Below are 53490 nucleotides of genomic sequence, written 5' to 3'. Positions count from 1 at the left end.
CACCGCATCATCACCACCCACACACCTCAGGTTTCCCCGGCCCAGGACACACCTCCCGCACAGCCGGTGGCCGAACTCGTCCACGAGGCGCTCATCCGCGACTGGGGCACGTTGCGCGAGTGGGTCCGCCAAGACCACGGCTTCAAGGAATGGCTCGACCACGCCCGCACGCGGTACGCCCGCTGGGCCGAGAGGAGGGACACCGGCGATCTGCTCGCCGGGACGGCTCTCGCCCAGGGGCTCGACTTGGCACGGCAACGCCGGCTGCCGGCCGACATCAGCGCCTACCTCAACGCCAGCAAGGAACACCAGCAAGCCGGCATCCGGCGCAGTCGACGCCTCAACGCGGTCCTGGCCTCCCTGCTCGTCCTCGCACTCATCGCCGCCGCAGGAGCCCTCTGGCAGTGGCGGACGGTCGAAACCGAGCGGAAGGCAGCCTTGTCGCGACAGCTCGCCGCCCAGTCCCACACGCTCATGGACGCCAACTCCGAACTCGCCTCCTTGCTGGCCGTCCAGGCGTACCGCACGAGCCACACCGCGGAATCCCTCGAAAGCCTGCGATCCGCTGCCGCCCTTCCGTACCCTCGGCGCCTCGCCGGGCACACCGACACGGTCTACTCCGTGGGGTTCAGTCCCGACGGAGCCACCCTCGCCACGGGCAGCGGCGACGGCACCGCGCGGTTGTGGGACGTGGACACCGGCAAGACCCGCACCACGCTCACCGGACACAGCGAGGCGGTTCTCTCGGTGGCGTTCAGCCCCGACGGAGCCACTGTCGCCACCGCCGGCCTCGACGGCACCGCACGCCTGTGGGATGCGAAAACGGGCAAGGCCCGCACCCAACTCCACGGCCACACCGCCACAGTGAACTCGGTGGCCTTCAGCCCCGACGGAGCCACCCTCGCCACCGCCGGCGACGACGGCACCGCACGCCTGTGGGATGCGCAAACGGGCCAAGCCCGCAGCCAACTCACCGGCCACACCGACCTGGTGAACGCCTTGGCGTTCAGCCCCGACGGACACACCCTGGCCACCATCAGCAGTGACAGGACCGCCCGCCTTTGGGACGTCGACACCGGTAGAACCCGCACCGTACTCACCGGACACACCCGCCAGCTCCTCTCGGTTGCCTTCAGCCCGGACGGCCACACCCTCGCCACGAGCAGCATCGACGGCCCCGTGCGGTTGTGGAATGCAGACACCGGGAAGACCCGCAGCACACTCACCGAGCCCCTCTCCCCCGTGCAGTCGGTGGCCTTCAGTCCCGACGGACGCACCCTCGCCACCGTGGGCGCCAACCACTTCACACAGGTGTGGGACGTGGCAACGGGTGCGATGAGCGCAGCTTTGCTCGGGCACACCGACATGGTGCACTCGGTGGCATACAGCCCTGACGGACGCATGCTGGCCACCGCCGGCGCCGACAAGACCGCGCGCGTGTGGGACATCACCAAAGGCGCGATCGGCACGGCCCTGCTCGGCCACACCGACACGGTGCAATCGGTGACGTACAGCCCCGACGGCCGGGCCCTGGCCACCGCCGGCGCCGACGGCACCGCGCGGCTGTGGGACGCGGCATCCGGCACGGCGCGCGCCACCCTCACCGGACACACTGCCTCCGTGAACTCGGTGGCGTTCAGTCCCGACGGCCGCACCCTCGCCACCGCCGGCACCGACGGCACCGCACGGCTGTGGGACGCGGACACCGGAAAAGCCCGAGCCACCCTCACCGGACACACTTCCACCGTGAACTCGGTGGCGTTCAGTCCCGACGGCCGCACCCTCGCCACCGCCAGCACCGACGGCACCGCACGCCTCTGGGACGCGGACACCGGAAAAGCCCGCGCCACGCTCGCCGGACACACGGACGCCGTGTTCTCCGTGGCGTTCAGCCCTGACGGCCGTACTCTCGCCTCGGCCGCCGGCGACAAGACCATACGCCTGTGGGACGCGGCCACCGGAAAACCCGGCCCCGTCCTCGCCGGGCACAACGATTCGGTCGCCCGGGTGGCGTTCAGTCCCGACGGCCACACGCTCGCGAGCGCCAGCGTCGACAAGACGGTGCGCCTGTGGGACGTGGCCACCCGGCAGACCCGCACCACCCTCGGACACACCGCCGCGGTCCTCGCCGTGGCGTTCAGCCCCGATGGCCGAACCGTCGCGACCGGCAGCGACGACGGCACCGCCCGGTTGTGGAACGCGGACACCGGGAAAGCGCGCATCACCCTGATCGGGCAGCACTTCGACACGGTCTTCTCCGTGGCTTTCAGTCCGGACGGCCACACCCTCGCCACCGGAAGCGCCGACAAGACCGTCCACCTGAGGGACACCGCCCTGCCCAGGCCCGCCGCGGCGACCGAGAAGATCTGCCGCACCGTCGACCGCGACCTCACCCCACAGGAACGGACCGCGTACCTGCCAGGAAAGTCAACGAGCCCCGTGTGCCGACCGAGCTGACCGAGCTGACCGTTCCACCGGCGCCGCACGCTCTCAGCCGACGGGCCCCACGGGTGCGGTTAGTCGCCCCGATCGATTCCACCGTCAGTGGTCATCCCCCAGGTACTCACGGGCCGCGGCAAGGAAGGCCGCACGAGCGGTGGCGACGCGCTCGATCAACTCGCCGAAGTAGCTGTCCGTAAGGAGCGCATTGTCCTCCTCTGCCATGGCCAAGAGCTCTCGGCGGTGTGCGTCCGTGAGGCCTGGGGTGGCTCGCAAGGCCTCTTCCACCCGGGCGACGGCGTCCATCAACGCATCGCCGTTCGCGTCGACCAACAGCGTGATCTCCGCCTCGGGCGGGGTCACGCGCGTCCACTCCTGGGGCTGGCGGACCTGCAACCGGAGCGCCTCCATCGCCTCGAAGGCCTCCCCGATGCGCGCGGCGCCGGGCTCTTCCCCCGTTGCCTCCGCCGAGAGCAGCCCGAGGAACGCCTGCCAGGCGCGGTTCCGCGGCGCGAGAGAGGTCCGGAGGTCGACGAGCGTCCTCATCTCCTCGGTGAGACCGTGGGCCAGTTCAATGATCGGCATTGGGCCTCCGAGCTCGACCCGGAGAAGTGCCTCCTCGAAGGCGGCGGCAGCGGCATCGAGCTTCTCCTCGTACACGGGGACCTGGTCCTCGCTCGCCTCGTAAAGGCCGGCTGCTGCGTCCCCGTACCGCGCCGTCGCCAGGAGATACGCGGACCACGTGTCCTCGCGGATGCCCCGCCTCCACTGCTCGTGCGCGGCCCGGCTCTGCTCGATGGCCGACCGGTATGCGCCGTCGGCCTGTGCGAGGCCGGCCCTGAGGGTTGAATCGGCCGCCTTCATCGCCGCGCGCACCTGCCAGCGCACGACGAGCACGTTCACGGGTATCGCGAGCAGCGCAACACCCACTGCGGCAGCCGAAGAGATTCCTGGAAGATCCATGAGGGAATCGTTGCAGCCGTATGCCGGACCACCTCAAGGTGGTCCGGCTCCGCATGGTCGGTCGATCCCTGACGCGGTTCCGCAGGCCGTCAGGCGGTGAGGCCGTCAGATGTTGAGCACGATGGCGTACACGAGGAAGAAGAGCGCGATGGCCACGGCCAGCAGCACGATCACGATGATCGGGCCCTTGGCCCAGCCCCGCTTCAGGGGCCGGTGCGGGCCGGCGCCCGAGGCCGTGCTCGACTCGGCGGGCGGGGTCTCGCCCGGTGGCACTGCGCCGCCGGCGTCGAGACCAGGTGTGTTGCGCGGGTCCGGGTCGGGATTGGAGACGCTCATGGTTCTCAGTCCTCAGCTCGACGGTCTGGCACTCCGCGACAGGACGATCCATACCCGTGCGACCGGTCGGCATCGTGCGTGCCGCGGCGTGCCTCTGGCTTCGTCTTTTCAGCCCGTCGACAAGCCCCTACCCCGGCTCCGTCCTCGAACACACGACCGGCCGGGGTCAACGCTCTACGCTGAGGACAGGAACGTCCCTGGAGGCTGGTGTGGCGGCCCACTACCGATATCACCTGGATCAGGACGGGCACTCGATCACCGTCCTGTACGACGTCGGCCACCGCCGCGCCGAGGTCCTGGTCAACGGGAAAACCGTCGCCTGCGTCCGCGTACCCCGCTCCGCGGCCACGCTCCTGCAAGGCGAGACCCCCACCGATCCCCCGACGCCCTTCCTCATCCGCGTGGGCCAGCCCGATGGCCAAGGCGGCGTCCCCCTGTGCGCGCTGGAGACGCAGGGCATGCGCTACCTCATGCCGAGCGTTCCGCTCGTGGGGCGGGAAAAGTGGCCCGCCGAACGCACTCCCCCTGCCCGCACACCCGGCGAGCTCTTCACCCGGTGGAGGAATCGCATCCACCGGACGGGCGGCAGGACGGGATGAGAGCACTGGCCGGGGGTCCCGACAGGTCCCAGTGACGCCCCGTCACAGCATGGATGCGCTCTGTCGCTACGCGGGCAGGCCATGACCAGCGACCGCGGCCCGGGAGGCCGCGGTCCGGCTGGTGGTCGAACGGCCCGGTCCGCGACGAGGCAGCCGTGCCTCCCGGCACCTGACGGTCATCCCGCCACGCCTGCCTTCAGAGGCGGCCTCCGGTGAGCCTGGACAGGGGGCCCCGCTGTCGCAGGCCGGCCCGGCGGCCGAGCGTGTAGGCGGTGGTCACGACGGCCGCGGTGGTGGTCGCCGCGCCGGCCGTGACCGCCTTGCGGGCCCTGACTGCGGTCCAGATCCACCCGACTCGGCCAAGGGTCCCCCGGACGGTCTTCGCAGCGGCCGCCGTCTTCTCCGCCAGCGGTGCCGACAGGGCGCTGAGGGCGCCGGAGGTACCGCTCGCCGCGGTGGAAGCCGCCTTGGTTCCCTCCCGGGCCGCGCTGGCCGCCCGGTCACGGGTCTTGGTCCCGTTGGAGGAACTACGCGAAGTGGAACGTGCGTTGCTGGTCTTCTCCGATTCAGTCATGTACCGCGTGTGACCGCAACCCCGTGCGGTAAACCCCCCTTCACAGGAGCTTTCCCAAGGGACCCAGGTCGATGTTCAGGTCCTCGGGCTGCAAGCCGAAGCGGGTTCGCAGGAGGTCCATGCGGTCTTCAAGGAGCATCAAGGTGAGGCCGAGGCGCTCCTCTTGTTCCTCGGTGAGTCCGCCGCCCTCGACGCGGCGCAGGGCTTGACGCTCCATGAGCTGGCGCAGGAGTTCGATGACGGTCAGGACGAGGCAGGCGAGGTCGCGTTCGACGGTGTCGGGGTCGAGGTCGAGCCTCTGCGGGCGACTCATGGGGCTCCCTGCTTCCAGGGTGGGGGGACGGTGTCGTTCACCGAGCTGATCAGCGCTTTGAGGTCGATGCGCACGAGGTCGATGCCGGCGATCCGCAGGGTGATGTCGCCCGCGAGCACCACCCCGCCCGCCAGGAGGCGGTCGAGGAGGTCGACGAGGGCGACGTCCTGGTCTGCGATCACGAGGGCTCCGCTGCCACGCCGGCGGTTTGGGTGAAGGAGTACGGCACCCAGGGCCCGGTGAGCTCGATCCGGACGCCGGCCGGCAGGTCGTCCTCGGTCGGGACGCCGTCGAGGAAGGTCTGCCGGTCCGCGGTGGGAACGAGGTAGGCGGCGTTGAGGACGTTGGTGCCCGGTGCCTTGGAGAGCTGCTGCTGTTGGGGCGGGTGGAGCACCGCACCGGCCGCCTGGTGGGAGAGTCGCTCGTGGAGGGCTTCGGCGGCGCGCTGGGCCTGGCCGGTGCGATCGGCCTGTGCCCGTCGGTCGCTGATGCGCCGGCGCAGGTAGTCCCGGCCCGAAGGGGCGCCGGCGGAGGACGCTGCGCGGGGCTCGGCGGGTGCGGGGTCGGCGGGTGCGGCGTGGGCATAGAGCTTGACGCCCCACTCTTCCGCGTTCGCCACCCGTTCCAGCGCCTCGCCGAGGGTCGTTCGGGCCTCCGCCAGCATCCGCCGGACCCCGTCCCGCCCCCGGCAGATGGTGGCCAGCCGGAGGGGCACGGTGGTGGTCCGGCTGCCGACGCGTGCGACCACCCCGTGGTGGGCCCGGGCCACGCCGGCGAGCCAGTCCAGATCCTCCAGGCGGGCCCGGAGCGGCTGCTCGTCGAAGTCGGCCGCGTCGACGGGCTCGACGACCGCCGTGAGCCCCTCGTGGGCGACGAGTTCCAGGCCCGTGCCCAGAGCGGCCGGGACGTCGAGGTCGAGGGGCGGGGACGGCGGGGACTCGGTGCGCAGCACCGTGTAGACGTAGAGCAGTTCGTCGCTCACGGGCGTTCCTCCTGGCGTGCTTCCAGCTCTGCGAGGCGTCGGCGCAGTTCGTCGTTCTCGCGGCCCAGTTCGTCGTTCTCGCGGCCCAGTTCGCGGTGCCGGGCCTTGGAGGAGAGGGCGGGGTCCTGTTCCCACCAGTCGATCCCCATCTCCTTGGCGCGATCGACCGATGCGACCACCAGGCGGAGCTTGATGGTGAGCAGTTCGATGTCGAGGAGGTTGATGCGGATGTCACCGGCGATGACCACGCCTTTGTCGAGGACCCGTTCGAGGATGTCGGCGAGGTTGGCACTGGAATGGTCGTCGTAGGGCCGGGGCAGTCCGGAGGGCGTGGTCATGCGGACCGCCGGCTTGCGCGGCGGCCGCGGGGCGGGGCGGTTTCCCGCTCGTCCTCGGGCTCGAAGGCCTCGTCCCGTTCCGCCTGTTCGTCGTCGGAGTCGGGGTCGGGGTCGGGAGCGGCGTCCTCGTACTCGTCCTCGTACTCGTCCTCGTAGCCGTCGTCCGCCTCCTCGCCGTCGAGCTCGGCCTCGTAGCCCTCCTCGTACTCCCGGTCGTCCGCATCACCGGGGTCGGCCTCGTCGTCGTAGAGGTCGGTCGTGTCCCCCGCGTCGATCTCGTCGGGCTCCTCGGGTGAATCGACGCGTTCCCCGTCGTGGACCTCGCCGCGCCGGCCGTCGGGGTGGCCGTCCTCGAGGGTGAGGAAGCGGGCGTAGTCCTTCAGGTCCCGGCGGACCCTCCGGCTCTGGGCGCGCCAGAGGGTGGCGGTCTTCTGCCTCAGGCCCCGGGGGTGGTATTGGATGACCAGCAGGACGCGGGTGAGGTCGACCGCCAGTTCGTGGAACGTGACCGCGCCGCGGAGGGTGCCCTCGTCGCCCTCGGAGTGCCAGACGATGCGCTCCTCGGGGACCTGATCGATGACGTGGACCGTGCGGTTGCGGCGGGACCACGCAGCCTCGGCGTTCCCGTCGCCGGTGGTCTCGTCACCGCCGTCCCGCTCTTCGGCGCTGGTGACCGCGCGCGCGAACTCGGGGAAGTGGCGGTAGCGGATCCACTGGTCGTAGGCGTCCTTGACCGGCACGCCCACGTCCACCGATTCCAGGATGACGAGGGGCTTGCCGCGGCCGGGCTGTGCGCCCCGCCCGGCCAGTCGGTCGCGCAGGGCGTGCGCGGCCTTGTCCTTGGCCTGTTCGGCGCCGGCTCCGACGACCGCCCGGAGGGGGCCGCGGCCCTTGCGGATCCGGCGGGCGCCTTCGAGGGCCAGGGCCCGAAAGCCGGGGCTGCTGCCGTCGGCGATGGCGTTCAGGTGGGCGGTGGAGCGGCCCATGGTCCGCCCGGCAGCCACCAGGATCCGTTCGGCCTGCGCCATGACGTAGCGCTCCAGCTCCTCCATGGCCCGTTCGGCGGCGGGGCTGTCCTTGAGTCGTGCCAGGGCGGTCTCAGGCATCGCCGTCGCCACCCTGGCCGCGGCCGGCGGACCGCTTGGCAGTGCGCCGGGCGGGCGGCTTGCCGCTGCTCTTGGCGCTCGCCCCCGCAGAGCTCTTGGCCCTCGTGGAGCCGGTGCGGCGGGTGCCGGTCCGGCCGGCGGCCTGCTTGCGCGCCGGCCGCTTGCGCGCGGTCCCGTCGCCGCCCTCGTCCTCACCGTCGTCGGCCTCCTCGTCGTCGAGGCCCTCGGCCTCACCGGCCCCACCGGTCTTCCGGACCTTGTCATCGCCCTTCCCGGTGAGGGCCGTGAGGCGGTCCTGCACGTCCAGCGTGCGGTCGTGCAGGCGGTCGGCGACCGCCTCCAGCCGGCGGTCGACCAGGGCGCTCACGGCCGCCGAACCCACACCGCGCAGGTCCGTGCGCATCTGCTCGCGTATCTCCTTCACCTGGGGGTGGTCCCCCAGGCGGCTGCCGATGAAGGACGCGACGGACGCTGCGTTCGGGGCGAGCTTGCGGCCGAGCACCAGGGTGGTCAGGCCGAAGGCCAGCTTGGCCTTCTTCGTGCGGCCCAGTACGTAGCCGGCACTCACGGCCAGTCCCATTGCCATGCGGTTGTTCATCGCGGTCGCAACCTGTTTTCCAGTCGGGCCAGGAGCTCGTCCTCCCGGCGGTCGAACTCGGACTCGTCCATGTCCCCTGCCTCGAACGCGGCAACCAGCTGGGTGAGTTCGCGCTGGACGACGGCGGGGTCGTAGTACTGCCGCTCCGCCTCCGCGACGACCTGGCGCAGGACCCACGCGGTCCCCCGAACCGGCGCGGCCGGCAGCAGCAGTACCTCTTTCAGCAGGCCCATGGCGCTCAGCCCGCGTCGGCGAAGCTGTAGGGCGGCAGCGGACCGGTTGCCTGGACCTGAAGGTGCTCGTACTGCTCGTGCAGCGCGCGGACGGCGGCGAGGAAGTCCTCGCGCCGGTCGCGGTCGACCAGGAACGAAAGGTTGGCCAGCCAGCCGGCGCTCTCGGGCCCTCGGCGCACCCCTTCGGCGTGGGGCGCGAGGGTCTGCTCGATCAGTACGGCGTCCGTGCGCTCGCGTTCGGAGACGGCGCGGGCGACGAGTTCACCGAACAGCAGCTTCTCGTCGTGGTCGCCGCCACCCGCCGCACGCAGGGCCTGGTGGCGGGCGCGGAGCTGGGGGTCGGCGGCGAGCACGGCGAACAGGACGGCTTCCTCCTGGTGGTTGGCCTTGACGTTGTACTCGTCCCTGCCCGCCAAGGCCTCCAGGCGTTCCATGTACGCGTCGTGGTGCTCGCTGAGGATCGCGCCGACCGTGTCGTCGTCGGGCGAGACACCGCCGAAGCGCATCGGGAGGACGGGGCCGCCCGCCTGCGCCTGGATCACCACGCGCTGGTGGGCCAGGAGATCGCGGCGCTTCGCCTTCAGCTCCGCGGGGGCGTCGCTGACCAGGGCCACCAGCTGCCCTGCCCGTACGGTGCGGACCGGCAGCGGCGGCTCGCCTATGCCGTCGATGGTGTCGGGCAGCTCCTGCGAGGCGCGGGCGATGCCGTAGACGTAGGTGCTCATTCCTTTTCCTCCCGGCGGGTAGCGGTGCGCCGACGCGGCCGGCTCTCGGTCTTCTCCTCCGAGCTCTCCTCGCGGGCCTGGTTGAAAGCGTCGGAGATGGTCTGGGCGGCGCCGCTGAGGGCGCCCTTGGTCTTGCCGCGTGCGCCGGATTCGGTCATCTCGCCCACGAGGTCGGGCAGACCGGGGCTCTTGCGCGGTCCGGCTTCCAGGTCCAGGCGGTTGCACGCCTCCGCGAACCGCAGGTAGGTGTCCACGCTGGCCACGACGACCCGTATGTCGATCTTGAGGATCTCGATGCCGACCAGGGAGACGCGGACGAACGCGTCGATGACCAGACCGCGGTCCAGGATGAGTTCCAGTACGTCGTACAGGCCGCTGGAGCCACCGCCGGAAGTGGTGGGTGCGGGCTGGGCGGGAACGACAGTCATTGTTCCGTTTCCCTTTCTCTCGGGGGCCGGGACGCAAGAGCCGCCTTCAGCGACGGTCTGCACGGCCCCTTTCGTAGCGGCGGACACGGCGGTAGCCGATGAGTTCGCCGTCGCCGTCGACCTCGACGTCGTACGAGGCCAGCAGCGTCATCGTGTCGGGGACGCGGGGCAGTTCGACGATCTCGACCGAGAGCTTCCAGGTGCCGTCGTCGGCGCGTTCGCACGAACTCACCGCCTCGGCCGGCAGGCCCAGCAGCTGGGACAGCTGCTGCATCGCCGCGAGGATCACCTCGGCCGGGCGCGGCGGCTTCCCTTCGCCCGCCTTCTTCTGTGTGCCGTTGTCAGATGTGTTGGCCATGACTTCCTCCTGCCGCGTATGACCGACTCCCCCGGCCTCAAACCGTCCGAGATCCAGAGGCAGCCGATGTGTCACTGTGAGTCAGATGCGGACCGGGCATGTCCGCGGGCGGTTTCACCCAGGTCTGCTGCCCACGGCAACGACGGGCGCCCTGCGGGGCTTTCAGCGGAACCCCTTGACGCGGGAGAGGGCCCACACGCCCGTCGCAGCCAGTGCGATCTGGGTCAAGCACTCCGCCCAGTCGACCCCGCGGGTGTCCGCCAGGCCGCTGCCCCGCGCGACGAGGGTCCCGAGCAGCGCGGCCGCGATCCCCACGGTCAGCGTCCACAGGACGCCGATGTGCTGTCTTCCCGGCACCGCCAACCGGCCCAGGACGCCGATGAGGGCGCCTATGACCAGGGCGCTGACAACACCTGAAATCTCCACGACGAGACCTCCGCTCTTCGGATCGTCCTCAGGTCCCGGCCGGCACCGGTTCGGGCGACCGCTGATGTGCATGGCGACAGGGGGCGTCAGAGGCGACCGGACGGGGCGTGTGCTGCCACCGCCGGCGGGCGGTGCACGGGTTCTGCGCGCTGCGCCGGGCGATCCCGGGGTGGCAGAAACGCAGGTGCGCCAGGGGCGCGCGGGGCGCGGCGCGCCCGGGGGGCCGGCGCCCAGTGGGTCAGCCGGGCGCGGAGCTGGGCGCGGAGCCGGGCGCGGAGCCGGGCGCGGAGCGAGAGATCGGCGCCGACTGGCCCGTCAGTCGGTGGCGGCGTCGTGGGAGCCGGGTCGAACCGAGTAGTGACGGGGCGCCTGTGGTGTCCGTGCATGCAGGCTCATGTGCCCTCGGCCCGGACCTCTATCCACCAGGGGGCGTGTCGGCGCCGGTAGGGAGCCGCCGCCAGGGGGGAGCTCGATGAGTTCCTCCAGGGCGGCAGCCAGTTCTCTTTACATTCCGGGATCCCAAACGGCTGGCACCCCTCTACTTCTCCTCGATCGTCACGTCCCGGAGGGTGACCTTCTTCCTGGGGGCGCCGTCACCCTCTCCGTTGGCGTTGTCCGAGCCTGCTTTCGCGACTTCTTCCAGCACGTCCATGCCGGCCACGACCTCGCCGAAGACGGTGTAGTTCGGGGGCAGCTCGCTGTCGCCGTACACCAGGAAGAACTGGCTCCCGTTGGTGCCCGGTCCCGCGTTGGCCATGGCGAGGGTGCCTTTGGAGTACTCGGCGGTCTGCTTGCCGGAAGCGGCTTTCGGGAGGTTCTCGTCCGCGTACTTGTAGGCCGGCCCGCCCGACCCGCTGGCCGTGGGGTCACCGCACTGCAGGACCTTCAGCGCGCCGGTGGTCAGGCGGTGGCAGGCCGTCTTGTCGAAGAAGTCCTTGCCCGCGAGGTAGGTGAAGGAGCCGACCGTGCAGGGCGCCCTCCTCCCGTCCAACGAGAGCCTGATGTCGCCCAGGTTGGTCGTGAGCGTCGCCGTCACCGTGCTCCTGTACGGGGGCTCGGCAGGCGGCTTGCCCACGGCCTTGGCCCCCTGCGCCGTGTCGTCCAGGTAGAGGCACTCCCCCGGCGCGGCCGTGGACGCGGGGACGGCGGCGGGCGTGGCTGCCCGGGCGACGGGTGCGGGCGTGTACGGCCCGTAGGCGAGGGCGAGGAGTCCGGCAGTGAGCGCGGCGCCGGCCGCCGCGCGCGGAGCGAGGGGGAGCATGAGGGTCCGTTCGCAGGAGGGTGCAGGGGGGTCGAGCAGGAGCGGGTCAGACGAGGTAGATCTGTCCGCCGGTAATGCGGATGGTCCTCGGCGCCAGAGGTGACGGCGCGGGCCCCCGTGCCACCGAGCCGTCGGTCACGCGGAAGGCGCTGCCGTGACAGGGACAGCGGGCTGTGCCGCCCGAAACACTCGAAAGAGTGCAGCCCTGGTGCGTGCAGATCGAGCTGAACGCCTTGAAGGTTCCTTCAGCGGGCTGGGTCACCACGACGTTCTGCCGGCTGAAGATCACCCCGCCGCCGATCGGGATGTCCTTGGTCCCCGCCAGCGGTGCGCCCCTCTCCTCGGCGGGCCCTGCGCGACCGTCGTCCCTCGTCGCGGCCTCGGCGCCGCGGCTGCCGACGCCTGCGGACGCTGCCATCGCGAGCCCGGCCGCGGCGGCACTGTTCAGGACGACCCGACGTGAAGCTTCCACCCTGCGACTCCCCGGTTGCGGGTGCTGCGCGTGAGCACCAGGAGCCCCATCCTTAGCAGCTCGGGCGCAACCGCACGGACACCCTCACCCGTCCAGAGCAAGGCCGCCCGTCCCCGGTTTCGAGAGGGGGCCCCGGGGCACACGACGTAGCGTCACGATGGGCTACACCGGGAGGGCTTATGTCCGGACTCCTCGCAAAGATCAAGCAGTTCAGCCGCAGTCCGCAGGGGCAGCGGACGGTCGCTGCGGTGCGGCGTGCTGCTTCCGACCCGCGCAAGCGGGAACAGGCCCGCGGAATGCTCAGCCGCCTTCGCGGCAGGCGCTGACCCCGGCCTCGGCCGGCGGCGTCCGGCCCGTGCCGGACGGAAGGGTGCCGGACGCCGCTCCGGTGGGTTCCACGGATCCGGCCCACCGCCGCCGAGGCTCCCGGCGTGACGGAGCCGTCGACGAACGAGCCCGGCCCCTCAAGGGGCCGGGCTCGCCGCGCAGGTGCTCGGTCAGACGGTACAGCGGATCATGATCAGCGGTCGGTTCCCCGCGTAGTCCGCCCAGAACTCCTCGCCGAACTCCTCCACGCCGGCATCCGACACGTCCAGCGGAATCCACTCGATGCCGGTGAATCCGGCCGCCGTCAGCGTCTGCTCGTACGTCTCCTTCGACGGCGTGGTGGCCTCGAAGGAGACGGGCGGGTCGAGCAGGGCCGTGATCCGCGTGCCCCGGCCGATCTCGTTGTCCTTGCCGGTCGGCTCGCACAGGAAGCCGTACTTGGCCAGCGACGGCCCGTCGAAGTCGAAGCCCGGATTCTGCCCGAACAGGAAGAACTCACCGCCGTCGACGAGGCTGCGCCGGATGTTGTGCATCATCCGCTCGATCTCGGCGACGTCGCTGGCGTAGTTGAACGCCTGCACGGCCACGGCGATGTCGAAGGGCTTCTCGAAGGTGCGCAGGGTGGCCGTGTCCCCGACTTCGTAGGCGATGCCGAGGGGCTCGGCCTGCTCGCGGGCGTTGGCCGCGTCGATCATGGCGCTGGAGATGTCGAACCCGAAGACGTGCGCCGCACCGCGGCGCTTGAACTCGCGGCTGTAGAAGCCGGTGCCGCAGGCGATGTCGAGTACGGACTTGCCGGTGACGTCGCCGACCAGGGCGAGGAAGCCCGGTACCTCGGCGTAACGAATGATGGGCAGGGTCTTGAAGCCTTCGAATGCTTCACCGATGCCGTCGTACAGCTGACCACTCATCGTGGTGTTCCCCCTCGATTTGTGGCGTCGGCTCTCAGAATGAGCCGCGGCCCTCGGCGGGAAGTCTCTCCCCTGATCCACGCGACTTCGTACTGGTGGAAGATACGAAGATGCCGGGGGCATCGCCGAGGTGAGTCCAAAGGGAACGGGGCAACAAGCCGTCCGTTACGTGCCGTTGCTCAACTCCGCCGACGTGCCTCACGGTCGGCTCGGGCGGCTGTCACGCACCGACTCCTCCCGTGGCCGCGAGGGCTTCGGCCCCCAGGGCCCGGATCTCGGCCAGCAGCCGGGCGTTGGCGATGCCCTTGACGAGGTAGGCCGCGACGCCGACCTCGGCCATCTCCGTGCGCGGGCCCTGGTCGCCGTAGGCGGAGAACGCCAGGATGCGGACGCCGGGGACGGTACGGAGGAGCTCCGCGGCGGTGTACGGGCCGCCGCCGGGGAAGCGTACGTCGAGCACCACGACGTGCGGCCGCTGGGCGGTGGCGAGTCGGATCGCCTCGTCGGCGTTGGCCGCGCTGCCGACCAGGGCGAGGTCGCACTGGGCTCCGACGACCTCTGCCAGCGCCGCGCGCAGCATGTTGTTGTCGTCGCAGATCAGCACCCGCACGGGTCCCCCGGGCGGGGCGGTTGGGGCGGGCGGGATCACAATGGTTCCTGAGGGGTCGCCAGGGAGTCGAAACTTCTGGCGCGTGCACCGGGCAGCGGTTCGTCCAGTTCGCCGGTGGGCAGGTCGGGTACCCAGAACTCCACGGTCGTTCCGGTGCCGGGCTCGGTGCGCATGGTCCACCAGCCGCCGGCGGTCTCGGCTCGCTCCCGCATCTCGATCAGCCCGAAGTGCTCCTGCAACCTGGGGGCGGCCGCCGCGTTGCCGGTCCCGTCGTCGGCCACTTGGACCCGCAGGCCCTGGTTCTCGGTGGTGACGCTGACCCGTACGGTGCGCGCCCGGGCATGCTTGCGCACGTTCAGCAGCGCCTCCTGCACGATGCGGAAGATGGTGATGGCGGTCTCGGGGGCCGGCTCCTTCTCCAGATCCTGTTCCAGGGACGGCTCCAGGCCCCAGCTGCCGGCCACCACGTCGTTGAGGTGCTGGGACAGCGACTCGACCAGGCCGTGCCGGTCGATGCCGGGCGGCTGGAGCCGGAACGTGAGATTGCGCAGGCGGCCCACCGCCTCGCGCACCGTCGCGTCGAGCAGGGTGAGTTCCTTCGCGAAGGGCTCGCCGGCCTGGTCGGCGAGGAGCTGCAACCGCATGCCGACCGCGACCATGGCCTGGATGGAGTCGTCGTGGACGTCCCAGGCGATGCGGCGGCGCTCCAGCTCCTGCGCCTGTACCAGGTGGGCGAACAGGCGGCGGCGTTCGGTGAGCGCCTGTTCGGCGGCGCGGCGCTCGGTCATGTCCCGCGTGACCTTGCCGAAGCCGCGCAGTTCGCCGGTCTTGTCGAAGAGGGGGGTGATCACCACGTTGGCCCAGAAACGGGATCCGTCCTTGCGGATGCGCCAGCCCTCGTCCTCCAGCCGGCCGTCGATGATGGCCGTCTCGAGCTCCATGTGGGGCTTGCGGGCTGCGATGTCCTCGGGCGGGTAGAAGACCGAGAAGTGTTTGCCGATGATGTCCGCGGCGGCGTAGCCCTTGATCCGCTCTGCGCCGGCGTTCCAACTGGAGACGTGGCCTCCTGGATCGAGCATGAAGATGCCGTAGTCGAGGACGCTCGTGACCAGCAGGGTGAACGCCGTCTCGGTCGGGGCGAGGGTGCCGCCTTGTTCGGCGCGGCTGTGGTCGGTCATCGCAGCAGGCCTTCACGGCGGGCCACGGCGACCGCTTCCAGCTGGGAGCGGGCGCCGAGCTTCTCCAGCACCCGCTGGACGTGGTTCCTGGCGGTGTTGAGGGCGACGCCGAGCCGACGGCTGATGTCTGCTGCGCCCAGGCCGTCGCCGAGCAGGCAGAGCGTCTCGCGCTCGCGCGGGGTGAGGGTGGTACCCAGGCCGACGGTCCGGCCGGCCAGCCGGTCCAGCGCTCCGTCGAGCAAGCCCTTGCTGAAGGCCACCTCACCGGCCGCCACCAGGCGTACGCCGTCCTGCAGTTCATCCAGGTTGCCGACCTTGAGGATGAGTCCCGAGCCACCGGCCTCGGCGACGTCGGCGGCCATCGCAGGAGTCCCTTCACCGGTCAGTACCAGTACCCGGGTGCCGGGTGCGGCGGCCTTGAGAGCGGTGATGGCGGCGATGCCGTCGCCGTCGGGCAGTCGCCGGTCCAGCACCACCACGGCGGGGCGCAGCCGGGCCGCGTCGGCCAGCGCGTCCTTCACGGACAGGCAACGGCCGACCACTTCCAGGTCGTCGGTGCGGTCCAGGGCGATCCGGATCGCCTCGGCCACCATGTCGTGGTCCTCGACGAGCAGGATGGTGATGCGCCCTCCGCCGGTGCACGGCACGGTGTCCGGTGTGGTCTGCGGTGTGGAAGGCATCACACGGTCCTCGGTGGTAGACGCGGCACGCCGCCGGCGAACAGGTCGCGGACGCCAGTGAGGGCGAACAGCCGGGCCACCTGCGTGCGGGCGCCCTCCACCTGGAGCTCGGTGCCGATCCTATCCGCTGTGGCCTTGGCCTCCATCAGCACGTTGAGGCCCGCGCAATCACAGAACCGCAGGCCCCGGAGGTCGAGCACGACACGGTCGGGCCGTCGCGCGAAACAGTCGGCGAGGGCGGCGCGCAGCTGCGCGGTACCGTCCAGGTCCAACGCGCCGACGAGCCGCAGACCGGCCGCGTCGGCGGCGAGTGCGGTGCTGACCTGGAACACCGGGCCGGTCACGTTGCGTCTTCTCTCATGCGGCAGCCCCCAGCCTGGGTAATGGGCACCAGTCAAGAGTAGTGAATCTGCACTAGAAAAGAAGCCGTTCTCCTGATGGGTCGCCACCACGAGGGGCGGTTAGGCGCAAAAGCGGCCGAGAGCAGGGGCGCGAACCCGTGAAGGTTTCGAACGGGCTGGGTACCCTGCTGTGAGGGGACACGCCGATGGGCAGCGCCCCTACAGCACTACGGGCTCCCGGGCAGCGACGGGCGCCCCGAGCGGTGAGGCACTCAGGGGAAGGGACGTGGGGATGGAGCTCCCGTCGGCCGTTCCGCGTGACGCGCGTCAGGCGGAGGCGCGCGTCGGCTTCGACGGCGCACCCGGCTGCATCGCCGAGGCGCGGGAAGCCGCCGTCGCTTTCCTGCGCCACCACGCGCAACCCGCCGACCGCACCTTTCACGATGACGTCCTGCTGGTCGTCTCCGAGCTGGTGACCAACGCCGTCCGGCACGCTCCGGGGCCCTTCACCCTGGAACTCGGCCCGGTTCCCGGCGGGATCGAGATCACGGTGCGGGACACCAGCTCCCGCCTCCCGCACCCCCGGACCCCCGACCTGACCGGCGGACGCGGGTGGAACATCATCCGGACCCTCGCACGCCGCGTGCGCGTCGTCCCCTGCCCCGGCGGCAAGGCCGTCCACGCGGAGCTGGGCTGGTAGCCCCGGGACGGCCGGCCTGGCCAGTACCGCGCCCACACGGGCGATCCGTTGCACGAGCCCCTCATCGCCCCAGTCCTCGGAGGCCGCGTGGACGGCGGTCGGCAGTCGGCAGTCGGCAGTCGGCAGTCGGCAGTCGGCGGTCGGCAGGCGAACTCAACCCCGCCTATAGGACGACGGGCTTCACGCCTGCATCTCCCCCTTCGAAGCCTTCGGAGCACTCGGAGCACTCGGAGCCTCCTGAGCCCTCGAAGCCTCCTGGGCAGACGCCACGCGGGCCGAGTGCGTCGGTGCGTCGGGCACCCCGGCCGGGCGCAGGCCGGCGAACTCCTTGCGCAGCACCGGCACGACCTCCTCGCCGAGCAGGTCGAGCTGTTCCAGGACGGTCTTCAACGGCAGGCCCGCGTGGTCCATCAGGAACAGCTGCCGCTGGTAGTCGCCGGCGTAATCCCGGAAGGACAGGGTCCGCTCGATGACCTGCTGCGGCGAGCCGACGGTCAACGGGGTCTGGGAGGTGAAGTCCTCCAAGGACGGGCCGTGGCCGTAGACCGGCGCGTTGTCGAAGTACGGGCGGAACTCACGAACCGCATCCTGCGAGTTCCTGCGCATGAACACCTGGCCGCCGAGGCCGACGATGGCCTGCTCGGGGGTGCCGTGCCCGTAGTGGGCGTAGCGCTGCCGGTACAGGCTCACCATCTGCTTGGTGTGGGAGGCCGGCCAGAAGATGTTGTTGTGGAAGAAGCCGTCGCCGTAGTACGCGGCCTGCTCGGCGATCTCCGGCGATCGGATGGAACCGTGCCACACGAAGGGCGCGACACCGTCCAGCGGGCGCGGGGTCGAGGTGAAGGACTGCAGCGGTGTGCGGAACTTGCCCTTCCAGGTGACGACGTCCTCGTCCCACAGGCGGCGCAGCAGCGCGTAGTTCTCGATGGCGAGGTCGATGCCGTCGCGGATGTCCTTGCCGAACCAGGGGTAGACCGGGCCGGTGTTGCCGCGGCCCATCATCACGTCGACGCGGCCGTCGGCGACGTGCTGGAGCATCGCGAAGTCCTCGGCGATCTTCACCGGGTCGTTCGTGGTGATCAGCGTGGTCGACGTGGACAGGATCAGCTTCTCGGTGCGCGCGGCGATGTAGCCGAGCATCGTGGTCGGCGAGGAGGGGACGAACGGCGGGTTGTGGTGCTCGCCGGTGGCGAAGACGTCGAGACCGACCTCCTCGGCCTTCTGCGCGATGGCGAGCATCGCCTTGATGCGCTCGTGCTCGCCGGGCGCGCGTCCGGTCGTCGGATCGGCGGTGACGTCACCGACGGTGAAGATCCCGAACTGCATGGCTCCCCTTCCCTGGGTTGTTCATAATTCAACTATACCCGGGGAACACGGAGCTCGCGGCAGGCATTCCGCAGGGGCGGCAGCTCCGCGGGGGCACGGTGCGCACGCCGTTTGCCCCCGTGGGCGGCGGGCAGTCGCCTTACCTACGGCGCTGAGTGGCGACAGGGGGCGACCGCATGACTGACACCGAGGGGCGGCCGGAGGTCCGAGCGGTGTTCGGGGCCTTCGACACGGACGACGACTGGATGCTCGACGTACACGAGTTCAGCGATGCGATGGCCCGGCTCACCGGGCGGCACCTCGGCGACGAAGCGCTCCTGCACCTGTTCCGCACGGCGGACGTCGACGGCGACGGCCTGGTCACCCTCCCGGAATTCGAAGACTGCCTGAAAGAGCTGTGACCCACTCCATGCGGTCTCACATGAACGGCGAACCTCCCGCCGCGGCCCGCCAGAGCCCCATCCGGAAGGCCGACTTGGGCCCCGCCCCCTCAGGAGGAACCGGCACTATCCGGTCAGCCTGGATGGCCGTTCGATGAACCGCGCGCGGCCGACAGCAGGTCAGCGGCGCCCCTGCGGCCGCCCCGGCGCACACATCCGCCCCTCTGCGCCCGCTCGCACCGGCCCCGCGCCCCGCTTGAGCTGGCCGAATGACCGTTCGGTCGCCAAGATTCGAACGAGATGTCTGTAAATCGGTGATCGATGTGCGGGCACCCTTCACACCCGACAAACTCGATGGTGTCCAGTCGATAGAACGCAGCCAACTGCTGCGTTTCACCTTCGATTTGAAAGGTTGATTCGTCGTGCGTCACCGCATCGCTGTTGTCTCCTCCGCCGCCCTCCTGGCACTGGCCGGTACCGTCGGCCTCGCAGAGGCACAGCCCGCCAGCCTGTACGCCCCCTCCGCCGTGGTCCTGACCGTCGCCCAGGGCGAGGACGCAGCCACCGTCGTACGGGCGTCCACCCTCAGCTGCGCGCCGACCGCCCAGGGAACGCACCCCGACCCCAAGGCCGCGTGTACGGCCCTCGCCGCCACCGCCGGCACCCTCGACACGCTCCTGGACGCCCCTGACTCGAACCGTGCCTGCCCGATGCACTACGACCCCGTCACCGTCACGGCAGACGGCGTCTGGCAGGGCAACCGCATCTCCTGGAAGCACACCTTCTCCAACACGTGCACCATGGCCGCGACCTTCAACGGCAACGCCGTCTTCGCGTTCTGACCGCCCACCCCTCCCCTGCGTCCGCCCCCGCCCCTCCCCGGGCGGGGGCGGACGTGCGCCTCCCTCCGTCCCGGCAGGGCGTGGCCGCCGTCACACTCGTGCGGGTGTCACATCCGGCGCCGCTGCGCTGTCCTCCCTACGGAACCGACAGAAGGGATCGTCAGGATGAGGACCGTCATCGTGTGCGTCTCGGTGTCGCACGGCAATACGCGTCGTGTCGCCGACACCATGGCCCAGGTACTGGACGCCAAGGTCGTCTCCCCCGAGGAGGCAGACCCGGCGGAGCTCGCGGGCGCCGACCTGGTGGGATTCGGGGCGGGCGTCTTCCACTCCAGGCTCCACCCCCGCCTGACCGACTTCGCCCGCACGCTTCCCCCCGGCCCGGGCCGCACGTTCGTGTTCGCCACCAGCGGGCTCCCCGAGGTACCGCCGGCGCCCTTCACCCGCCCCCTCGTCCGGCTCCTCCACGGCAAGGGCCGGGAAGTGGACGGGACCTTCTCGTGCCGGGCGTTCGACACCTGGGCGCCCTTCAAGCTCATCGGCGGTATCAACAAGCAGCGGCCCCACGCAGGGGACCTGGCCGCCGCACGGGCGTTCGCCGAGCGGCTGCGGAACGGAACGCGACCGGTGTCCTGACGACTGCCGCCCGCGGCCGGGCTGCGCAACGCGGCGCCGCGGCGGGGGCGGGGCCGCCCTCCCGAAAACCAGTGGAGCCGCACGGGCGTGTGCCGTTACCGTGCTCCCGCCCCTGTCCCCCTGTCGAGGACGTGCCGTTGTACACCAAGTGAGACCCCCCGAGCGCTGATTTCGTCGCGCGTCGCGCCCTGTGCGCCGCGCTGCTTTTCGCTGCGGATTTCTCACTGGAACCGGTGTACACCTGTGCTCAAAACCTGGGTGGTCGTACCCACCCGCCTGCCCCTTGTCCTGCGCCGTTGCCACACATGCGCCTGCGAGCGCTTCCGGGCGAGCGGAAAATTCCGTGTCAACGCACACCACAAGCTCCTCGACGTCTGGCTCCTCGCGCTGTGTACCGGGTGCGGGGAGACCATCAAGCTCACCGTCCTGGAACGGACGAACGTGCGCTCCATCCGTCCCGAGCTCCTGGACCGGCTGCACGCCAACGACCTCGGCCTGACGGCCGAGCTGCTCCGGGATCCGGTCGTGCAGCGTCGTCATCGCATCGCCCTCGACTGGGACGACGCCTGGCGCCTCGACGCCGCCGGCGGATCGGATCGGCCGCAGGAGGGGGAGGCGATCGAAGTCTCGGTCCGCTTTGCGGCGCGGATCCCTGTCCGGCCGGTGCGACTGATCGCTGAAGGGTTCGACCTCTCGCGAGCCGAGGTCGAGAGGCTGATCACCGCAGGGAACCTCGTGTCGGCGGTCCGCCTCAGCGGCAAACTCTCCGCCGATTTCACCTTCACGTTCAAACGCTGAGCCCTCACGGCCCAGGGCCCGTCCGGCACGTTCCGCCGGACAGGCCCTGGGCCCCGTACAGGGAGCGGAAGCGGCCCCGGGACCGGCGAGGCCTGGGCCTTGCCCGGTACCGGGGCTCCCCGCATCGGACGTCAGTCGCCTCCACCGCCGCCCCCGCAGCCTCCGCCGCCCCCACAGGACGAGCCGCCCCCGCAGCCGCCCCCTCCCCCGTCGCCCCACGAGCTCTTGCGCCCCCGCTTGCGCGACGAGGACCCACCGCTTCCCCCCAGCATCGCGACGATCAGCACGATGACGATGAACCCCACGATCATCAGGAACTCCATGTCCCCTACCCCCGTTCCCCGTACCGGTCCCGTCCGGTCCGTGTCAGGGGGATCCCCCGCCCGGCCGCCGAACCAACCCCACTTGAGGAACTCCAGAGCTTGTAAGACTTCCGACGCCGTGCGTCAGCCGAGGCCGGCGCTCGCGGTACCGGCGTCAGCCCGTGGCCCGGGCCGCGGCTTCGCGGGTGATGTCGGCGTAGAGGCGGAAGAGGACCGGGCGGGACTCGTCGTGTTGGCGTTCGTGCAGCGCTGCCCAGCAACGGGCGACGAGCTCCCGGGCCCGGGTGCCGGGCCAGGGCCGGGGCAGGAGCTGGGGCGGCAGCAGGGGGTCCGGCTCCATGGCGCGCGTGAGTTCGGCGGCCAGTTCGACCGCGATGGTGAGCAGCGCGGAAGGGGAGAGCTCGGCCGGTCCGGTGAGGCGCACCAGACGGGGTTGGGCGAGGCGGTGGAGGCGGTGGTAGCGGTCGGCGATCTCCTGCAAGGGCCACAGGAGGCCGGCGAGTTCCGCGGGCTCCTGCGTGCCGCCCCTGCGCAGGTCCGTGGTCGTGAGGAGGGTGAGCGCGTCGTGGGCGCCGAGGCGACGGGCCGCGTCCTCGACGTACGGTTCCCAGGCGTTGGCGCAGACGTACAGTCCTCCCTGGAGCGGGGCGCCACCGAGGTGCAGGAGCGTGTCGCGCAGCGAGTCCCGTGCCGTGCGCGCTGCTTCGGGCACCGCGAAGGCGGCCAGGTGCCACGCCCCGTCCCAGGGCGCGAGCCCGGCGTCCTGCCGGAACGCGTGCCGCAGGAAGTCCGCGTTGGGGGCCAGGGCGCGCGTCGTGTCCACGGTCGCGTGCAGCTGCGCCTTGCGGCCCCGGCCCTCGTGGGTGAACCGCCCCTCGGCGACCAGGCGTTTGATGCACAGCCGCACCTGCTGGTCGCTCATGCCGAGGGTGGTGGCGACGGTGTACAGCTCGTCCGCGTCGACGGTGCCGTCCTCGCGGATCAGAGCGTGGACGAGCATGCGGGTGGGGATCTCGATGTGGTCGTCGGTCATGGTGTGCGCAGTCCTCTCGGGCCGTTCGTCTCGACGGGGCGGCGCATGGTGGTCACCGCGCCGAATCCGAGCAGCCCGCGCAGGTAGGGCGTGGGCTCCGTCCGTACGGCCGTGAAGCCGCGCCGCTCGTACAGGGCCCGGGCGCGCGGGTTGGTGTCGATCACGTCCAGTCTGATCTCCCGGCAGTCCTGCTCCTGCGCCAGGGCGGCCATCTCCTCGATGAGCAGGCTTCCGACGCCGCGGCCGCGCAGGGCGGGGTCCACGGCGATGCCGTCCATGACGAGCTGGCCGGGGGCCGGGTGCCGTTCGAACAGGGCGAGGAGCAGGAGTCGGTGCAGTCCTCGCAGGTGTCCGTACGTGCGCAGCACCGCGGAGGCCGAGCCTCCGGTGAGGGCCCGCCCGTCGAGCTGGTAGCCGGCGAGGCCGACGAGCTGCCCGTCGAGGATCGCGCACACCGCGCGGTCGGCGTTGAGGTGGGCGGCGAGGAAGGCCACCGCCTTGTCAGGCGGGTTCAGAGCGGGGCCGAGTTTGCGGCCGAAGGCGTCCCAGTACAGCTCGGCTGCCCGCCGCTCGGTTCCCGCGGGGATACCCCGCCGGACCGTCACCGGCCCCGTCCCGGCGCTCGTCGCGTCCCGTCCCATGTCGTATCCCCCTCGCTCGCCGTTCTCTCCCTTTGGACCAAAACTATCACCTCGACAACGATCGTGGAGTGAGTGATAGTTTTTGGCACGCACCCGAAGCAGAGGCGGTCAGATTCCATGTGCCCGAAGGTCCCACCCCGTCGGCGCGGGCTCCGCGTCGCCGTGTGGTCGCTCGTCACGGTCCTGTTGACGGCGGCCGGTCTCGTCGGTGTGGTGCTGTGGCAGCACTCCTACGACATCCACGAGCAGCGCGTCTCGATCCGCAGCGGCGGGCACACCCTCAGCGGGGTCCTGGCCACCCCCAAGGACGGTCGCCGGCAGCACGGCCTGGTCGTGTACGTCCACGGCGACGGCCCCGTCGACGCCACTCACGACGACGGTTACAAGCCCCTGTGGGAGGCGAACGCCAAGGCGGGATACGCGTCCCTGTCCTGGGACAAGCCCGGTGTCGCGGGCGCACCGGGCAATTGGCTCGACCAGTCCATGGACGACCGGGCCGACGAGGCCGTCGCCGCCATCGCCTGGGCCCGCGCCCGAGCGGACATCGACGGCAACCGGATCGGCCTGTGGGGCGCGAGCCAGGCGGGCTGGGTCCTGCCGAAGATCGCCGCCAAGACGCCCGTGAACTTCGCCATCGCCGTCTCGCCCGCGATCAACTGGCTCCGGCAGGGCCGCTACAACCTCCTCGCGGAGCTGCGCGCCGACGGCGCGTCGGCCGCCCGCACCGAGGCCGCGATCGCCAGGAGCGACGCCACCCGCCGGCTGCTGGAACGCCGTGCGACGTACGAGGAGTACGTCGCGGCGATGGGAGGCGAGGCGCACGGCATGACCGCCGATCGCTGGGGCTTCGTCTCCAAGAACCACACCGCGGACGCCACCCAGGACCTCCGCGCCCTGCGCGGGGTACCGGTGTTGCTGACCCTCGCAGGTCATGACATGAACGTGGACACCGCCGACACGGAGCGGGTCTACCGCGAGGTGCTGGGCCCGGGCGGCGCGCTGACGATCGAGTCCTACCCGGACGCGAGCCATTCGCTGGTCCGGCAGTCCGTCGAGCAGTCGGACCTGAGGATCACGCTCACCGCGCTCTTCTCCCCCCGCTCCCTCTTCGCGCACGGGTTCCTGGAGGACCAACGACGGTTCCTCGAGGACCCCGGCCGAGGCGGCCGTGTCACGTCATGACGCGTGCGCGGCCCCTTCTCCCCCGCCTCAGGCCGAGGCCGACGGGTCGGATGATTCGGCGGCCCGACGGTATTCGGCGTTGATGCGCTGGGCCTCTTCGAGCTGGTCCTCGAGGATGATGATGCGGCAGGCGGCCTCGATGGGGGTGCCCTGGTCGACGAGTTCCCGGGCGCGGGCCGCGATCCGCAGCTGGTAGCGGGAGTACCGGCGGTGCCCGCCGGCGGAGCGGAGCGGGGTGATGAGGCGGGCTTCGCCGATGGCACGGAGAAAGCCCTGGGTCGTGCCGAGCATCTCGGCGGCCCGGCCCATGGTGTAGGCGGGGTAGTCGTCGTCGTCGAGACGGTCGTACGAGTCGCCTGCGGTCATTTGCACCTCTCTCATGGCACGCGTGGAGGGGCCCTGGCGCCGTATGGCACCAGGGCCCCGAAGGAACTACTACACCATCTGCCAGCTCTGGTACTGCGCCGGCCTTGTGTTTCCGCGGACCCGACCGAGTTGCCGTCGGGGGCGCGGGGATCGCGGTTGCTTGACCGGAGACCACCTCACTATCGATGTCCTGCGGTACCCGGGCTCGGACTTCCGCCCGGGCGATCCTGATGGCGCTCGGCTCCTCCGTTCTTCCCTCGGTGATCAACTGCTTTCCAAACGGGGAACTGCCTACTGCTTGGTACTGCTGGTGGTGCTGTACTGCTACTTCCCGGTGCGCGCGTCCGCAGCCGACGCCTTCACCGTTGTACTGCTCACTACTTCACTGCTGGGTACTGCCACTGCGGTACTGCTCACGGCGGCCCCTGATCACTGCGGGCCACCCGGTCCGGTCGTCAGCCCCGTCGCCGTCCTGCAACCACCATGGCTTCGGAACTCCACCACCGCACCGTCCTGCGAACTGCGTGTACTGCTGCCCGGCAGTTCGTCTCTGCCGGGCCCTTTGGTTTCTCTCGGCTACGAGAGAAACCATAACCAGACCGACGTCCAATGTCTACTCTGGCCGCCATAGATTTTTGCGCGCACCCAGGAGGGATATCCCTGCTCGGCCGACCCGGCATCGCAAGAGGGCCCGATCGGCGCGCGCCGGTCGGGCCCTCTTGGCTGTGGTGGGTGCCGGCTCGCGCCGGTTCCTCGGTCATGCGGTCATGCGGTTACGCGGTTACGCGGCCCCGGGGGGTCCTGTGGTCCTGCTCCCGCGGTCAGACGCCCGCAGGGGTGCCGAGCATCGCAGAGGCGTGCTGGAGCGGGCTGAGGGTGCGCGTGGGCGCAGCGGCCCTGGGGAGCCCGCGGCAGCTGAAGCCGAGCTGGGTCATGGCCCGGACCACTTCGCCGACGCTGAAGTCACGCCGGTCCTGGCGGGTGATCACCTGGCCGACCTGCTTGACGGGGTAGGTGCGGCGGCCGATGATCACGGACTCACCGACGATCTCCTCGGGCTTGACGCCCTTCATCGATTCCAGGACGCCGCTCTTGGTCAGGTCGAACGGGAAGCGGGCGATGACGCAACGCATGGTGCCTCACAGGGAGAAGAGGTGGATGGTTCGACCGCGGTCCGCGGAGGCGGTTCAGCGTGCGAGGGCCAGGACGCCCAGGGCGCTGCCCTGTTCGTCGACGACGGGCAGGGCGTCGAGCCGGCGGTAGCGCATCGCGTGTTCGGCCTCGGCCATCGTGGTCAGGGGCGAGGTGAACGGCCCGCCGTCACCGAGGACGTCGCGCAGCCGGACGCGGTCCGTGTACGCGTCCCCGTCACGGACGGCGGCGAGCCCGGCCCGGGTGACCAGTCCGGTGCACAGACCGTCCTCGTCGCGGACGAGGAGATGTCCCACGCGGGCACTGGCCATGACGGACAGGGCCACCTCGACCGTCATGTCGTCATGGGCCTGCGGCCCGGCCGTCTCCATGGCGTCGTCCACCGTTCGGTGCACGGGGTCGGCTTGCGCCGAGCGGGGCTGCATCTGGACCAGCGTCACAACGTGCCTCCTGGAGGGACGGGTCGGTGTCAGTGTCGGTTTCCCGTTCCGGATCAAGTGGTGTTCAGGCCGCCGCATCGAAGGCGGTCTGGCGCACGCCGCCGCGCCGGGCCGCCGAAGCGGGACTGCGCCGACCACGGGAGGAGCTGCTGCGCTTGGGCCGCTCGGACACCGGGGCGGTGATGGTGACGGGGATGCCCGAGGGGGTCCGAGCGCCGGTGATCCGGTGGAGCGCTTCATCGCCGGAGCGGACCTGGGTGGTCAGGGGGACGATGCCGGCTGCGGCCATCAGGCGGGTCATGTCGCGGCGCTGGCCGGGAGTGACCAGGGTGACGACGCTGCCGGACTCCCCGGCGCGGGCGGTGCGGCCGCCCCGGTGCAGGTAGTCCTTGTGGTCGGTCGGCGGGTCGACGTTCACGACGAGGTCGAGGTTGTCGACGTGGATGCCGCGAGCGGCGACGTTCGTGGCGACGAGCACGGTCACGTGTCCGGTCTTGAACCGGGCCAGGGTGCGGGTGCGCTGGGGCTGGGACTTGCCGCCGTGCAGGGCGGCGGCGCGGACCCCGCTGTCGAGGAGGTCCTGGGTGAGGCGGTCCACGGCGTGCTTGGTGTCGAGGAACATGATCACCCGGCCGTCGCGGGCGGCGATCTCGATGGTGGCCGTCTGCTTGTCCGCGCCGTGGACGTGGAGGACGTGGTGTTCCATCGTGGTGACCGCGCCCTGGGAGGGGTCCACGGAGTGGACGACGGGGTCGGTCAGGTAGCGGCGGACCAGGAGGTCGACGTTGCGGTCCAGGGTCGCCGAGAACAGCATCCGCTGCCCTTCGGGGCGTACCTGGTCCAGGAGCGCGGTGACCTGCGGCATGAAGCCCATGTCGGCCATCTGGTCGGCCTCGTCGAGGACGGTGACGGCAACCTGGTCGAGCCGGCAGTCGCGGCGGTCGATGAGGTCCTTGAGGCGTCCGGGGGTGGCCACGACGACTTCGGCGCCGCCCCGCAGCGCAGCCGCCTGCCTGCCGATCGGCATCCCGCCGACGACGGTGGCCAGGCGCAGTTTGACGGCGCGGGCGTAGGGGGCGAGGGCGTCGGTGACCTGCTGGGCGAGTTCGCGGGTGGGGACCAGGACCAGCGCCAGGGGCTGGCGCGGCTCGGCGCGCTGTCCGGCGGTGCGGGCCAGCAGCGCGAGGCCGAAGGCCAGCGTCTTGCCGGAGCCGGTGCGGCCGCGGCCCAGGACGTCACGGCCGGCGAGGGAGTTCGGCAGGGTCGCGCCCTGGATCGGGAACGGCACCGACAGCCCCTGGGTCCCGAGCGCGGCGAGCAGCTCCGCGGGCATGTCGAGGTCGGCGAACGCCTCGACCGCGGGCAGCGCGGGAGTGATCGTCTTCGGCAGGGCGAACTCACCCTGCACTGCGGCGGGTCGGCGGCTGTAGCCGCCCGAGCGGCTCGGACCGCCCGAACGGCTCGGGGCGGACGAACGGCTCGGGGCGGACGAACCGGAGCGGCTGCTACGGCCCGAACCGGATCCGGAGCCGAAAGCGGGGCCGAATGCGGGGCCGCCGGCCGTGCGACTGCGGGTACGGGAGGAGCGGTTGTTCGTACGGGTGGGGTTCATTCAGAACCTTCCTTGATACGGCACGTATCAAGGAATTCCCGCAGCGGAAGAACAGCGCAGGTAATCACAAGAACGGACCGAATGGAATGCGACAGCGAGGGTGGCCCACGGAAAATCCGTGTCGGCGCTGGCGCTGGAATGGGCGATGCCGAGCGGAAGTGTCCGGTGCATCGGTGGATACGGCTCCGAGGAGGCAGCATCCCTGAAGGTCTTGCTCCCGCGGGGGAAACCCACTGCGGGAATATGTGCAGCTGGGGCCCGCACCCCGAGGGATGCGGGCCCCAGCTACGAATTACGCGTCAGCGTCAGGCGGGAAGGATGTTCTCGGCCGTCGGGCCCTTCTGACCCTGCGCGATGTCGAAGGTGACCTTCTGGCCCTCGTTCAACTCGCGGAAACCCTGGGCGGCGATGTTCGAGAAGTGGGCGAACACGTCGGGGCCGCCACCGTCCTGCTCGATGAAACCGAAACCCTTTGCCGCGTTGAACCACTTCACGGTACCAGTAGCCATGTCATATCTCCTTTGGGGCAGTACAGCAGCATTCGCACTGTGCGAACACCGTGTCGCCGCGATGATGCCCCGCCGGAAAATGAACCGGAAAATACGAAGCGCTTCCCTTGGCGCGAGGCCCAGGAGGCGCTTGAAGTTTTTTGGGTACCAAAACTGCAACCGAGATCGACAGTAGCACGATGGAGTGGCCGGCGTACGTCACACATTTCCACCCCGTGCGGTACGGCAGAAAATCTCCCCGCGGGGTCCGTTGAACTCTCAACCCGCGGGAACAGATATTGATTCACCCCGAGAGCAGCGTTGCGGAAGCAGAACCACCACGAGAAGAGCAGACCCCGAACCCTCCCCGACCACGAGGAGGGCGGGGCTCGGGATGGTTACGGACTCTCGTCGCCACCCGGCGCGTGCGGGAGATGCACCCCGTCCACCGGCGGCTCCTCGCCCGCCTTCCCGTGTTTCTCCGCCAGGCGGGCCCGCTCCACGCGGTCCGGGTCGACGGGCGGCCCCTCGCCCGGTCCGGTCCGGGACGGAGCTCCCGGCGGGCGGCCGTGTTCGTCCACAGCGGCTCCCGCGTCGGGGAGCAGGGCCGAGCGCGGGTCCTGGTTCCTGCCACTCATCGTCCACCGCCTCTCTGGCACCGGTGCGGTCGGCGCTCAGCTGCGCCGCTCCCGGTGGGACATGCCCCGTTCCACCGGCACCTGTACCCCGCACCTGCCCCGCCGCGGGGCGGGCACACCGTGCGGACCACGGTAGGGCCGGACGGGCCTCGGCCCGGGCGCCCTCACGCTTCGACGTACGCCACGATCGTGATCGTCCCCAGGGCGGTCACGTAATAGATCACCCGGACCCCGTCGATCTCGTCCGCGTAGTCGCGCAGCAGGGTGCCGGGGACCTCGGTGCCGAGCTCGGGATTGACGCTGACGGCGACGATCGCGCGGTCCAGGCGGTGCGTCTCGGGCGCGGTGAGCTTGGCGAGCTGGGTGAGCGCGGGCTCGACCATGACGACGCGCGAGCGGCGCGCGGCGTGGTCAGGCGACACGGGGCTGCTCGTCGGCGAGGCCGGCGAGGTGGGCGTCGCGTGCGGTCTCCCACGGCACGCCGGTCTCCGGGCTCGGGTAGCCGTGGGCGGCGATGTCCTCGAGTACCGAGGCGAGGGCGTCGACCTTTGCGCGCTGGTCTGCCGCGTACGCGAGGACGGCCGCCGCGGCGTGCTCGTCGAGGGGCTGACGGTCGGGCACGGGTGCGGTGGCCGGCTGTTCGCTCATCCGGGGCTCCTGGGCTGTCTCTTGCGTGTTGTCCCCCACGGTATCGCCGCGCCGGAGCCCCGGAGCCCGGTACGGCGAACCTGCCCTGCGCGGGGATCGGCGGGACTCCGCCGGGCCCGGGACGGACGCGTGCGACCTCCTGACGCGTGTGACCTCCTGACGCGTGCGACCTCCCGGGCCCGATCGGTCAGCACTGGTTCCCGTGCGCGATGTCCACGACGAACCGCTCCGGCGAGTGCAGGGTGAAGGTCCGGTAGTACGGCATGGTGTCGAAGGCGGCTCCGAAGGTCACGTACCCCTCGTAGTCGCCGGTCATGGCAAGGCCCTTGAGCTTGCTGAGGAAGATCTTCTGGAGCCTGGGCCCCTGGTAGACGCTCTCGTACGCGTCGTTGTGTGCGGCGGCCGGATTGAAGCGGATCTCCAGGAAGAAGTTCCCGGCCAGCGGCACGGGCGCGCCGGACCCGTCCTGGAGCAGCCGCGGAACGGCGGTGACGGTGGCCCCGGGGACGTACCCCTGCAGGTCGATGACGATCCGGTCGTAGGTGGCGTGCCCGCCCCAGCGGGCGTTGACGACGAGCGGGGTCGGGAGCTGGGTCTCGGTGCGGGTGGCGGCGGCGCCGGCGGCCGAGGACGGTACGGCGAGCGCGAGCCCCACGGTGAGCAGGATGCCGGAGGCCAGGGCCACGATCCTGCGGCGGTGCGGACGAAGCGGGTGGATCATGACGTCCCCTCGATTCTCGAGAGACGGGGACCTGTGACACAGACTAGGACGCCACCACGGACCCGGCAGTTCCACTTCCCGTTCGACTTTTCTGCCGGTGCACAACGGCCTTTGATGGCAGGGTGGTTGGGTGGAGAACCGGCCCCGCCCGACAGGAGAGAACCGGATGCCTCGTCCCCGCTTTCCCCGCTGCGCGGCGGCCGCCGCGGTCCTGGCCCTGGCAGCCACCGCCTGCGGCGGCGACGCGGGCCGCGAGGTCGCGCAGGAGGGCAAGGGCGGCTATCGGTGGAAGGCCACCGACGAGATCTGCAACGTGCTTCCCTACGGCGAGCTCGCCGACCCGCTGGGCGCGCGGGAGGAGGCCGCGGACCGGATCAAAAGGACCGGCGGGGGCGCCCCGGGCGTCCAGTGCGTACAGCCGCTCGTCGAGTCCGGCCCGGCCAAGTACGGGAACGTCAAGGTCGAACTGGACCTCGCTTACACCGAGAGCGTCGACTTCGCGAAGGACGTCTTCGCCAAGGCCCGGGAGAACACGCGCACCGACACGCCCGACAGCGACCTCACCGACGTCAAGGGCGTCGGCAAGGAGGCCTACCGGTTCGGCTACAACAAGCCGGACGACCGGCGGCAGGTTCGCGAGCTGCGCCTGCGGGACAGCAATCTGATGATCGACATCACCGTCACGGCGGAGGCCCGCTCACTGCCGACTCCCGAAAGCCTCAAGGCGTTCGACGCGTCCGTGGAGGACTTCGCGAAGGGCTGCCTCAAAGCCCTTCGCAGGTAACGGCCGAGGGCCGGGCGCCCACCTCGGGCGGTGAAACGTGACCCTGACCCATCTCGACTCGACTCTGGCCACCTTCGACTTGGGCGAGTTCCCGAGGAGGGCCGAGCACGAGGCCGGGCGCTGGTCTTGACCCGTCCGAGGGGCCCGCGTTCGGGCTGGGGCACCCGGCCGTCAGCGCGGTGCCCCAGGGTCAACCGCGTGTGAATAGGGTGACCCCATGTCTGTCACATTGAGCTCCGCAAGAGCCGCTGCCGCCCTCCGTACGTCGGCGCGCGTCTCCGCCGAGGTGCTGGTGGTCCTGGTCATGGCGGCGGTGGCCCTGTGGGTCGTGGGCCGGATGTGGTCGGTCGTCTGGCCGCTCATAGTCGCCCTGTTCCTCACCACCCTGACCTGGCCCCTGGCCGCCTTCCTGCGCCGGAAGGGGTGGCGGCCCGCTCTGGCCGCCACCGTGGTGACCGTGTTGTTCCTCCTGGTGGCCGCGGGCATCGTGGCGCTGATCGCCGTACCCGTGGCGTCCCAGTCGGGCGAACTGGTCGACGGCGTGGCCGAGGGAATCCAACGGCTGCGCGAGTGGGCGGCAGGGCCGCCGCTGAACATCGGCGACGACCAGATCACCGGCGCATTCGACGCCGCGATGGCCCGCCTCCAAAACAGCGTCGGCAGCGCGGTGTCCACCGTCGTCACGGGAGTGAGCACCGTCTTCAACGGTCTGGTCACCGCCGTGCTGGCGCTCTTCCTGATGTTCTTCTTCCTCAAGGACGGCCCCCGCTTCCTGCCGTGGCTCACCCGACAGCTCCCCGGCCGGCTCGCCCACGACATCCCGGTCGTGGCCGCGCGCAGCTGGCAGACCCTGGGCTCGTTCGTGCGGTCCCAGGCCTTCGTCGGCCTCCTGGACGCCGTGTTCATCGGTCTCGGCCTGTGGATCGTGGGCGTACCGCTGGTGCTGCCGCTGGCAGTTCTGACCTTCGTCTCCGCGTTCGTACCGATCGTGGGAGCCCTGTTCGCCGGTCTGGTGGCGGTGCTCATCGCACTGGTGTCGAACGGCCTGACGGATGCGCTGATCGTGCTGGCGATCATCGTCGCGGTCCAGCAGCTCGAAGGCAACGTGTTCCAGCCCATGATCCAGAGCCGCAGTCTCGGTCTCCACGCGGCCGTGGTCCTGCTGGCGGTCACGCTGGGCGGCAGCCTGGCCGGCGTCGTCGGCGCCCTGCTGGCCGTTCCGGCGGCCGCGCTCGTCGCCGTCGTATGGAACTACCTGCGCGAACAGCTCAGCGAACCGCCGCACGAACCTGAAGACGAGGTCGGCGACGGGCCGCCCCCTGCCCCTGCTCCTGCCCCTGCCCCTGCCCCTGCCCCTGCGTAGGGCCGTTCCGCGGCCCCGCCCGGGCGACGTCCTGTGGCGGCCGGCCGGCTGTCCGGGCCGGGCCGGGCCGCCGCTGTCCCCACCGGCACCGCCACCGCCGACACCACCGACACCACCGCCGAGGCTCCGTGCTGCTGATCGGTCACCCCAGGTGATCGTGAGCGGGTGGGCGTTCCCGCTGTGCAGGTGGGTAGGCGGGTGGTGTGGACGATCAGGAGTTGCAGCGGCTCCGCGCCGAGAACCTGCTGACCGGGCTGAGCGTGGACAACCGCCGGCCCGAACAGCCCGTGCTGCTGGACTCGTCCGGCGCCCCGATCCGTACGTGGCAGGAGAACTACCCGTACGACCGCAAGATCCGGCGGGCGGAGTACGAACGGGCCAAGCGGATCCTGCAGATCGAACTGCTGAAGCTGCAGCGCTGGGTGAAGGACACCAGGGCCCGGCTCGTGGTGATCTGCGAGGGCAGGGACGCGGCGGGCAAGGGCGGCACGATCCAGCGGTTCACCGAGCGGCTCAACCCCCGTGGCGCCCGGATCGTCGCCTTGGACAAGCCGACGGAGCGGGAGGCGGGGCAGTGGTACTTCCAGCGGTACGTCGCCCACATGCCCGCAGCCGGTGAGATCGTCTTCTTCGACCGTTCCTGGTACAACCGCGCCGGCGTCGAGAAAGTCATGGGGTTTTGCACCGAGGAGCAGTACGAGCTGTTCTTGCGGCAGTGTCCGGCCTTCGAGGCGATGCTCGTGGAGGACGGGGTCCTGCTGGTGAAGTTCTGGTTCTCGGTCTCCCGCGCCGAGCAGCGCACCCGCTTCGCGATCCGTCAGGTCGATCCGGTGCGGCAGTGGAAGCTGTCGCCCACCGACGTGGCCTCGTTGGACCTGTGGGACGCGTACACCAGGGCGAAGGTCACGATGTTCCGTGCGACGGACACCGGGCACGCGCCGTGGACGGTGGTCAAGAGCAACGACAAGCGGCGCGGCCGACTGGAGGCGATGCGCAGCCTCCTGTGGCGCATCGACTACGACCGCAAGGACGAGGCGGCGGTGGGCCGCCCGGACCCCCTCATCGTCGGCGCCGCCGACACCCTGCTGGAGGCGGGGGAGGAACCCACCGACCTGTCCCCCACCCCCCTGGCCGACCAGCCCCCCGGGGTCGCCGGACTGCACCCCCGCCCCGAGCACCCTGAGCACTACGAGCACTCCGAGCACCCCGCGCCCTCCGGAACAGAGCCGCACGCATGACACCCGGGCGGGCCGGTCGCGGCCACCCGGGTGACCTCCGCACGGCCCACGGCCCCGTACCACGGCCCGGACCGGACGCCTGAGCGAGGATGCACAGGCCTGTTCCCCGTTCCTGGACGCCGACACCGACGACGGCCTCACACAGCCGCCCCTCACACCTGGCCAGTGGCGGGCCCCGCCGGCATCCGCCGGTCCCGCCTGCCGGCGGGGCGCCGACGCCTGCGTGCGTCTCCGTAGTCTCCGTAGTCTCCGTAGTCTCCGTAGTCGGCAGGGCCCCGGTCCCGCCACGTTCGCCGCCCCGATTCCCAGGTCCTGACCACCACCGAGGTGACACCCTGTGAGCAGCCCGACCGGTCTTTCGGAAGGCTCCCTTGCCGCCCTGCACCACTTGCGGGAGAAGCGGGAGATCAACACCGTGACCCTTCGCTACGCGGACGTCCCGGGGGTCCTGGACCCGGAAGTCGAGGGCAACCTGACCCCGGAGGAGCTGGTGCAGGCCCTGCCCGCGGACGAGCCGCGGCTGGTCGTGCACGAGCTCTCCTTCGCGACCCCGGAGGGCATGCGCAGGAACGAACAGCTGCTGATCTTCTGGATGCCTCCGGACGCCGCCACGCAGGAGGAGGCTTACACGGCCGGGTACACCGCCCTGAAGGAGTTCCTCGCCGACGTCCACGTCCACCTCACGGCCAGGCGCGCCCACCACCTCCAGTACCGAAGGCTCGTCGCGCTGGCCGGCTGAGCTCTCATGGCCGTGCGACTCTGCGGCTCTGGTGGCCGCCCCCAGCCGAACGCCCCACGCCGCACACGACTGCGCCGCCGCACCTCGTACTGCGCGGCGGCCGGCAGGCCGGGCTCATCCGGGACGCAGACCCGACTGTTCGCGTCACGCGAGCCGGTCGATGAGGATCATGGCCACGTCGTCCGTCAGGCAGTCCTCGGTGTGTCGGATCAGTGCCTGGTGCAGTTCGTCCAGGAACTCCTGCGGGGAGGTGTCGGCGGATATCCGCTCCATGATCTCCGGCAGGGGGAGGAACTCGTCCTCGCGGTTGCGGGCCTCGATCACGCCGTCCGTGTAGAGGAGAAGCCGGTCACCGGTCAGGAACGGGTAGCTCTCGGGCCGGGCGGGAGGGCCGCTGACCAGGTCTTCGAGACCGAGTGGCGGCAGGGGCGAAGCCGGCATCAGGGCCTGGACCCGGCCGTCGTGCAGCACCAGCGGCGGCGGATGGCCGCGGTTGACCAACTGCACCACCTGTTCCTCCGGCACCTGCGCGATGAGCGCGGTGGTGAATCCCTCCATGAGGACTTCGGGAAGTTCTTCCTGCGAGTAGGCACCCGGCACGGCGGACTCCCGCCGGAGCGCGGCCGCACAATGGTTCATGACCTCCTCGACCTCGTCCTCGTAGTGGACGGACTCCCGGAACGCACCCAAGGCCACCGCGACCGCGCGGATGGCGGACAGCCCTTTGCCCCGGACGTCCCCTACGATCAGGCGGACGCCGTACCTCGTCTGAATGGCCTCGTACAGATCGCCGCCTATCTGCGCGCCGGTCCCGGCCGCGAGGCACAGGGCCGCCGCCCGTACCGGCCCCAGGATCTCGGGGACGGGCCGCAGGACGACCTCCTGCGCCGCCACCGCGATCCGGCGGACCTGGTCGAGCTCGCTCTGCCTGCGCGTGCGCACCGCGTTGCTCAGGATGACACTGGCCACGGACACCACGATCAGTCCCAGGAAGTTGCCGATGATCAGCTGGGTCAGGGTTCCCCACGACTGGTTGTAGGTCGCGGTGGTCACGTTCACGGCCGCAGCGAGGGCTGCCGCGGACAGCGTGCCCTTCGGCCCCATCGTCAGCGCGGCCAGCGCCGGTGTGGTGGTGAGGAGGGGACCGGTGACCAGATCGTGCGCGGGTGAGAGCTCGATGGCCAGTACGCCCAGCGCGATCGCGAAGGGCGCGCACTGCCCCAGCGTGAACAAGACCTCGCTGTGACCGCCCGCTCCTGGTCGAGAGGAGCGAGGATGTGACCTCATGGAAACAGCCTGCCTCGCCGAAGCGGCAACGGCCTCCCGGAGCCCCGTGACAGCAGCCGCGGTATCCACTGGCACCGAAATTCGAACACTTGACTGAATGAGTGGAGGGCCGAACTCCGTCGCCGGGCCGGCCGCGTGGTCGGGAGTGTAACGATCACCGGCCGGAGGTAGGTGTCGGCCACGGTGTCGTGGAGCGCAGGGGGGCTGCGAGCGTGCGCAACCTTTGGTTTCGATGCGGCCCGTGGGTGAAGTTCACGATATTCGCGCTGATGGGCAGCGCGGCCGGGCTCATCGCGGGATGGTGGTTACCAGCGGCGCAGGCCGGGCTGGTGGGGGCCGCATTCCTCGCCCTGAGCAGTGGAGCAGCGGCCCGGAACGAGTCCCAGCTGAGCGACAGGCGCCATGAGCGGGAGCGCGCGGCGACCACTCTCCTGTCGAAGCATTCGCGAGGCACCTTGCCCCGCGTCCGGGACATTCGGGATCCGGTTCTGGTCGGGATCCACCCATACCAACATGACCTCGCAGAGCAACCGGACAGGCGTTGGAGTGCGCCTCCGTACATCCCCCGCGACATCGACGCGGACCTGCATGCGGCCGTGCGCGACGGAGGCTTCGTCCTCCTGGTGGGGGAATCGACGGCCGGCAAAACACGATCCGCTTTCGAGGCCGCACGTCTGCTCCTACCGGAGTATTTCTTGCTGAGCCCTCGGAACCGGGACGGGATTTCCAGCCTGCTGGATGCACTGAAAATACGGAGGCACTATCTCATCTGGCTCGATGACATGGAGCGGTTCCTGGGACCGGGAGGGCTGACGTCGTCCTCTCTGAGCAGCATGCTGGAAAGCGGAGCCACAATCGTCGCCACCATGCGGACGCCGGAGTACGACCGATTCGGCGATCACGCCGAATCGGTCATCGAAAGCGCCGACTACGAAGTATGGCGCGACGGCCGTGATGTCGTTCGCCAGGCGAAGAAGATCCGGATACCGCGGCAATGGTCGCCGGCCGAGCGGGGCAGGGCGCAACTCCACAGGAACGACCGGCGCATCAATCGTGCACTGAGCGCTTCGGAGGCGTTCGGCGTGGCCGAAGTCCTGGCCGCCGGTCCGGAACTCCTCGAGGCGTGGAGGAACGCCTGGTCTCCAGGTTCCCATCCCCGAGGGGCGGCGCTCGTGCTGGCCGCGGTGGACGTGCGCCGCGCCGGCATGCACGAAGCAGTAGGCGTGTCCCTTCTCGTTCGGCTACACGAGATCTACCTGAGGGACCGGGGAGGGGCGCAGTTGCGGCCAGAAGCAATGGAGTCCGCGCTGGCGTGGGCTCTGCGGCCATTTGGGCACAGTGGCGCCAGCATGTTGGTAGGCGAACCGGGTACCGGGCTCAGGGCTTTCGACTATTTCCTCGACACCCTCAACCTCGAAGTCATTCCGGACGAGTCGTGGGACCTGATCTTGACGCACGCCACCCCGCGCGATGCGCTCGACATGGGCATGATGGCGCTGCTCGATGCCCGCCACGACCGAGCGGCGAGCGCCTTTGCGGTGGCAGCACGGGCCGGACTGGCGGCAGCGGACGTCGCCAAAGCGGTCATCATGGGGAAAACAGGCCACATCGATCAGGCAGTGACGGAGCTGCAGTCGATCTGGGAATTCCGCACGAGATCACTGGGCAGGGAAAACCGGGACACCTTGGACGCCCACGCCAAGCTGGCATACCTCACCTTGAAACAAGGGCGTCCGGCCGAAGCCCTCTCATTGATGCGCGAACTGTTGCCTCTGCGCGAAGCGCACCTTGGGGCTGAGCACCCAGAGACACTCGACACCCGCCTGAACATCGCGAACGCCATCGGAAGGCTGGGACATCCCGCCGATGCAGCGGATCAATGCCGTGCCCTGCTGGAGAGGTTCCAAAGGGAGCTCGGGCCCGACCACATAAACACCCTGGACGTCGAGGCGAGAATAGCGATGTGGACAGGCAAATCCGGCAGATACGCCGAGGCGTTCGACCTCACCGAGACCCTGGTGAGCAGACGCACCCTCGCACTGGGCGCCGATCACGCCGATACCCTCTACGCTCGCGGGCGGGCGGTCACATGGCTCGCGGCCATGGAGTTGCATGCAGACGCTCTGGAGCGGGCGCGGAAACTCCTCGACGACAGAAGAAGGGTCCTGGGTCCTGACCACCTCCACACCCTCCACGCCCGACGCCAAGTGGCTCGTCTGGTAGACCGCACACAAGGTTCCGCCTCGGCGATGCCCGTATGGCGTGAAACGCTGGACGAACACGTGCGAATCCTCGGGCCGGAACACCCACTTACCCAGAAGGTCATCGCGTTTTCCGGATTTCGCGTGCCCTGAGGGCTGTCCGTACCTGACCAGGGCGGCCCAGCGGCGGATGTATGGATCGGGATGGGCTCGGGCGGATGCAAGTGCGCCAAAGGAAACGACGTCTAGGAACTCCTCACGAAATGCCCTGGATGCCTCACGCACTGTCGGCTCGTGGACCTGTTGCATAGGCCAGCGGCGGCACAATCGCCCGTACGTCCGTCTGCTCCTCCACCCACAGGCCGATGAACAGCGCGGCGGTCGCCTCCAGCAGTCCGGCGCGGTCCAGCCCGCCCCCGGCCACCGGCTCGCAGCCCATGTCCCGGACCAACTTGCGTGCCAGCGCGAGTGCCGCCTCGTCGTCCCCGCAGATCGGAACGGTCAGGCGCTGACCGTCGAAGATCGGCGGGGTCATCCGCCACACACCCTCGTGACAGAGGTTGAATGCTTTGACGACGCGCACGCCCGGGACCGCCGCAGCCAGACGGCGCGCTGCCGAGGGGCCTTCGTCCGTCAACAGCCGGAAGCCGGGCCCGACCGGATTGGCGCAGTCGATCAGGACTTTCCCCTCCAGCGCCGGCCGGAGCTCCCTGACGACGTCCGCTCCCGCGGCGTACGGCAGCGCGGCCAGCACCGCCTCGCCGAAGGCTGCTGCCGCCTGCAGGCTGCCGTGCCCCGCACTGCCCCCGAGACGCGTCGCGAGCCGCTGGGCCTTGTGTTCGTCCCGGCCTCCGACGAACACCTCGTGCCCGGCTCGCACCCACTGCGTGGCCAGTGCATCCGCCATGTTCCCCGTTCCCAGCACACCGATCTTCATCGATCCACCCCTCTTCGTATCTGCTCCACGCGCTTCCTGGACGACGATAGGAAGCCCGTCAGGCACCATTTGGTACGTGACGACCGACGCCCGCCTCGCCGACTGCCGCGCCCGCCTCGCCTTCGACCTCCTGTCCAACACCTGGAACGCCGTGCTCATCTGGGTCCTGCGGGACGGTCCCAGGCGCCCTGGCGAACTACGGGAGCGCATCGGCGGCATCAGTCCCAAGGTCCTGACCGAGACGCTGCGGCGGCTGGAGTTCAACGGGCTGGTGACACGGAAGGCCCATGCCGAAGCGCCGCCCCGTGTCGAGTACGAACTCACCGCTCTGGGAGCGACATTGCTCGGCCCCATAGACGCCTTCGGCGCGTGGGCATTCGAGCACGGCGATGAAGTCATGGCCGCCCAGGAACGAATGGGCGGGTGAGCTCCCGGCTGGTGACCTCCCCTGCGTGCTGTTGCCGCACTTTCAGACCGGGAGTCGCTGAACGCCGGTCCAGGGGGCGTCGGACGGGCTGTCAGAGGGTGGCTTTAGCGTTGCTGCATGATCTGGACCGCCTCACAGGACACCCTGCCACCCGTGGCGCCCGCGCGGCGGATCGGCGCTGCGCCCGAGTCGCTCGCCGAGACCGTCGAGCTGACGGTGGCTCATATCGACTCCCGTGCGCACACCGTGGCGGAGTTCGAGCGCTCGCTCGACGGGCTGGTGCGGCAGGCGCACCGTGAGCGGTACCCGCTCGCGCGGGCGCTCTCCGCTGCGCTCGGGCATCGGTATGCGGAGGAGGAGATCGAGGCGCACCGGCTCGGCGGGGTGGACGTCGTGGTGGCCTCGCTGTTGGGGCGGGTGCCGGGGTACAGCCTCAAGCCCGCGTACGTGCGCCGCCCGCGGGGACACGAGGAGTGCGCGCAGGGCGGGCTGGAGCTGGTGATCGCCGCGCGGGTGCGCGAGGTCGGGTACGCGCTCATGTCCAGGGAACCCCTGCCGTTCCTGCTGGCCACGCCGACCTGGGACACGGGCATGCTGGAGGCCGCCGAGTTGGTCGAACGGCTCGTGGAGTACCGGCGACGGGGCGTCCGGCCCGGGCCTGCCGACTTCGGGCAAGCCCTGCTGCGCGTGCGCCGTGACGATACGGCGGCCGCAGCGGCGGCCGAGGCTGCGGTCCGGCTCGGAACCGCAGAAGGCGTGCGGCTCGCCGCCTGGCTCGGCCCGGACGGTGAACCGGGCGCGGCGCTCCGCCGGGTCGTCGAGCCCGATCCGCGGGCGCACCGGGCCTGGGAGCGGGCCGGTACGACCGTGCCGCAAGTCGCCTTCGTCAGCGGTGGGCGTCCGGCCCTGGAGAGGGAGTTCCCGGAGGCCTTCCACTGGCTCGGCCGTCCGCACGAGGGCTTCACGCAGTGCTATCACTGGCACGAGGGACACCCCGTACGGGCAGCGGTGCTGCCCGAGGACCGGAACGTCCAGGCCGCGTGGCTGCTGCCCCACATCACCCTGGCCGCGACGGCGGGCGATCACGGTGCGGCCTGGATGCTGCCTCACCTCGCCCGGCTGGGCGGGCCTGCCGGACCCGCGCTGCACGCCGCGGTGGCGGCGGGGCTGGGCGGCCGGTACGCGGAGAGCCGGCGCCCGGCGGTGGAGGCGCTGCTGGTGCTGGCGGCCCGGGGCGAGCTCGATGCCGCGTTGCTCGGCCGCGAGCTCGCCGCGATGGTGGCCTTGGGCACGGTCAAGCCCAACCGGCTGGCGGACGCGGCGCGTTCGGCCGCGGCAGCCGGGGCGCACGCCACCGTGTGGGCCGTGCTCGCCGAGGTGCCGGCGAACCTCCTGCCCTCGGGGCGGGGCGCCGGCGAGGTGCTGGCTGTCGCCGCGGAGTGCGCGGAGCGATGCGGGGCCGTGGGCCCGGTTCCGGACGGCGTCGCGGCCGTCGCGGCCCGCCGCGGGTCGTCCCGCCTGGTCGCCGAGGCCCGCCGCCTGAGCACCGCGCTCACGGGCGGGTGAGCCGGGTCGGCGCGCCGGGCTGTCTGCCGCACGCAGGTCAGCCCGCCGATCGTGCACGGGCCCGGGCCGCCCGCCGTTTGGCGCCCCGCCGTTCCTCCTCGCTCATGCCGCCGCACACGCCGAGGTCCTGGCCTCCCTCGAGAGCCCACTGGAGGCAGTTCTCCATGACCGGGCAGCGGTGGCACACCGCTTTTGCTTCCTCGACCTGGAGCAGGGCCGGGCCGCTGGTTCCCACCGGGAAGAACAGATCGGGGTCTTCCCACCGGCAGGCAGCCTCGTCGCGCCAGTTCATCGTGCGTCCTCCATCCGTGTTCGTCCGATTCCTTCCCCACCCTCCTGGCCGGTGTGAGCGGCTCTATGCAGTGCCGGGACGAACGCCTGCCGGTTCCTCCTCGTCCCGGCAGGGGGCACGGCCTTCTGTTGAACCGTTGCGGGTGGGGTAGGCGGGGCGCATGTTCAACCATCGAGGTGTGCGTACGGCCGTCGTCCTGGCGATCAGCTGGGTGGTGCTGACCGGGGTGGAGCGATGGGTCGAGGAGAACCCGTGGCAGTCGGCCTTCCTCCGCGGTCTGGTGTGGGCCGGCGTGGTCACGGGCGCGTGGTGGTGGTCCGACTGGACACAGATACGGCCCTCGCGGGCGCGCCCGGATGAGGCTGCCGTGAGCGAGGAACGGGTGCGCCGCTGACCTGGACCGGCGGCCCGAGCACCGCGGCGAATGGGCCGCTGGACGGCACCCGGAAGTCTGATCTGTGGAGCTTGAGGGGGTTTGAAGCGCGGCTTCGGGGCATCCCAGAACGAGGCCCAGCCTTAGCCAGCCCGACAGGAGGCAGCAGTGACCACCTACGTCATCACCGTGCCCGGCACGTTCCTGAGGGACGTCGACGACGTGGCACGGACCCAGCTGGCGAGGAGCCTTGCCTCGCACCACACCGACTTGAGCGAGACCGAGGACGTGGAACTGCTGACGGTCCACGAGGACGGTACCTTCTCCGTCCGGCTCGAGGTCGAGGCCCCGGACCGGGCGACGGCCGAGGACGACGCCGTCCGCCTCGCGGCCGGCGCCCTCGAGGAGCTGGGACTCTCGGAGAAGGACGCGCCCCTGGGGCCTCCGGCGGTGACCGGTGTCGACGGGCAGTTCTGATGGAGTACGCCGTCCGTCCTGACGAAGGAGGGTGCCGTGGCCCTGTCTCGGACCGAGCGTGAGCAGTTCCTCGCCGAACCCCACATCGCCGCCCTCTCCGTGAGCGCGGGCGGTGACCGAGCGCCGCTGGCGGTACCGATCTGGTACCACTACTCCCCCGGCGGCGACATCTGGATCATGACCGGCCGCGACTCCCGCAAGGCCGAACTGATCGGAGCCGCAGGCCGGTTCAGCCTGATGGTCGACCGCCTCACGCCGACGATCCGCTACGTGTCGGTCGAGGGCCCGGTCGTCTCGACCGTACCGGCGGTGCGCGAGCAACTGGTCAGGATCTCCTCGCGGTACCTGCCGGCCGCGAAGGTGGACGGTTACGTCGACCACGCATGGAAGAACCACGGGGAGCAGGTCGTGATCCACATGCGCCCGTCACGGTGGGTGAGTTCGGACCTCGGCCAGGTGTAGGGCCTGTTGTGACGGTGCGGCTCATACGTCCAGGGATGGTTCGGGGGCTGGGGTCGAGAGCTCCGGCTCCAGGCCCTCCTGGGTCACGATCGGCCGGCGTTGTCCGGTGTCCGCTCGCCAGGCCTCGAAGACCAGTGTCGTCGCGGTGACCACGGCGAGGCCGAGCAGCCATCCGCCCACCACGTCGCTCACCCAGTGCACACCCAGCGCGACGCGCGTGTAACCGACGCCCACCACGGAGACGACCGCGAGCGCCCAGGCCGGCGGCCGTAGGGCGCGGGGGACCAAGGGCAGCAGGACCAGCAGGATGACGGCGCACGAGGTGAGGCCCGTCATCGCGTGGCCGGACGGGAAGGAGAACCCGGGCGCGTGGGCGACCGGATCGGGCAGATGGGGCCGGGCGCGCTCCACCACGCTCTTGACCAGCACCCCGGTCAGGGCGCCGCCGACGGCGGTCACGGACGCCCAGGCCGCGAGCCGCCAGGCACGGCGGGTCAGCAGCCACAGGACGAGCACGGCCACCAGCAGACGCATCGTCACGGGGTCCCACACGAAGTCGGAGAGGACGCGGAGGACGCGCACCCAGCCGGGATGGCCGAGGGCGGCCTCGTGCAGCCCTTCGGCCGCGGCCCGGTCGAGGCGGTACAGCGGCGGCCACCGGGACTCCACCAGGACGAGGGCGAGGGCGAAGGGCGCGGCTACCGCGGCCGTCACGGCGGCGGTCAGCAGGAGTCTCGCCGCGAAGGTGGCGTCGGGCGCGGAACAGCGTGCCGACAGGGCCCGCACGGTGGTGCGCGGCCGCCGGGCGGATGGGCCGGTGCGCGCCGTCGCAGGCGTGGCCGCGCCGCGCCCGGCGGCCAGTACGACGGATCCGACGATCAGCAGGGTCGCCGCGCCGTTGAAGAGGCCGCCCACGACGTCGGTGGGGTGGTGCATGCCGCGGTACAGGCGGGACAGTGCGACGGCCACCGGGACGAGGAGGGGAACCGCGGCGGCGGCGTACCGCCACCGGCCGCGACCGCGTGTCCTGAGCAGCACGATGACGGCCAGTCCCGCGTACAGGGCGACGGAGGCGCCGACGTGCCCTGACGGGAAGCTGGAGGTAGGCGGTGCGCCGTCCAGGCGGGGGGCGTCGGGACGCGGCCGTCGTACGAGCGTCGTCACCAGCAGGAACACCGCCGACTGCGCGGCGACCGACGAGGCGAGGAACAGGGCCTCCGCCCGCCACGCGACGCGCGGCAGCACGAGCAGCGCCACGACGCAGACCAGGGTCACTCCGATGACGCTCTCGGTGTCGGCCAGTACGGAGAGCCCCCGTGTGACGGCCGTGAGCGGTGCGACGCGTTCCTCGGCGAGGTACCGATTGGCCCGGTCCTCCCATGGCAACGGGCCCTGGCCCGCCGCCGATCTGGTGAGCAGGCTTCCCCACCCCACCATCAGGGCTGCCTGGACCGGCAGGAGCAGCAACGGCCAGGTCCTCCGGCGTACGGCCGGCCCGTTTTCCCGCGTCATGAGGATCTTGTTGCCAGGACGGGCCCGATGATGCGCCAGCTCCGCAGAACCAGGACTCGGCGCCCCGGGCCGAGTCACTTACCAGGAAGAAGTCCCGGCGCAGCGAACGCGTTTGGATCCGGCGATCCCGATCACACGAGGAGAGACGTTCCGGGTGCGCCATCGCCCGGGTGGTGATCGGCCGTGTCGGATGGCGAGAGGGGCCGCGCCGAGGGGGCGGAGCTCGTGAAGGGTGAGGAGGGGGCCGCATGACCGTACCGCGAGGGCGACGGCGTGAGGGGGGCGAAGGCGCGGCGTCGGTGGGGCGTGACGTCGTGTTGGCGGTCGGGCTGGTGGGGATCTGCCTGGGCGGGTCGGCCGTGTTCGTCAGGACGGCCGCGCCAACGGGCGGCGGCATACCGGTGATGCCGATCGTCACGATGATCGTCCTCGCGGCCGGGGTGGTGCTGGCGCGGTGGAGCGTGGCTCCGGTCAGGCGCCGCTCCCCCGCCCGTGGGCCGGGCACGCGCGGACCGGGCGCGCCGGTGGGGGTGGGCGCGCCGACGGCCTCCGCTCCGACGGTGGCGGAGGCGGCGGCCGTGCCGGAGGCGGCGGAGGCGGTGGCCGTGCCGGTGGCGGCCGGACTTCCCGAGGTGGGCTCGGACGCCCTGGACCACACGGCGGTGGACGCCGACGGCTTCGAGCACAGCGTCGCCGCGTTGTGTGCCCGGGACGGATGTCCCCAGGTGGAAGTGGTGGGCGGGGCGGGCGACTTGGGAGCCGATGTGATCGCCACGACGGCGGAGGGCCTGCGCGTGGTCATCCAGTGCAAGCACTACGGCGAGGGCAACCGGGTCGGCTCGCAGGACCTCCAGCGTTTCGGCGGCACGTGTTTCGCCGTCCACGAGGCCGATGTGGCCGTCGTCGTGACCACGAGCGCCTTCACCGCCCCAGCGGCGGAGTACGCAGCCGCCTGCGACATCCTGTGTGTCGACGGCGACGCACTGGCCGCGTGGACGCAATCGCGGACGCCGCCTCCGTGGGAGACGGCCGTGGCGGCGCACGCGGAGGCGGCGGCGGGAGGGATGGAAGGCGTGACGGGTCCCGGCGCCTGAGAGGAGCGTCGTTTCCCCCGCCCTCGCCCCGGCGTCGGGGCGGCCGAGCGGCCCGCGTCACAGGCAGCCGCCCGGCCCGTAGGGCAAGCCGGCGCCCCGACTGCCGACTGATCCCCTGCCGGGCGCCCGGGCACGGCGGGCCCCGGTACCCCGGTACCGGGTACCGGGGTACCGGCCGCGGTCAGTGGCGACTCCAACGCCAGACCAGGCTCCCGCCCTCCGGCACGCCCGCCCAGCGGTCGGCCACCGCGTCCAGAGCGGCGGTGGCACGACGCAGCGCCGCCTCGTCCAGCGGAGAACGGCCCACTGCGCGGCCCGTGACGGGCAGCCCGGACCAGACCCGGTAGGCCCAGTTGACGGAGAGCTCCGCCGCCAGGACGGCTTCGCCCTTGCGGCGCAGGACCTTCAGCCCGGACCGCCGGTGCCGGGTGGGTTCGATCGGCTCCATGCCCTGGAAGGTCGCCCCGTCGGCAACGGCGCCCCAGAATCCGTCGTGGATGCCCAGCGCCTCCTCGACCGCGGCGTGCGCCAGGTCGTGCGGGATGCGCGGACCGTCCGGGTGGGCGGGCAGCCGGACGTCGGGGCCCTTGCGTCCGGTGACCAGGATCTCGTGCCGACCGTCCGGCAGCTTCCGAAAGGTGATGTCCATGGGTGTGGACGGTAGGGCTCCGCAGGACCGCCGCCAAGCGGATATCGGGGGTACGGGGCGCGGGGACCGGCCGCCCTAGCCCGCGCTGTAGACCCGTACGCCCCCTACGTACGTCTCCCTGGTGCGGATGGAGTGGAGGTCGGCGGCGGCCACGGTGAAGGGGTCGCGGTCCAGGACCGCGAGGTCGGCGTGCCGGCCTACGGCGATCACGCCGGCCTCGTCCTGGTGGTTCACCCATGCCGAGCCGGCCGTGTACGCGGCGAGGGCGTCGGTGAGGGTGAGCCGCTGCTCGGGCAGGAACGGGGGGCGCAGGTCCGGTTCGCCCAGTTCCTCGGCCCACACCTGCCGGTTGACGGCGACGTGGATGCCGTGCCAGGGGTCCGGGCTCGACACGAACCAGTCGCTGCCCGCCGCGAGCACCGCGCCGGCCGCGTGCAGGGCGCCGAACGGATACTGGCGCCGCCCCCGCTCTTCGCCGAGGAAGGGCAGCGTGAGCTCGTCCATGGCGGGTTCGTGCGCGGCCCACAGCGGCTGCATGTTCGCGGCGGCGCGCAGGGTGCGGAAGCGCGGGATGTCGTCGGGGTGCACCACCTGGAGGTGGGCCAGGTGGTGCCGCAGGCCGGTGTGGCCGTGCACGGCCACGGCCGCCTCGAGCGAGTCCAGCGCCTCGCGGACCGCCCGGTCGCCGAGCGCGTGGAAGTGGATCTGGAAGCCGTGCCCGTCCAGGGCGATCACGGCGTCGCGGAGCAGGGCCGGGTCGACCATGGAGATCCCGGCGTTGTCGCCCGGGCAGCCGCAGGAGTCCAGGTAGGGCTCGAGCATGGCGGCGGAGAAGTTCTCCACCACGCCGTCCTGCATGATCTTGACGCTGCCGGCCGTGAAGCGCCGGCCTTGGGCTGCCTTTTCGCGGCGGGCGAGGAGCGAGTCCATCTGGCCGAGGTCCTGGTCGCGTTCCCACCAGAGCGCTCCGCGGACCCGGGCGGTCAGCGAGCCGTCGGCGTCGCAGGCGAGGTAGGTGTCGAGGGGGTCGGGGAAGCCCGCGTACGCACCGACGAGGGCGTCCTGCCAGCCGGTGATCCCGAGCGAGTGCAGCAGTTCCTGGGCGGCGAGGAGACCGGCGCGGGCCTCGGCCGTGGAGGGGGCGGGAGCGAGCGTCCCGACCAGGCTCATGGCGCCCTCGTGCAGGACGCCGGTGGGTTCGCCCGCGGTGTCGCGTTCGATGCGGCCGTCCGCGGGATCGGGGGTGTTCCGGTCGAGTCCGGCCCGGGCCAGGGCGCGGGAGTTGACCCACGCCGAGTGTCCGTCGCGGACGGGGAAGTAGGCAGGCCGGTCGGGAAGGATGTCGTCGAGCTGGTCGCGGTGCGGCAGGCCGCCCGGGAAGGCGTCGAAGGACCACCCGCTGCCTTGGATCCACGGGGCGTCGGGGTGGGAAGCGGCGTACGCGGCGATGGTGTCGCGGTACTCGCGTGCGGTGCGGCCCGGGCTCAGATCGCAGCCGAGCATGCCGATTCCGGCGATCACCGGATGGACGTGGGCGTCGGTGAAACCGGGCTGCACGAACCGGCCGCCGAGGTCGGTCACCTCGGTCCGCGGACCGATGAGCTCGCGGATCTCCCGGTCCGTGCCGAGGGCGGTGATCCGGCCGCCGGTGACGGCCAGCGCCGACACCCGGTGGCGTACGGGGGAGGCGGTCCAGACGGTGCCGTTGAGGAGGACGAGGTCTGCGTGGTGCATGTGCGGGCTCCGGTGGGTGAGGGGTCGGTGTGGGGCGGGTCGCGTGGTGGCCGGCAAGAGCCGGCGGCGTGAGGAGGGGTGAGAAGGGGTGAGAAGGGGTGGGGGGTGGGGGGTGGGGGCTGGGAGAGGAGAGGGTGGGGGCGGGCGTGCGCGTGCCCGCCCCCGGGGAAGTCGGTGGTCAGCCCCCGGCGGCGACCGCGGCCGGGGCGGGCGCGAGAGGAGCGGGCGGCTGCGTGAAGTAGGCGGCCTTGCGCCGGTAGCGGGTCCACACGGCGGCGGGAACACCGAGGGCGACGACGCCGAGGGGCAGCACGGTGAGGAAGCGCCCGTTCTCGGCGTCGAAGGCCAAGTGGTCCACCGACGTCCACTGTTGCCGGGCCACGAGGCAGCCGAGCAGCAGCAGGGCGACGCCTCCGAGCAGCGGCAGCAGGCCCACGAGGAGCGTGTCGCGGATCCGGCCGCGCAGTTCGTGGCGGAAGGTGACGACGCAGGCGATGCCGCCGACGCCGTACATCAACGAGACCAGGATGCCGACCGAGTTGACCACGGCCACGACCACTTCGGACAGCGAGCCGACCGCGAGCCCCGCGAGCGACACTCCGACGGCCAGGGCCGCGATGCGCACGGTGGAGGTGACCGGCGTGCCCCATGCGGGGTGCAGCGTGGTCCAGCTCGGGCCCAGGACGCCGTCGCGGCCCATGGCGAGCGTGAGCCGGGCCCCGGCGATGACGCTCGACTGCATGCAGGCGACGGTGGCGAAGAGCATCGCGGCGAGGGCGGCGGCCGCGCCGGTGGTCCCGTAGAAGGTGCGGGCCAGTTCGGTGACGCCGGACAGCGGATCCGCGAGCTGTTCGGGCCCCAGCGCGTGCAGGAATCCGGTGGCCGAGAAGAGGAAGAAGCCGGTGGTGACCAGGATCGCGACGATTCCGGCACGCCCCGAGGAGCGGACCGAGGTCGACTCCTCGACCACGGAGAAGGCGCTCTCCCAGCCCCAGAACATGTACGCCGCCATCACGGTCGCTGCGAGCAGGGTGAGGGTGTCGGGGAAGGCGAACGGCGAGAACCACGAGGCGGAGACGGGGGCCGCGGTGCCCCGGGCGAAGGCCGTGATCACCAGGGCGGTGACCACGACCGCGGAGATGCCGAGCAGCAGGCTCTGAACGGCGGTGGCTCCTTTCACCCCCCGCAGCGCGCTCAGCACGATCAGGCCGCTCCACACCAGACCGGTGACGGTGACGGCGACGGGGTCGTCCGGGGAGACGGCCGCGACGCCGGCCTCGGCGAGCAGGCCGAGGGTGAACTGGCCGGTGAGCTGGCCCGCGTACGACAGGAACAGGATGTTGGTGGCGACCGATGTCCACCCCGTGAGGTAGCCGGTCCAGGGACCGAGGGCCCGGCGCACCCAGACGTACGCCGTGCCGCAGTTGGGGTCGCGGGCGGCGAGGCGGGCGTAGCCGCCGGACACGGCCAGGATGGGCAGGGCCGCGAGCAGGAAGGCGGCGGGCATCGCGGTGCCGGCGAGTGCGGCGAGGAAGGCGAGGCCGATGCCCACGCTGACGGTGGGGCTGATGTTGGCCAGCGCGATGACCACGCCGTGCCGGGTGCTGAGGGTCTTGCGGAACGCGGCGGCGGGCGGCGCGCCGGTGGCGGGTCTTCCCTGGTCCATGAGCAGCACTCCTCGGTTCTGGGTGCCCCGCAGACAACCGCTCGCCGCACTAATTTGTCAACGGTGTGGGTAAAAGATTTTCCGCCGGATGACAGGCTTGCGGAAGCCCTGTCCGGCCTGGTCTGATCGCCCCATGGCAGCACGAGGCAGGGGCCGTCCCCCCAAGGTGGAGCTGGACCTGCGGATCATCGTGGACGCCGCGCTCGCGCTGACCGACGACGAAGGCGCGGCAGCGCTCAGCGTGCGGCGGCTCGCGGCCAGGCTGGGCGTCGACCCCTCCGCCTTGTACCGCTACGTCCGGGACAAGGACGAACTCCACCTGGCGCTGGCCGACCGCCTCTTGGAGGAAACCCTGACGGGGTACGAGCCGTCGGAGAGCTGGCGCGACACGCTGCGCGACCTTGCGCTGCGCACCCGGGAGACCGCCCTGCGCCATCCCGGTGCGGCGGTTGTGGCCACCTACCGCACCACGCGGCGCCCTGCCGAGATGCGGATCGTGGAGCACATCCTGGCGGCCTTCGGCCGGGCGGGGTGCTCCCCCGCCCTGGCCGCCGTCCTGCACCGTGTCTACGGAGACTTCTGCCTCGCCTGGGCCGGCATGGACGCGGCGTTCGAGACGCTGGACGGTGCCGCGCGGACGGGTGATGAGCAGGCCTGGACCCGCGAGTACCCTGCTGCCGACCCGGCCGCCTTCCCGGCCATCGCGCGCAGTGTGGCCCACATGGCCCGGCTGGACGGCACGACGGTGTTCCTGGCCGCACTGGATACCTTGCTCGACGGGCTCGCGGCGCGGATCACGGCGGAAGCGTCAGCCCGGCGCCTCGGGACGTCCGGCGAACCGGCCGCCGGGCCGAGGGCGTTGCCGCAGGAGTGATCAGACAGCGGGCGTCAATGCACTTGGAGGCCCGCGCCGTACGGCGTTCCGCCACTGTGGCAGATGGCGGTGCTGGTGGCGCCCACCCTGCGCCACGTGGGGTCGTAGACGGTGTAGTCCTGCGCCCAGGGCCTGTCGCACCTCGTGTACACGCGGAACTCGCCGGTGCCGTTGGTGCACGTACCGGCCGCGGTGGTACTGGACTTGTACCACGTGCGGCAGTCGTACGGGTCGGCGGCCGCAGGGCCCGCCCCGGCCATCATCAGCCCGGCGCCCAGGGCCAGCGAGGTCATCAAGGATCCGACGCGCTTCATGTACGGCCCCCATCGAGGTTCGTCCGGGGCAGCGTGCCGCGCGCACGTCGAAGACCCCGGACGCCTCCACTATCCGCGCGCCGGCCGGCCGCCACAACCCCGCACCGGGCGCCGCCGGAAGGGAGGGCGGGAGCGTAGGGACGTGAACGCAGGGCCGAAACGTTCCTCCCCCACCGGGGTGTCAGACCGCCGTGGCCGTGTCGGCGTCCGGGTGGAGGGGGAAGACCTGGTCGAGGCCGACGATGCGCAGGATGCGGACCGTGTTGTCCGGGACCCCCGCCAGGGCGATGTCCGCTCGCGCGGCCACGGCGAGGTTGCGGGCGACGATGAGGGCCGTGATGCCGCTGGAATCGCAGAACTGTATGCGGGACAGGTCCATGACGAGCCGTTGGCCCGGCTGCAGGCTCAGGGTGTCCAGGGCCTGCCGCAGGCGGGGGGCCTGGTCGTAGTCGAGGTCGCCCGCGAGTTCCAGTACGGGACCGGTCGCGGCGTCGCGGATGGTGATCCTCAAGGTGCTCATGTCAGCTCGGGCTCTCGCGGAACGGGAACGGGACGGGGTACACCGATGGCGAGCAGGGCGGTGTCGTCGTCGAGTCCCTCGCCGAAGCTGTCCAGCAGCCCGGTGAGAGCGCTGACGACCTCGCGCGGCCCGCCGCGGGTGAGGCCGGCGGCGAAGGCGCGCAGGGCGTCTTCCCCGTAGAGCTCGCGCTGCGGACCGATACGGGCTTCGGTGAGGCCGTCGGTGTAGAGGAGGAGGGTGTCGCCCGGGCCGAGCGTGGTCTCGGCGGAGGTGAAATGGGGATCGGGCAGCACACCGACGAGGAGACCGCCGGGGGTGGGGAGGTACTCGGCCCGTCCCTCGGCGCGCAGGACCAGGGCAGGGGGATGGCCGCCGGAGGCGAGGTGCACGGCAGTCGAACCCGTGGTGGCGTCGTGTTCCATCACGCCGAAGATCGTGGTGCAGTAGCGCGGGTCCCCGCCTGTGAACCGCTCGTGGAGCACGGTGTTGAGGGTGGTCAGCGCCGCTGCGGGGTCGGGGTCGTGGAGGGCCGCGGCACGCAGGGTGTAGCGGGTCAGCGAGGTCACCGCGGCGGCCTGGGGGCCTTTGCCGCAGACGTCTCCGAGGAAGAACGCCCAGCGCTTGTCGTCCAGCCGGAACAGGTCGTAGAAGTCTCCGCCGAGCCGGTCCATGGAGGCCGTGTGGTAGTGGGAGGCCGCCTCCATGCCGGGCACCGCGGGCAGGGTGGAGGGCAGCAGGCTCTGCTGTAGTACCGCGAGTGCCTCCCGCAGCCGTTCCCGGTCGGCTTCGGCCTGGCGGCGTGCCTCTTCCGCCGCCTGGCGCTCGCGGAGCAGTTCGGTTTCGTAGGCGCGGCGCTGCCGGGCGTCGAAGAGGGTGGTGCGGATCAGCATCGGCTCGCCGTCACCGCTCGTCTTCACGGTGGAGGAGACGAGGACGGGAAGCCGACTGCCGTCGGACGCCTTGAGCTCCAGCGCGATCTCGCTGATCTTGCCCTGCATGCGCAGCAGCGGCGCGAAATGCGTCTCGTGGTAGAGCCTGCCGCCGACGCTCAGCAGGTCGGTGAAGCGTTTGCGGCCCACGACCGCTTCGCGCGTGAGGCCGAGCCAGTCCAGGAGCGTTTCGTTGATCTTGGCGATGGTGCCGTCCATCAAGGTGGACAGGTAGCCGCACGGCGCCGACTCGTAGAGTTCCTCGGCGGTGTCCTCCAGCAGGGTGGAGAACATGGCGTCGGTAGCCGCTTTTTCGCCCTCGGGCCGCTCCGGGTTCTGGGCGGTGCGGCACATCACCGCAGGTTCCGGACGAACGCCTTGATGGCCGAGGTCGTGGCCTCGGGGGCGCTCAACTGGGGGCAGTGGCCCGTCGCTTCGAGGGTGACCAGGCGACTTCCGGGGATGGCGGCGTGGACGTACGCGCCCACTTCTCTCGGTGCGATCACGTCCTCGGAGCATTCCAGCACCAGCGTCGGCACGTTCACCGACTTCAGGTCGCTGCGGCTGTCGGAGAGGAACGTGGTGCGGGCGAAGACGCGGGCCTTGGCCGGATCGGTGGCGCAGAAGCTGTTGGTCAGCTCCTGTCCCAGTTCCGGCCGCTCCGGGTTGCCCATGATCACCGGCGCCATGGCGGCGGACCAGCCGAGGTAGTTGGACTCGAGGGACTCGAGCAACTCGTCGATGTCCTCGGCGCTGAAGCCGCCGCGGTAGGTGTCGTCGTCGATGTAGCACGGCGAAGGGCCGACCATGACCAAGGAGGAGAGCCGCTCGGGGGCCGCGGCCGCCGCGAGGACCCCCACCATCGCGCTGACCGAATGTCCTACGAAGGCCACGTCCCGCAGGTCCAGCGCCTCGCAGACCTCGACCACGTCGCGGGCGTAGCCGTCCAGCGAGGCGTACCGCTCGTCGTTCCAGGCGGACGGGTCGGAGCCGCCCGAACCGACGTAGTCGAACATGACGACCCGGAATTCCTCGGCCAGGGCGGGCGCCACGAGGCGCCACATGTTCTGGTCGCAGCCGAAACCGTGCGCCAGCATGACCACCGGCCTGCCGTGAGCTCCGATGACCTTGACGTTGTTCCTGCGGAGGAGGTCCATCCGGCCATCCTGCCATCCGTTCGGAGGAGCCGGCGCCACCAGCGGAAGGCGCACGCCGACGTGCCGGGCGGCCTCGGGCGAGGCGTCCCGGCGCGAGCGCTGTCAGCCGGACGGTTCAGCAGGACGGCCCCTTCGGGGAATGCCGGGCGTCCAGGCGGGGCAGGCGAGGCGGCGGCGGGCACCCATGACGTGCACTGCCGGGCCGGGCGCACCCGCACCGGTCCCCCGCACGACCAGGAGGTCAGCATGTCGCAGGTCAAGGAGTCCATCGAGGTCGACGTCCCCGTCCGGACGGCGTACGACCAGTGGACGCAGTTCGAGTCGTTCCCGCAGTTCATGGACGGTGTGGAGCGGATCGAACAACGCACGGACACGCTCACGCACTGGGTGACGAAGATCGGCGGTGTCGAGCGGGAGTTCGACGCGGAGATCACCGAGCAGATCCCCGACCACAAGGTCGCCTGGGTGACCGTGGGCGGCGAGAGCGAACAGTCGGGCCTGGTCACCTTCCAGCCCATCGACCCCTCCCACACCCAGGTCACGCTCATGATGGACTTCGACCCCGAGGGCATGGCGGAGAACATCGGCGACAAGCTCGGCTTCGTCGACCGGCAGGTCAAGGGCGACCTCAAGCGCTTCAAGCACTTCATCGAGGAGCGCGGCACGGCCACCGGCCAGTGGCGCGGGCAGGTCTGACGTCCCGCCGCGGCCACGCGGCATGACAGGGCGGGGGCGGGCCCCGCTCCCCGCCGGCCGCCCGCCGGCCGGCGA

64 protein-coding genes and 1 pseudogene (1 of these 65 only partly in view) are annotated in these 53490 nt (G+C 71.1%); 21 read left to right on the top strand and 44 right to left on the bottom strand.

Annotated elements, in window-relative coordinates:
• On the top strand, window positions 1-2457 hold the 3' portion of the coding sequence (locus AB0D44_RS22720) for a trypsin-like peptidase domain-containing protein (RefSeq protein WP_362593936.1). It extends 1707 nt beyond the left edge of the window; 2457 of the gene's 4164 nt are visible here — the last part of the coding sequence; the start codon falls outside the window, past its left edge; the stop codon is at window positions 2455-2457.
• A gap of 84 nt (window positions 2458-2541) precedes the next feature.
• Here the strand turns inward: AB0D44_RS22720 and AB0D44_RS22715 are convergent, their stop codons facing one another.
• Together AB0D44_RS22715 and AB0D44_RS22710 are read right to left on the bottom strand one after the other, a co-directional pair.
• Window positions 2542-3402, bottom strand: a complete 861-nt coding sequence (locus AB0D44_RS22715) for a hypothetical protein (RefSeq protein ID WP_362593933.1) — start codon at window positions 3400-3402, stop codon at window positions 2542-2544.
• A gap of 105 nt (window positions 3403-3507) precedes the next feature.
• A complete protein-coding gene (locus AB0D44_RS22710; protein ID WP_362593930.1) occupies window positions 3508-3738 on the bottom strand; it encodes a DUF6480 family protein in 231 nt (76 codons plus the stop codon).
• A 209-nt stretch (window positions 3739-3947) separates the two neighbouring features.
• Here AB0D44_RS22710 and AB0D44_RS22705 point away from each other — a divergent pair, with 209 nt between their 5' ends.
• A complete protein-coding gene (locus AB0D44_RS22705) occupies window positions 3948-4337 on the top strand; it encodes a hypothetical protein (RefSeq protein WP_362593927.1) in 390 nt (129 codons plus the stop codon).
• A gap of 614 nt (window positions 4338-4951) precedes the next feature.
• Here the strand turns inward: AB0D44_RS22705 and AB0D44_RS22700 are convergent.
• The 18 genes from AB0D44_RS22700 to AB0D44_RS22615 form a co-directional block, all read right to left on the bottom strand.
• Window positions 4952-5224: a gas vesicle protein K gene (locus tag AB0D44_RS22700; protein WP_362593924.1), complete on the bottom strand. Its 273-nt coding sequence runs from the start codon at window positions 5222-5224 to the stop codon at window positions 4952-4954.
• The gene (locus AB0D44_RS22695; RefSeq protein WP_362593981.1) at window positions 5221-5403 is read right to left on the bottom strand and encodes a gas vesicle protein; all 183 of its coding nucleotides are present in this window, start codon (window positions 5401-5403) and stop codon (window positions 5221-5223) included. Before AB0D44_RS22695 ends, AB0D44_RS22700 begins: the two co-directional genes overlap by 4 nt.
• The gene (locus AB0D44_RS22690) at window positions 5403-6206 is read right to left on the bottom strand and encodes a GvpL/GvpF family gas vesicle protein (RefSeq protein ID WP_362593921.1); all 804 of its coding nucleotides are present in this window, start codon (window positions 6204-6206) and stop codon (window positions 5403-5405) included. The genes AB0D44_RS22695 and AB0D44_RS22690 overlap by 1 nt, the downstream gene beginning before the upstream one ends.
• Window positions 6203-6544, bottom strand: a complete 342-nt coding sequence (gene gvpJ / locus AB0D44_RS22685) for a gas vesicle protein GvpJ (protein WP_362593918.1) — start codon at window positions 6542-6544, stop codon at window positions 6203-6205. Before gvpJ ends, AB0D44_RS22690 begins: the two co-directional genes overlap by 4 nt.
• On the bottom strand, window positions 6541-7650 hold the full coding sequence (locus AB0D44_RS22680) for an SRPBCC family protein (protein WP_362593915.1): 1110 nt from the start codon (window positions 7648-7650) through the stop codon (window positions 6541-6543). The genes gvpJ and AB0D44_RS22680 overlap by 4 nt, the downstream gene beginning before the upstream one ends.
• Entirely contained in the window at window positions 7643-8248 is a 606-nt protein-coding gene (locus AB0D44_RS22675) for a DNA primase (RefSeq protein ID WP_362593912.1), read from the bottom strand. Before AB0D44_RS22675 ends, AB0D44_RS22680 begins: the two co-directional genes overlap by 8 nt.
• The gene (locus tag AB0D44_RS22670) at window positions 8245-8481 is read right to left on the bottom strand and encodes a gas vesicle protein GvpG (RefSeq protein WP_362593910.1); all 237 of its coding nucleotides are present in this window, start codon (window positions 8479-8481) and stop codon (window positions 8245-8247) included. The genes AB0D44_RS22675 and AB0D44_RS22670 overlap by 4 nt, the downstream gene beginning before the upstream one ends.
• Before the next feature lie 5 nt (window positions 8482-8486).
• A complete protein-coding gene (locus AB0D44_RS22665) occupies window positions 8487-9206 on the bottom strand; it encodes a GvpL/GvpF family gas vesicle protein (protein WP_362593908.1) in 720 nt (239 codons plus the stop codon).
• Entirely contained in the window at window positions 9203-9634 is a 432-nt protein-coding gene (locus AB0D44_RS22660; RefSeq protein ID WP_362593906.1) for a gas vesicle structural protein GvpA, read from the bottom strand. The genes AB0D44_RS22665 and AB0D44_RS22660 overlap by 4 nt, the downstream gene beginning before the upstream one ends.
• Window positions 9635-9680: 46 nt before the next feature.
• Window positions 9681-9992, bottom strand: a complete 312-nt coding sequence (gvpO, locus tag AB0D44_RS22655) for a gas vesicle protein GvpO (RefSeq protein ID WP_362593904.1) — start codon at window positions 9990-9992, stop codon at window positions 9681-9683.
• A 162-nt stretch (window positions 9993-10154) separates the two neighbouring features.
• Complete coding sequence (locus tag AB0D44_RS22650; RefSeq protein WP_362593902.1) at window positions 10155-10418, bottom strand: GlsB/YeaQ/YmgE family stress response membrane protein; 264 nt, start codon at window positions 10416-10418, stop codon at window positions 10155-10157.
• 538 nt (window positions 10419-10956) lie between these two features.
• Window positions 10957-11679 (bottom strand): peptidylprolyl isomerase, encoded by a 723-nt coding sequence (locus AB0D44_RS22645; protein WP_362593900.1) that lies wholly within the window; start codon window positions 11677-11679, stop codon window positions 10957-10959.
• 46 nt (window positions 11680-11725) lie between these two features.
• Complete coding sequence (locus AB0D44_RS22640) at window positions 11726-12151, bottom strand: Rieske (2Fe-2S) protein (protein WP_362593898.1); 426 nt, start codon at window positions 12149-12151, stop codon at window positions 11726-11728.
• A gap of 497 nt (window positions 12152-12648) precedes the next feature.
• Window positions 12649-13389, bottom strand: coding sequence for a class I SAM-dependent methyltransferase (locus AB0D44_RS22635; RefSeq protein WP_362593896.1), 741 nt, complete (start codon window positions 13387-13389; stop codon window positions 12649-12651).
• A gap of 220 nt (window positions 13390-13609) precedes the next feature.
• Window positions 13610-13993: a response regulator transcription factor gene (locus AB0D44_RS22630; RefSeq protein ID WP_362593894.1), complete on the bottom strand. Its 384-nt coding sequence runs from the start codon at window positions 13991-13993 to the stop codon at window positions 13610-13612.
• 41 nt (window positions 13994-14034) lie between these two features.
• Window positions 14035-15177, bottom strand: a complete 1143-nt coding sequence (locus AB0D44_RS22625) for a PAS domain-containing sensor histidine kinase (RefSeq protein ID WP_362593892.1) — start codon at window positions 15175-15177, stop codon at window positions 14035-14037.
• Window positions 15174-15857 carry a response regulator transcription factor gene (locus AB0D44_RS22620; protein WP_362593890.1) on the bottom strand — a complete coding sequence of 228 codons (684 nt, stop codon included), beginning with the start codon at window positions 15855-15857 and terminating at the stop codon, window positions 15174-15176. Before AB0D44_RS22620 ends, AB0D44_RS22625 begins: the two co-directional genes overlap by 4 nt.
• Window positions 15857-16201, bottom strand: coding sequence for an STAS domain-containing protein (locus AB0D44_RS22615; protein ID WP_362593888.1), 345 nt, complete (start codon window positions 16199-16201; stop codon window positions 15857-15859). Before AB0D44_RS22615 ends, AB0D44_RS22620 begins: the two co-directional genes overlap by 1 nt.
• Before the next feature lie 289 nt (window positions 16202-16490).
• Between AB0D44_RS22615 and AB0D44_RS22610 the strand changes: the two genes are divergently transcribed.
• Window positions 16491-16898, top strand: coding sequence for an ATP-binding protein (locus AB0D44_RS22610; protein ID WP_362593887.1), 408 nt, complete (start codon window positions 16491-16493; stop codon window positions 16896-16898).
• 180 nt (window positions 16899-17078) lie between these two features.
• Here the strand turns inward: AB0D44_RS22610 and AB0D44_RS22605 are convergent, their stop codons facing one another.
• Window positions 17079-18224, bottom strand: coding sequence for an LLM class flavin-dependent oxidoreductase (locus AB0D44_RS22605; RefSeq protein WP_362593886.1), 1146 nt, complete (start codon window positions 18222-18224; stop codon window positions 17079-17081).
• A 176-nt stretch (window positions 18225-18400) separates the two neighbouring features.
• On the opposite strand from AB0D44_RS22605, the gene AB0D44_RS22600 reads away from it, so the two are divergent.
• The 4 genes from AB0D44_RS22600 (at window position 18401) to AB0D44_RS22585 (ending at window position 20880) form a co-directional block, all read left to right on the top strand.
• Complete coding sequence (locus AB0D44_RS22600) at window positions 18401-18625, top strand: EF-hand domain-containing protein (protein WP_362593884.1); 225 nt, start codon at window positions 18401-18403, stop codon at window positions 18623-18625.
• A 401-nt stretch (window positions 18626-19026) separates the two neighbouring features.
• Window positions 19027-19446: an SSI family serine proteinase inhibitor gene (locus AB0D44_RS22595; RefSeq protein WP_362593881.1), complete on the top strand. Its 420-nt coding sequence runs from the start codon at window positions 19027-19029 to the stop codon at window positions 19444-19446.
• Window positions 19447-19611: 165 nt separating this feature from the next.
• A complete protein-coding gene (locus AB0D44_RS22590; RefSeq protein WP_362593879.1) occupies window positions 19612-20082 on the top strand; it encodes a flavodoxin family protein in 471 nt (156 codons plus the stop codon).
• 243 nt (window positions 20083-20325) lie between these two features.
• Window positions 20326-20880: a DUF1062 domain-containing protein gene (locus AB0D44_RS22585; protein ID WP_362593876.1), complete on the top strand. Its 555-nt coding sequence runs from the start codon at window positions 20326-20328 to the stop codon at window positions 20878-20880.
• A 477-nt stretch (window positions 20881-21357) separates the two neighbouring features.
• On the opposite strand, the gene AB0D44_RS22580 is transcribed toward AB0D44_RS22585, so the two are convergent.
• Complete coding sequence (locus AB0D44_RS22580; RefSeq protein ID WP_362593873.1) at window positions 21358-22236, bottom strand: PaaX family transcriptional regulator C-terminal domain-containing protein; 879 nt, start codon at window positions 22234-22236, stop codon at window positions 21358-21360.
• Window positions 22233-22877 carry a GNAT family N-acetyltransferase gene (locus AB0D44_RS22575; protein WP_362593871.1) on the bottom strand — a complete coding sequence of 215 codons (645 nt, stop codon included), beginning with the start codon at window positions 22875-22877 and terminating at the stop codon, window positions 22233-22235. Before AB0D44_RS22575 ends, AB0D44_RS22580 begins: the two co-directional genes overlap by 4 nt.
• 117 nt (window positions 22878-22994) lie before the next feature.
• Between AB0D44_RS22575 and AB0D44_RS22570 the strand changes: the two genes are divergently transcribed.
• Window positions 22995-24059, top strand: a complete 1065-nt coding sequence (locus AB0D44_RS22570; RefSeq protein WP_362593868.1) for an alpha/beta hydrolase — start codon at window positions 22995-22997, stop codon at window positions 24057-24059.
• Between the two features lie 27 nt (window positions 24060-24086).
• Here AB0D44_RS22570 and AB0D44_RS22565 read toward each other — a convergent pair whose 3' ends face one another.
• The 9 genes from AB0D44_RS22565 to AB0D44_RS22525 form a co-directional block, all read right to left on the bottom strand.
• Window positions 24087-24425, bottom strand: a complete 339-nt coding sequence (locus AB0D44_RS22565; RefSeq protein ID WP_362593865.1) for a MerR family transcriptional regulator — start codon at window positions 24423-24425, stop codon at window positions 24087-24089.
• An 821-nt stretch (window positions 24426-25246) separates the two neighbouring features.
• On the bottom strand, window positions 25247-25558 hold the full coding sequence (locus AB0D44_RS22560; RefSeq protein ID WP_362593862.1) for an SCO5918 family protein: 312 nt from the start codon (window positions 25556-25558) through the stop codon (window positions 25247-25249).
• A 54-nt stretch (window positions 25559-25612) separates the two neighbouring features.
• Window positions 25613-26017 (bottom strand): CBS domain-containing protein, encoded by a 405-nt coding sequence (locus tag AB0D44_RS22555; protein ID WP_362593859.1) that lies wholly within the window; start codon window positions 26015-26017, stop codon window positions 25613-25615.
• 64 nt (window positions 26018-26081) lie between these two features.
• Entirely contained in the window at window positions 26082-27629 is a 1548-nt protein-coding gene (locus tag AB0D44_RS22550) for a DEAD/DEAH box helicase (RefSeq protein WP_362593856.1), read from the bottom strand.
• 305 nt (window positions 27630-27934) lie between these two features.
• A complete protein-coding gene (locus AB0D44_RS22545) occupies window positions 27935-28138 on the bottom strand; it encodes a cold-shock protein (RefSeq protein WP_362593853.1) in 204 nt (67 codons plus the stop codon).
• Between the two features lie 377 nt (window positions 28139-28515).
• On the bottom strand, window positions 28516-28755 hold the full coding sequence (locus AB0D44_RS22540; RefSeq protein WP_362593850.1) for a hypothetical protein: 240 nt from the start codon (window positions 28753-28755) through the stop codon (window positions 28516-28518).
• A gap of 164 nt (window positions 28756-28919) precedes the next feature.
• Entirely contained in the window at window positions 28920-29177 is a 258-nt protein-coding gene (locus AB0D44_RS22535) for a hypothetical protein (protein WP_362593847.1), read from the bottom strand.
• The gene (locus AB0D44_RS22530; RefSeq protein WP_362593844.1) at window positions 29167-29403 is read right to left on the bottom strand and encodes a hypothetical protein; all 237 of its coding nucleotides are present in this window, start codon (window positions 29401-29403) and stop codon (window positions 29167-29169) included. The genes AB0D44_RS22535 and AB0D44_RS22530 overlap by 11 nt, the downstream gene beginning before the upstream one ends.
• A 187-nt stretch (window positions 29404-29590) precedes the next feature.
• Window positions 29591-30124 carry a hypothetical protein gene (locus AB0D44_RS22525; RefSeq protein ID WP_362593841.1) on the bottom strand — a complete coding sequence of 178 codons (534 nt, stop codon included), beginning with the start codon at window positions 30122-30124 and terminating at the stop codon, window positions 29591-29593.
• Between the two features lie 166 nt (window positions 30125-30290).
• Between AB0D44_RS22525 and AB0D44_RS22520 the strand changes: the two genes are divergently transcribed.
• The 4 genes from AB0D44_RS22520 (at window position 30291) to AB0D44_RS22505 (ending at window position 34248) form a co-directional block, all read left to right on the top strand.
• A complete protein-coding gene (locus tag AB0D44_RS22520; protein ID WP_362593838.1) occupies window positions 30291-30908 on the top strand; it encodes a hypothetical protein in 618 nt (205 codons plus the stop codon).
• Between the two features lie 217 nt (window positions 30909-31125).
• Window positions 31126-32271 (top strand): AI-2E family transporter, encoded by a 1146-nt coding sequence (locus tag AB0D44_RS22515; protein ID WP_362593836.1) that lies wholly within the window; start codon window positions 31126-31128, stop codon window positions 32269-32271.
• 203 nt (window positions 32272-32474) lie between these two features.
• The gene (gene ppk2 / locus AB0D44_RS22510; RefSeq protein ID WP_362593833.1) at window positions 32475-33509 is read left to right on the top strand and encodes a polyphosphate kinase 2; all 1035 of its coding nucleotides are present in this window, start codon (window positions 32475-32477) and stop codon (window positions 33507-33509) included.
• A gap of 337 nt (window positions 33510-33846) precedes the next feature.
• Window positions 33847-34248, top strand: a complete 402-nt coding sequence (locus AB0D44_RS22505; protein WP_362593830.1) for a cofilin family protein — start codon at window positions 33847-33849, stop codon at window positions 34246-34248.
• 144 nt (window positions 34249-34392) lie between these two features.
• Here AB0D44_RS22505 and AB0D44_RS22500 read toward each other — a convergent pair whose 3' ends face one another.
• A complete protein-coding gene (locus AB0D44_RS22500; RefSeq protein WP_362593827.1) occupies window positions 34393-35481 on the bottom strand; it encodes a PP2C family protein-serine/threonine phosphatase in 1089 nt (362 codons plus the stop codon).
• A gap of 299 nt (window positions 35482-35780) precedes the next feature.
• Between AB0D44_RS22500 and AB0D44_RS22495 the strand changes: the two genes are divergently transcribed.
• Entirely contained in the window at window positions 35781-37889 is a 2109-nt protein-coding gene (locus tag AB0D44_RS22495) for a tetratricopeptide repeat protein (protein ID WP_362593824.1), read from the top strand.
• A gap of 124 nt (window positions 37890-38013) precedes the next feature.
• Here the strand turns inward: AB0D44_RS22495 and AB0D44_RS22490 are convergent, their stop codons facing one another.
• Window positions 38014-38673, bottom strand: a complete 660-nt coding sequence (locus AB0D44_RS22490; RefSeq protein WP_362593821.1) for an NAD(P)-binding domain-containing protein — start codon at window positions 38671-38673, stop codon at window positions 38014-38016.
• 76 nt (window positions 38674-38749) lie between these two features.
• Here AB0D44_RS22490 and AB0D44_RS22485 point away from each other — a divergent pair, with 76 nt between their 5' ends.
• Together AB0D44_RS22485 and AB0D44_RS22480 are read left to right on the top strand one after the other, a co-directional pair.
• Complete coding sequence (locus AB0D44_RS22485; RefSeq protein ID WP_362593818.1) at window positions 38750-39100, top strand: helix-turn-helix domain-containing protein; 351 nt, start codon at window positions 38750-38752, stop codon at window positions 39098-39100.
• Between the two features lie 117 nt (window positions 39101-39217).
• Window positions 39218-40666, top strand: a complete 1449-nt coding sequence (locus AB0D44_RS22480) for a DUF6493 family protein (protein WP_362593815.1) — start codon at window positions 39218-39220, stop codon at window positions 40664-40666.
• Window positions 40667-40703: 37 nt separating this feature from the next.
• Here AB0D44_RS22480 and AB0D44_RS22475 read toward each other — a convergent pair whose 3' ends face one another.
• Window positions 40704-40958, bottom strand: coding sequence for a WhiB family transcriptional regulator (locus tag AB0D44_RS22475; protein ID WP_362593812.1), 255 nt, complete (start codon window positions 40956-40958; stop codon window positions 40704-40706).
• 160 nt (window positions 40959-41118) lie between these two features.
• On the opposite strand from AB0D44_RS22475, the gene AB0D44_RS22470 reads away from it, so the two are divergent.
• The 3 genes from AB0D44_RS22470 to AB0D44_RS22460 all read left to right on the top strand — a co-directional run bounded on the left by AB0D44_RS22470 (window position 41119) and on the right by AB0D44_RS22460 (window position 42270).
• Entirely contained in the window at window positions 41119-41352 is a 234-nt protein-coding gene (locus AB0D44_RS22470) for a hypothetical protein (RefSeq protein WP_362593809.1), read from the top strand.
• Window positions 41353-41499: 147 nt separating this feature from the next.
• Window positions 41500-41808 carry a hypothetical protein gene (locus AB0D44_RS22465; protein WP_362593806.1) on the top strand — a complete coding sequence of 103 codons (309 nt, stop codon included), beginning with the start codon at window positions 41500-41502 and terminating at the stop codon, window positions 41806-41808.
• A gap of 36 nt (window positions 41809-41844) precedes the next feature.
• Window positions 41845-42270, top strand: coding sequence for a pyridoxamine 5'-phosphate oxidase family protein (locus AB0D44_RS22460; RefSeq protein ID WP_362593803.1), 426 nt, complete (start codon window positions 41845-41847; stop codon window positions 42268-42270).
• Window positions 42271-42291: 21 nt separating this feature from the next.
• On the opposite strand, the gene AB0D44_RS22455 is transcribed toward AB0D44_RS22460, so the two are convergent.
• Both AB0D44_RS22455 and AB0D44_RS22450 read right to left on the bottom strand, forming a co-directional pair.
• Window positions 42292-42999: a phosphatase PAP2 family protein gene (locus tag AB0D44_RS22455; RefSeq protein ID WP_362593979.1), complete on the bottom strand. Its 708-nt coding sequence runs from the start codon at window positions 42997-42999 to the stop codon at window positions 42292-42294.
• 144 nt (window positions 43000-43143) lie between these two features.
• Window positions 43144-43707, bottom strand: a pseudogene (locus tag AB0D44_RS22450) (phosphatase PAP2 family protein); the annotation flags it as partial.
• Window positions 43708-44030: 323 nt separating this feature from the next.
• Here AB0D44_RS22450 and AB0D44_RS22445 point away from each other — a divergent pair.
• Window positions 44031-44876, top strand: coding sequence for a restriction endonuclease (locus AB0D44_RS22445; RefSeq protein ID WP_362593799.1), 846 nt, complete (start codon window positions 44031-44033; stop codon window positions 44874-44876).
• A gap of 181 nt (window positions 44877-45057) precedes the next feature.
• Here the strand turns inward: AB0D44_RS22445 and AB0D44_RS22440 are convergent, their stop codons facing one another.
• From AB0D44_RS22440 to AB0D44_RS22430, 3 genes are all read right to left on the bottom strand, one after another.
• On the bottom strand, window positions 45058-45525 hold the full coding sequence (locus AB0D44_RS22440; RefSeq protein ID WP_362593796.1) for a hypothetical protein: 468 nt from the start codon (window positions 45523-45525) through the stop codon (window positions 45058-45060).
• Between the two features lie 75 nt (window positions 45526-45600).
• Window positions 45601-47259: an amidohydrolase gene (locus AB0D44_RS22435; RefSeq protein ID WP_362593793.1), complete on the bottom strand. Its 1659-nt coding sequence runs from the start codon at window positions 47257-47259 to the stop codon at window positions 45601-45603.
• Window positions 47260-47437: 178 nt separating this feature from the next.
• Entirely contained in the window at window positions 47438-48925 is a 1488-nt protein-coding gene (locus AB0D44_RS22430; RefSeq protein ID WP_362593790.1) for an APC family permease, read from the bottom strand.
• Between the two features lie 133 nt (window positions 48926-49058).
• Between AB0D44_RS22430 and AB0D44_RS22425 the strand changes: the two genes are divergently transcribed.
• Complete coding sequence (locus AB0D44_RS22425; protein ID WP_362593787.1) at window positions 49059-49799, top strand: TetR/AcrR family transcriptional regulator C-terminal domain-containing protein; 741 nt, start codon at window positions 49059-49061, stop codon at window positions 49797-49799.
• Between the two features lie 14 nt (window positions 49800-49813).
• Here the strand turns inward: AB0D44_RS22425 and AB0D44_RS22420 are convergent, their stop codons facing one another.
• The 4 genes from AB0D44_RS22420 to AB0D44_RS22405 form a co-directional block, all read right to left on the bottom strand.
• Window positions 49814-50113 (bottom strand): hypothetical protein, encoded by a 300-nt coding sequence (locus AB0D44_RS22420; protein WP_362593784.1) that lies wholly within the window; start codon window positions 50111-50113, stop codon window positions 49814-49816.
• A 181-nt stretch (window positions 50114-50294) separates the two neighbouring features.
• The gene (locus AB0D44_RS22415) at window positions 50295-50633 is read right to left on the bottom strand and encodes an STAS domain-containing protein (protein WP_362593781.1); all 339 of its coding nucleotides are present in this window, start codon (window positions 50631-50633) and stop codon (window positions 50295-50297) included.
• Window positions 50630-51916 carry a SpoIIE family protein phosphatase gene (locus AB0D44_RS22410; RefSeq protein WP_362593778.1) on the bottom strand — a complete coding sequence of 429 codons (1287 nt, stop codon included), beginning with the start codon at window positions 51914-51916 and terminating at the stop codon, window positions 50630-50632. Before AB0D44_RS22410 ends, AB0D44_RS22415 begins: the two co-directional genes overlap by 4 nt.
• Window positions 51916-52719, bottom strand: coding sequence for an alpha/beta hydrolase (locus tag AB0D44_RS22405; protein ID WP_362593776.1), 804 nt, complete (start codon window positions 52717-52719; stop codon window positions 51916-51918). Before AB0D44_RS22405 ends, AB0D44_RS22410 begins: the two co-directional genes overlap by 1 nt.
• Window positions 52720-52965: 246 nt before the next feature.
• On the opposite strand from AB0D44_RS22405, the gene AB0D44_RS22400 reads away from it, so the two are divergent.
• Window positions 52966-53415: an SRPBCC family protein gene (locus AB0D44_RS22400; RefSeq protein WP_362593773.1), complete on the top strand. Its 450-nt coding sequence runs from the start codon at window positions 52966-52968 to the stop codon at window positions 53413-53415.
• Window positions 53416-53490 lie beyond the last annotated feature (75 nt).

It is taken from the genome of Streptomyces sp. NPDC048349 (assembly GCF_040651925.1).
GTDB lineage: Bacteria > Actinomycetota > Actinomycetes > Streptomycetales > Streptomycetaceae > Streptomyces.
This window is presented reverse-complemented; position numbering and strand designations above follow the sequence as displayed.

Bases quoted from the DNA above. Each gene is read 5' to 3' on its own strand.
- AB0D44_RS22410 (WP_362593778.1), bottom strand. From the start codon at position 51,916: ATGTGCCGCACCGCCCAGAACCCGGAGCGGCCCGAGGGCGAAAAAGCG.
- AB0D44_RS22540 (WP_362593850.1), bottom strand. From the start codon at position 28,755: ATGAGTGGCAGGAACCAGGACCCGCGCTCGGCCCTGCTCCCCGACGCG.
- AB0D44_RS22645 (WP_362593900.1), bottom strand. From the start codon at position 11,679: ATGCTCCCCCTCGCTCCGCGCGCGGCGGCCGGCGCCGCGCTCACTGCC.
- AB0D44_RS22620 (WP_362593890.1), bottom strand. From the start codon at position 15,857: ATGCCTTCCACACCGCAGACCACACCGGACACCGTGCCGTGCACCGGC.
- AB0D44_RS22515 (WP_362593836.1), top strand. From the start codon at position 31,126: ATGTCTGTCACATTGAGCTCCGCAAGAGCCGCTGCCGCCCTCCGTACG.
- AB0D44_RS22425 (WP_362593787.1), top strand. From the start codon at position 49,059: ATGGCAGCACGAGGCAGGGGCCGTCCCCCCAAGGTGGAGCTGGACCTG.
- AB0D44_RS22680 (WP_362593915.1), bottom strand. From the start codon at position 7,650: ATGCCTGAGACCGCCCTGGCACGACTCAAGGACAGCCCCGCCGCCGAA.
- AB0D44_RS22470 (WP_362593809.1), top strand. From the start codon at position 41,119: ATGTTCAACCATCGAGGTGTGCGTACGGCCGTCGTCCTGGCGATCAGC.
- AB0D44_RS22420 (WP_362593784.1), bottom strand. From the start codon at position 50,113: ATGAAGCGCGTCGGATCCTTGATGACCTCGCTGGCCCTGGGCGCCGGG.
- AB0D44_RS22440 (WP_362593796.1), bottom strand. From the start codon at position 45,525: ATGGACATCACCTTTCGGAAGCTGCCGGACGGTCGGCACGAGATCCTG.
- AB0D44_RS22490 (WP_362593821.1), bottom strand. From the start codon at position 38,673: ATGAAGATCGGTGTGCTGGGAACGGGGAACATGGCGGATGCACTGGCC.
- AB0D44_RS22475 (WP_362593812.1), bottom strand. From the start codon at position 40,958: ATGAACTGGCGCGACGAGGCTGCCTGCCGGTGGGAAGACCCCGATCTG.
- AB0D44_RS22660 (WP_362593906.1), bottom strand. From the start codon at position 9,634: ATGACTGTCGTTCCCGCCCAGCCCGCACCCACCACTTCCGGCGGTGGC.
- AB0D44_RS22415 (WP_362593781.1), bottom strand. From the start codon at position 50,633: ATGAGCACCTTGAGGATCACCATCCGCGACGCCGCGACCGGTCCCGTA.
- AB0D44_RS22635 (WP_362593896.1), bottom strand. From the start codon at position 13,389: ATGAGTGGTCAGCTGTACGACGGCATCGGTGAAGCATTCGAAGGCTTC.
- AB0D44_RS22405 (WP_362593776.1), bottom strand. From the start codon at position 52,719: ATGGACCTCCTCCGCAGGAACAACGTCAAGGTCATCGGAGCTCACGGC.
- AB0D44_RS22670 (WP_362593910.1), bottom strand. From the start codon at position 8,481: ATGGGCCTGCTGAAAGAGGTACTGCTGCTGCCGGCCGCGCCGGTTCGG.
- AB0D44_RS22580 (WP_362593873.1), bottom strand. From the start codon at position 22,236: ATGACCGACGACCACATCGAGATCCCCACCCGCATGCTCGTCCACGCT.
- AB0D44_RS22435 (WP_362593793.1), bottom strand. From the start codon at position 47,259: ATGCACCACGCAGACCTCGTCCTCCTCAACGGCACCGTCTGGACCGCC.
- gvpJ (WP_362593918.1), bottom strand. From the start codon at position 6,544: ATGACCACGCCCTCCGGACTGCCCCGGCCCTACGACGACCATTCCAGT.
- AB0D44_RS22600 (WP_362593884.1), top strand. From the start codon at position 18,401: ATGACTGACACCGAGGGGCGGCCGGAGGTCCGAGCGGTGTTCGGGGCC.
- AB0D44_RS22400 (WP_362593773.1), top strand. From the start codon at position 52,966: ATGTCGCAGGTCAAGGAGTCCATCGAGGTCGACGTCCCCGTCCGGACG.
- AB0D44_RS22545 (WP_362593853.1), bottom strand. From the start codon at position 28,138: ATGGCTACTGGTACCGTGAAGTGGTTCAACGCGGCAAAGGGTTTCGGT.
- AB0D44_RS22590 (WP_362593879.1), top strand. From the start codon at position 19,612: ATGAGGACCGTCATCGTGTGCGTCTCGGTGTCGCACGGCAATACGCGT.
- AB0D44_RS22675 (WP_362593912.1), bottom strand. From the start codon at position 8,248: ATGAACAACCGCATGGCAATGGGACTGGCCGTGAGTGCCGGCTACGTA.
- AB0D44_RS22550 (WP_362593856.1), bottom strand. From the start codon at position 27,629: ATGAACCCCACCCGTACGAACAACCGCTCCTCCCGTACCCGCAGTCGC.
- AB0D44_RS22430 (WP_362593790.1), bottom strand. From the start codon at position 48,925: ATGGACCAGGGAAGACCCGCCACCGGCGCGCCGCCCGCCGCCGCGTTC.
- AB0D44_RS22565 (WP_362593865.1), bottom strand. From the start codon at position 24,425: ATGACCGCAGGCGACTCGTACGACCGTCTCGACGACGACGACTACCCC.
- AB0D44_RS22625 (WP_362593892.1), bottom strand. From the start codon at position 15,177: ATGACCGACCACAGCCGCGCCGAACAAGGCGGCACCCTCGCCCCGACC.
- AB0D44_RS22710 (WP_362593930.1), bottom strand. From the start codon at position 3,738: ATGAGCGTCTCCAATCCCGACCCGGACCCGCGCAACACACCTGGTCTC.
- AB0D44_RS22520 (WP_362593838.1), top strand. From the start codon at position 30,291: ATGCCTCGTCCCCGCTTTCCCCGCTGCGCGGCGGCCGCCGCGGTCCTG.
- gvpO (WP_362593904.1), bottom strand. From the start codon at position 9,992: ATGGCCAACACATCTGACAACGGCACACAGAAGAAGGCGGGCGAAGGG.
- AB0D44_RS22480 (WP_362593815.1), top strand. From the start codon at position 39,218: ATGATCTGGACCGCCTCACAGGACACCCTGCCACCCGTGGCGCCCGCG.
- AB0D44_RS22665 (WP_362593908.1), bottom strand. From the start codon at position 9,206: ATGAGCACCTACGTCTACGGCATCGCCCGCGCCTCGCAGGAGCTGCCC.
- AB0D44_RS22700 (WP_362593924.1), bottom strand. From the start codon at position 5,224: ATGAGTCGCCCGCAGAGGCTCGACCTCGACCCCGACACCGTCGAACGC.
- AB0D44_RS22570 (WP_362593868.1), top strand. From the start codon at position 22,995: ATGTGCCCGAAGGTCCCACCCCGTCGGCGCGGGCTCCGCGTCGCCGTG.
- AB0D44_RS22605 (WP_362593886.1), bottom strand. From the start codon at position 18,224: ATGCAGTTCGGGATCTTCACCGTCGGTGACGTCACCGCCGATCCGACG.
- AB0D44_RS22560 (WP_362593862.1), bottom strand. From the start codon at position 25,558: ATGCGTTGCGTCATCGCCCGCTTCCCGTTCGACCTGACCAAGAGCGGC.
- AB0D44_RS22610 (WP_362593887.1), top strand. From the start codon at position 16,491: ATGGAGCTCCCGTCGGCCGTTCCGCGTGACGCGCGTCAGGCGGAGGCG.
- AB0D44_RS22525 (WP_362593841.1), bottom strand. From the start codon at position 30,124: ATGATCCACCCGCTTCGTCCGCACCGCCGCAGGATCGTGGCCCTGGCC.
- AB0D44_RS22530 (WP_362593844.1), bottom strand. From the start codon at position 29,403: ATGAGCGAACAGCCGGCCACCGCACCCGTGCCCGACCGTCAGCCCCTC.
- AB0D44_RS22715 (WP_362593933.1), bottom strand. From the start codon at position 3,402: ATGGATCTTCCAGGAATCTCTTCGGCTGCCGCAGTGGGTGTTGCGCTG.
- AB0D44_RS22575 (WP_362593871.1), bottom strand. From the start codon at position 22,877: ATGGGACGGGACGCGACGAGCGCCGGGACGGGGCCGGTGACGGTCCGG.
- AB0D44_RS22445 (WP_362593799.1), top strand. From the start codon at position 44,031: ATGACCGTACCGCGAGGGCGACGGCGTGAGGGGGGCGAAGGCGCGGCG.